Source organism: Streptacidiphilus sp. BW17 (genome assembly GCF_041262485.1).
Taxonomy (GTDB): Bacteria; Actinomycetota; Actinomycetes; order Streptomycetales; family Streptomycetaceae; genus Streptacidiphilus.
In genome coordinates, this window is record NZ_JBGCCR010000001.1 from 57,421 (window position 1) to 115,091 (window position 57,671).

The 57,671-nt window shown below is 70.5% G+C and carries 46 protein-coding genes and 2 pseudogenes (1 of these 48 running past the window's edge); 22 read left to right on the forward strand and 26 right to left on the reverse strand.

The genetic code is table 11. The annotated features are described in order from the left end of the window. Nucleotides 1-45 precede the first annotated feature (45 nt). A complete protein-coding gene (locus ABH940_RS00260) occupies nucleotides 46-1,254 on the forward strand; it encodes an alpha/beta hydrolase (protein ID WP_370065435.1) in 1,209 nt (402 codons plus the stop codon). A gap of 22 nt (nucleotides 1,255-1,276) precedes the next feature. Here the strand turns inward: ABH940_RS00260 and ABH940_RS00265 are convergent, their stop codons facing one another. After that, a complete protein-coding gene (locus ABH940_RS00265; RefSeq protein ID WP_370065433.1) occupies nucleotides 1,277-1,777 on the reverse strand; it encodes a DinB family protein in 501 nt (166 codons plus the stop codon). Between the two features lie 75 nt (nucleotides 1,778-1,852). Here ABH940_RS00265 and ABH940_RS00270 point away from each other — a divergent pair, with 75 nt between their 5' ends. The 5 genes from ABH940_RS00270 to ABH940_RS00290 all read left to right on the forward strand — a co-directional run bounded on the left by ABH940_RS00270 (nucleotide 1,853) and on the right by ABH940_RS00290 (nucleotide 9,879). Continuing rightward, nucleotides 1,853-4,468, forward strand: a complete 2,616-nt coding sequence (locus tag ABH940_RS00270; RefSeq protein ID WP_370103839.1) for a bifunctional YncE family protein/alkaline phosphatase family protein — start codon at nucleotides 1,853-1,855, stop codon at nucleotides 4,466-4,468. 94 nt (nucleotides 4,469-4,562) lie between these two features. Then, on the forward strand, nucleotides 4,563-5,030 hold the full coding sequence (locus ABH940_RS00275; protein ID WP_370065429.1) for a carboxymuconolactone decarboxylase family protein: 468 nt from the start codon (nucleotides 4,563-4,565) through the stop codon (nucleotides 5,028-5,030). A gap of 5 nt (nucleotides 5,031-5,035) precedes the next feature. Next, nucleotides 5,036-5,947 carry an RNA polymerase sigma factor SigJ gene (gene sigJ / locus ABH940_RS00280; protein ID WP_370065427.1) on the forward strand — a complete coding sequence of 304 codons (912 nt, stop codon included), beginning with the start codon at nucleotides 5,036-5,038 and terminating at the stop codon, nucleotides 5,945-5,947. Nucleotides 5,948-6,090: 143 nt separating this feature from the next. Next, nucleotides 6,091-7,458 (forward strand): glutamate--tRNA ligase, encoded by a 1,368-nt coding sequence (gene gltX / locus ABH940_RS00285; protein WP_370065549.1) that lies wholly within the window; start codon nucleotides 6,091-6,093, stop codon nucleotides 7,456-7,458. Nucleotides 7,459-7,578: 120 nt separating this feature from the next. After that, the gene (locus ABH940_RS00290; RefSeq protein WP_370103841.1) at nucleotides 7,579-9,879 is read left to right on the forward strand and encodes a germacradienol/geosmin synthase; all 2,301 of its coding nucleotides are present in this window, start codon (nucleotides 7,579-7,581) and stop codon (nucleotides 9,877-9,879) included. Nucleotides 9,880-9,963: 84 nt separating this feature from the next. Here ABH940_RS00290 and ABH940_RS00295 read toward each other — a convergent pair whose 3' ends face one another. Beyond that, nucleotides 9,964-10,767 (reverse strand): sulfite exporter TauE/SafE family protein, encoded by an 804-nt coding sequence (locus ABH940_RS00295; protein ID WP_370065423.1) that lies wholly within the window; start codon nucleotides 10,765-10,767, stop codon nucleotides 9,964-9,966. Nucleotides 10,768-10,986: 219 nt separating this feature from the next. Here ABH940_RS00295 and ABH940_RS00300 point away from each other — a divergent pair, with 219 nt between their 5' ends. After that, on the forward strand, nucleotides 10,987-11,973 hold the full coding sequence (locus ABH940_RS00300) for a serine protease (protein ID WP_370065421.1): 987 nt from the start codon (nucleotides 10,987-10,989) through the stop codon (nucleotides 11,971-11,973). Between the two features lie 92 nt (nucleotides 11,974-12,065). Next, nucleotides 12,066-12,632, forward strand: coding sequence for a hypothetical protein (locus tag ABH940_RS00305; RefSeq protein ID WP_370065419.1), 567 nt, complete (start codon nucleotides 12,066-12,068; stop codon nucleotides 12,630-12,632). 31 nt (nucleotides 12,633-12,663) lie between these two features. Here the strand turns inward: ABH940_RS00305 and ABH940_RS00310 are convergent, their stop codons facing one another. From ABH940_RS00310 to ABH940_RS00320, 3 genes are all read right to left on the reverse strand, one after another. Continuing rightward, the gene (locus tag ABH940_RS00310; protein ID WP_370103843.1) at nucleotides 12,664-13,719 is read right to left on the reverse strand and encodes a hypothetical protein; all 1,056 of its coding nucleotides are present in this window, start codon (nucleotides 13,717-13,719) and stop codon (nucleotides 12,664-12,666) included. A gap of 189 nt (nucleotides 13,720-13,908) precedes the next feature. After that, the gene (locus tag ABH940_RS00315) at nucleotides 13,909-15,057 is read right to left on the reverse strand and encodes an SPFH domain-containing protein (RefSeq protein WP_370103844.1); all 1,149 of its coding nucleotides are present in this window, start codon (nucleotides 15,055-15,057) and stop codon (nucleotides 13,909-13,911) included. A 185-nt stretch (nucleotides 15,058-15,242) separates the two neighbouring features. Next, on the reverse strand, nucleotides 15,243-15,470 hold the full coding sequence (locus tag ABH940_RS00320; RefSeq protein WP_370065413.1) for a hypothetical protein: 228 nt from the start codon (nucleotides 15,468-15,470) through the stop codon (nucleotides 15,243-15,245). Between the two features lie 393 nt (nucleotides 15,471-15,863). Between ABH940_RS00320 and ABH940_RS00325 the strand changes: the two genes are divergently transcribed. Continuing rightward, on the forward strand, nucleotides 15,864-17,672 hold the full coding sequence (locus ABH940_RS00325) for an APC family permease (RefSeq protein ID WP_370065411.1): 1,809 nt from the start codon (nucleotides 15,864-15,866) through the stop codon (nucleotides 17,670-17,672). 93 nt (nucleotides 17,673-17,765) lie between these two features. On the opposite strand, the gene ABH940_RS00330 is transcribed toward ABH940_RS00325, so the two are convergent. Beyond that, on the reverse strand, nucleotides 17,766-19,211 hold the full coding sequence (locus tag ABH940_RS00330) for an aminopeptidase P family protein (protein WP_370065409.1): 1,446 nt from the start codon (nucleotides 19,209-19,211) through the stop codon (nucleotides 17,766-17,768). 310 nt (nucleotides 19,212-19,521) lie between these two features. On the opposite strand from ABH940_RS00330, the gene ABH940_RS00335 reads away from it, so the two are divergent. After that, entirely contained in the window at nucleotides 19,522-20,304 is a 783-nt protein-coding gene (locus ABH940_RS00335) for a hypothetical protein (RefSeq protein WP_370065407.1), read from the forward strand. 19 nt (nucleotides 20,305-20,323) lie between these two features. Here the strand turns inward: ABH940_RS00335 and ABH940_RS00340 are convergent, their stop codons facing one another. Both ABH940_RS00340 and ABH940_RS00345 read right to left on the reverse strand, forming a co-directional pair. Next, nucleotides 20,324-21,169, reverse strand: coding sequence for an SDR family oxidoreductase (locus ABH940_RS00340; protein ID WP_370103846.1), 846 nt, complete (start codon nucleotides 21,167-21,169; stop codon nucleotides 20,324-20,326). 64 nt (nucleotides 21,170-21,233) lie between these two features. Next, nucleotides 21,234-21,716 (reverse strand): hypothetical protein, encoded by a 483-nt coding sequence (locus ABH940_RS00345; RefSeq protein WP_370065403.1) that lies wholly within the window; start codon nucleotides 21,714-21,716, stop codon nucleotides 21,234-21,236. Nucleotides 21,717-21,993: 277 nt separating this feature from the next. On the opposite strand from ABH940_RS00345, the gene ABH940_RS00350 reads away from it, so the two are divergent. Next, nucleotides 21,994-22,206 (forward strand): KTSC domain-containing protein, encoded by a 213-nt coding sequence (locus ABH940_RS00350; protein WP_370103848.1) that lies wholly within the window; start codon nucleotides 21,994-21,996, stop codon nucleotides 22,204-22,206. A 148-nt stretch (nucleotides 22,207-22,354) separates the two neighbouring features. Beyond that, nucleotides 22,355-23,719, forward strand: coding sequence for a dipeptidase (locus ABH940_RS00355; RefSeq protein WP_370065399.1), 1,365 nt, complete (start codon nucleotides 22,355-22,357; stop codon nucleotides 23,717-23,719). Between the two features lie 39 nt (nucleotides 23,720-23,758). Here ABH940_RS00355 and ABH940_RS00360 read toward each other — a convergent pair whose 3' ends face one another. Both ABH940_RS00360 and ABH940_RS00365 read right to left on the reverse strand, forming a co-directional pair. Beyond that, nucleotides 23,759-24,547: a maleylpyruvate isomerase family mycothiol-dependent enzyme gene (locus ABH940_RS00360; protein ID WP_370065397.1), complete on the reverse strand. Its 789-nt coding sequence runs from the start codon at nucleotides 24,545-24,547 to the stop codon at nucleotides 23,759-23,761. A gap of 40 nt (nucleotides 24,548-24,587) precedes the next feature. After that, entirely contained in the window at nucleotides 24,588-25,037 is a 450-nt protein-coding gene (locus ABH940_RS00365) for a PPOX class F420-dependent oxidoreductase (RefSeq protein ID WP_370065395.1), read from the reverse strand. A gap of 133 nt (nucleotides 25,038-25,170) precedes the next feature. Here ABH940_RS00365 and ABH940_RS00370 point away from each other — a divergent pair. The 4 genes and pseudogenes from ABH940_RS00370 to ABH940_RS00385 all read left to right on the forward strand — a co-directional run. After that, nucleotides 25,171-25,269: pseudogene (locus ABH940_RS00370) on the forward strand (type II toxin-antitoxin system RelE/ParE family toxin); the annotation flags it as partial. A 165-nt stretch (nucleotides 25,270-25,434) separates the two neighbouring features. Further along, nucleotides 25,435-27,864, forward strand: coding sequence for an ArnT family glycosyltransferase (locus ABH940_RS00375; protein WP_370065393.1), 2,430 nt, complete (start codon nucleotides 25,435-25,437; stop codon nucleotides 27,862-27,864). A gap of 223 nt (nucleotides 27,865-28,087) precedes the next feature. Continuing rightward, nucleotides 28,088-28,849 (forward strand): VOC family protein, encoded by a 762-nt coding sequence (locus ABH940_RS00380; RefSeq protein WP_370065391.1) that lies wholly within the window; start codon nucleotides 28,088-28,090, stop codon nucleotides 28,847-28,849. Between the two features lie 641 nt (nucleotides 28,850-29,490). Then, nucleotides 29,491-31,608, forward strand: coding sequence for a YncE family protein (locus ABH940_RS00385; protein WP_370103850.1), 2,118 nt, complete (start codon nucleotides 29,491-29,493; stop codon nucleotides 31,606-31,608). 123 nt (nucleotides 31,609-31,731) lie between these two features. On the opposite strand, the gene ABH940_RS00390 is transcribed toward ABH940_RS00385, so the two are convergent. From ABH940_RS00390 to ABH940_RS00425, 8 genes are all read right to left on the reverse strand, one after another. Further along, nucleotides 31,732-33,564 (reverse strand): alkaline phosphatase family protein, encoded by a 1,833-nt coding sequence (locus tag ABH940_RS00390; RefSeq protein WP_370103851.1) that lies wholly within the window; start codon nucleotides 33,562-33,564, stop codon nucleotides 31,732-31,734. Nucleotides 33,565-33,740: 176 nt separating this feature from the next. Next, nucleotides 33,741-35,303: an ABC transporter substrate-binding protein gene (locus ABH940_RS00395; RefSeq protein WP_370103853.1), complete on the reverse strand. Its 1,563-nt coding sequence runs from the start codon at nucleotides 35,301-35,303 to the stop codon at nucleotides 33,741-33,743. A 407-nt stretch (nucleotides 35,304-35,710) separates the two neighbouring features. Further along, nucleotides 35,711-36,469, reverse strand: coding sequence for an SDR family NAD(P)-dependent oxidoreductase (locus tag ABH940_RS00400; protein ID WP_370065383.1), 759 nt, complete (start codon nucleotides 36,467-36,469; stop codon nucleotides 35,711-35,713). After that, the gene (locus ABH940_RS00405; protein ID WP_370065381.1) at nucleotides 36,466-37,776 is read right to left on the reverse strand and encodes an MFS transporter; all 1,311 of its coding nucleotides are present in this window, start codon (nucleotides 37,774-37,776) and stop codon (nucleotides 36,466-36,468) included. The genes ABH940_RS00400 and ABH940_RS00405 overlap by 4 nt, the downstream gene beginning before the upstream one ends. Before the next feature lie 87 nt (nucleotides 37,777-37,863). Continuing rightward, the gene (locus tag ABH940_RS00410; RefSeq protein WP_370065379.1) at nucleotides 37,864-38,328 is read right to left on the reverse strand and encodes a cupin domain-containing protein; all 465 of its coding nucleotides are present in this window, start codon (nucleotides 38,326-38,328) and stop codon (nucleotides 37,864-37,866) included. A gap of 140 nt (nucleotides 38,329-38,468) precedes the next feature. Further along, nucleotides 38,469-40,253 carry an AMP-binding protein gene (locus tag ABH940_RS00415; protein ID WP_370103855.1) on the reverse strand — a complete coding sequence of 595 codons (1,785 nt, stop codon included), beginning with the start codon at nucleotides 40,251-40,253 and terminating at the stop codon, nucleotides 38,469-38,471. Nucleotides 40,254-40,255: 2 nt separating this feature from the next. Then, entirely contained in the window at nucleotides 40,256-42,247 is a 1,992-nt protein-coding gene (locus ABH940_RS00420; protein ID WP_370065375.1) for an FAD/NAD(P)-binding protein, read from the reverse strand. Between the two features lie 123 nt (nucleotides 42,248-42,370). Beyond that, on the reverse strand, nucleotides 42,371-43,015 hold the full coding sequence (locus tag ABH940_RS00425; RefSeq protein WP_370065373.1) for a ScbR family autoregulator-binding transcription factor: 645 nt from the start codon (nucleotides 43,013-43,015) through the stop codon (nucleotides 42,371-42,373). Between the two features lie 134 nt (nucleotides 43,016-43,149). Between ABH940_RS00425 and ABH940_RS00430 the strand changes: the two genes are divergently transcribed. Further along, complete coding sequence (locus ABH940_RS00430; protein ID WP_370103857.1) at nucleotides 43,150-44,292, forward strand: ScbA/BarX family gamma-butyrolactone biosynthesis protein; 1,143 nt, start codon at nucleotides 43,150-43,152, stop codon at nucleotides 44,290-44,292. 77 nt (nucleotides 44,293-44,369) lie between these two features. Here ABH940_RS00430 and ABH940_RS00435 read toward each other — a convergent pair whose 3' ends face one another. Further along, nucleotides 44,370-44,951, reverse strand: a complete 582-nt coding sequence (locus ABH940_RS00435; protein ID WP_370065369.1) for a TetR family transcriptional regulator — start codon at nucleotides 44,949-44,951, stop codon at nucleotides 44,370-44,372. Nucleotides 44,952-45,053: 102 nt separating this feature from the next. Here ABH940_RS00435 and ABH940_RS00440 point away from each other — a divergent pair, with 102 nt between their 5' ends. Next, nucleotides 45,054-46,274, forward strand: a complete 1,221-nt coding sequence (locus ABH940_RS00440; RefSeq protein WP_370103859.1) for an oxidoreductase — start codon at nucleotides 45,054-45,056, stop codon at nucleotides 46,272-46,274. Further along, on the forward strand, nucleotides 46,271-46,945 hold the full coding sequence (locus ABH940_RS00445; RefSeq protein ID WP_370065365.1) for an HAD family hydrolase: 675 nt from the start codon (nucleotides 46,271-46,273) through the stop codon (nucleotides 46,943-46,945). The genes ABH940_RS00440 and ABH940_RS00445 overlap by 4 nt, the downstream gene beginning before the upstream one ends. Before the next feature lie 94 nt (nucleotides 46,946-47,039). Here the strand turns inward: ABH940_RS00445 and ABH940_RS00450 are convergent, their stop codons facing one another. Continuing rightward, nucleotides 47,040-47,705, reverse strand: a complete 666-nt coding sequence (locus tag ABH940_RS00450) for a histone deacetylase (protein WP_370065363.1) — start codon at nucleotides 47,703-47,705, stop codon at nucleotides 47,040-47,042. 294 nt (nucleotides 47,706-47,999) lie between these two features. On the opposite strand from ABH940_RS00450, the gene ABH940_RS00455 reads away from it, so the two are divergent. Both ABH940_RS00455 and ABH940_RS00460 read left to right on the forward strand, forming a co-directional pair. Next, nucleotides 48,000-48,548, forward strand: coding sequence for an RNA polymerase sigma factor (locus tag ABH940_RS00455; RefSeq protein WP_370065361.1), 549 nt, complete (start codon nucleotides 48,000-48,002; stop codon nucleotides 48,546-48,548). Further along, complete coding sequence (locus tag ABH940_RS00460; protein ID WP_370065359.1) at nucleotides 48,545-49,186, forward strand: hypothetical protein; 642 nt, start codon at nucleotides 48,545-48,547, stop codon at nucleotides 49,184-49,186. The genes ABH940_RS00455 and ABH940_RS00460 overlap by 4 nt, the downstream gene beginning before the upstream one ends. 374 nt (nucleotides 49,187-49,560) lie before the next feature. Here the strand turns inward: ABH940_RS00460 and ABH940_RS00465 are convergent, their stop codons facing one another. The 4 genes and pseudogenes from ABH940_RS00465 to ABH940_RS00480 all read right to left on the reverse strand — a co-directional run bounded on the left by ABH940_RS00465 (nucleotide 49,561) and on the right by ABH940_RS00480 (nucleotide 50,699). Continuing rightward, nucleotides 49,561-49,827: a Txe/YoeB family addiction module toxin gene (locus ABH940_RS00465; protein WP_370065357.1), complete on the reverse strand. Its 267-nt coding sequence runs from the start codon at nucleotides 49,825-49,827 to the stop codon at nucleotides 49,561-49,563. Further along, nucleotides 49,824-50,093, reverse strand: coding sequence for a type II toxin-antitoxin system Phd/YefM family antitoxin (locus tag ABH940_RS00470; protein ID WP_370065355.1), 270 nt, complete (start codon nucleotides 50,091-50,093; stop codon nucleotides 49,824-49,826). The genes ABH940_RS00465 and ABH940_RS00470 overlap by 4 nt, the downstream gene beginning before the upstream one ends. A gap of 120 nt (nucleotides 50,094-50,213) precedes the next feature. Further along, nucleotides 50,214-50,558: pseudogene (locus tag ABH940_RS00475) on the reverse strand (SMI1/KNR4 family protein); the annotation flags it as partial. Between the two features lie 12 nt (nucleotides 50,559-50,570). Further along, nucleotides 50,571-50,699, reverse strand: a complete 129-nt coding sequence (locus tag ABH940_RS00480; RefSeq protein WP_370065353.1) for a hypothetical protein — start codon at nucleotides 50,697-50,699, stop codon at nucleotides 50,571-50,573. Between the two features lie 734 nt (nucleotides 50,700-51,433). Here ABH940_RS00480 and ABH940_RS00485 point away from each other — a divergent pair. Continuing rightward, complete coding sequence (locus ABH940_RS00485; protein ID WP_370103861.1) at nucleotides 51,434-52,384, forward strand: hypothetical protein; 951 nt, start codon at nucleotides 51,434-51,436, stop codon at nucleotides 52,382-52,384. Nucleotides 52,385-52,870: 486 nt separating this feature from the next. Here the strand turns inward: ABH940_RS00485 and ABH940_RS00490 are convergent, their stop codons facing one another. Together ABH940_RS00490 and ABH940_RS00495 are read right to left on the reverse strand one after the other, a co-directional pair. Then, nucleotides 52,871-53,857, reverse strand: a complete 987-nt coding sequence (locus ABH940_RS00490) for a hypothetical protein (RefSeq protein ID WP_370103863.1) — start codon at nucleotides 53,855-53,857, stop codon at nucleotides 52,871-52,873. Next, nucleotides 53,854-57,671 carry the 3' portion of an AAA domain-containing protein gene (locus ABH940_RS00495; RefSeq protein WP_370103864.1) on the reverse strand. It continues 775 nt past the right edge of the window, so 3,818 of the gene's 4,593 nt are visible here — the last part of the coding sequence; its start codon lies beyond the right edge, outside the window; it ends in the stop codon at nucleotides 53,854-53,856. Before ABH940_RS00495 ends, ABH940_RS00490 begins: the two co-directional genes overlap by 4 nt.

The window sequence follows — 57,671 nt, forward strand, 5'->3', positions numbered from 1 at the left end:
CCGACCCGCGTCGCCACACCCAGCACCCAGCACCCGGAGCCGCTCATGACCGACCAGTCCACCGCGCCCGAGCCGGCCGAACCGGCTGAACCCACCGAACCGGCCGAACCTGACGAACCAGCCGACCGGCGGACCTGGCGCTCCCGTCTTCGCCCCGTCGGGCGGGTACGACGGGTACAACGGCGACGCACGCGACGGCTGCTGCTCTGGGGCTCGCTGACGGTGTGTGTGGGCGTGGTGGCGGCGATCGGCGTCCCGCTGATGAAGCACTACGAGATCCCGCCGTTCAGCCAGCGCGGTGAGCCGATCGTCTTCGACACCCCGGTCCCGGCGGGCCCTGACGGCCACGGCGCGGGCGACGGCGCGGTCTCGTCCGACGCGCGTACCGAACTGCCCACCGGCCCGGAGACGCAGTGGCGGATCGAGCACACGCTGGACGACGGGACGCACATCGCGGTCGCGACCATCACCGGTCGGAAGTCGGGCTACACCGGCAAGGTCTGGGTCTGGGCGCCGAAGGAGTACAGCGACCCGCGGTACGCGCACAGCGGTTTCCCGGTGCTGATCGCGCTTCCGGGCGGGCCCGGCTTCAACGACAACTACTGGAAGGACCCGGGCCTCAAGCTGGAGAGCAGCATCACCGACTGGTACCAGCAGGGGAAGAGCAAACCGTTCCTGCTGGCGATGCCGGTGCTCAACCCGGGCCCGGACGACCACTCCCACTACTGGGACGGCAGCGACATCCCCGGTCAGCCCAAGATGGGCACCTGGCTGGCGGAGGACATCCCGGACCTGATGCGGCAGAACTTCCGCACCCTCAGGTCCCGGGACGGGTGGGCCTTCATGGGGTCGTCGAGCGGCGGCTTCGCCGGGCTGAAGCTGGTGCTGCAGTACCCGGACCGGTTCAAGGCCGTGCTGGCCTCCGGGCCGGACATCGTGCCGGACTCGCCCTTCTGGAAGGGACACCCGGTCGAGCAGCAGCAGAACAACCCGCTGGTGCTGGCCCAGCAGCTGATCGCGCGCGGCGGCCCAGACGTCTACCTGGCGTTCCAGGTCGGCTCCCACGAGAACCGGGCGACGATCAGGGCGATCGAGAACTTCCTCGCGGCCTACGGCAACAAGGGGCCGGTCCACACCACGCTGAACCTGATCCCGGACGGGCGCCACAACGCGTACACCTACGTCCCGGCGATGGGCGCGGGCCCGATCGAGTGGATCAGCCGTCAGCTGGAGGGACCGGTCCCCTCCACCTGACGGATGGTCGGACCGACGGGAGTCAGCGGCGTTTGTGGTCGCCGGTCGCGCCGTCGATCAGCTCGCGCATGATGTCCATGTGGCCCGCGTGCCGGGCCGTCTCGGTGGTCATGTGGATCAGCACCCAGCGCAGCGTGACGGAGTCGCCGAACCACGCCGTACCGGCGGTGTCCAGGGACAGCTCGCCGATGGCCTGGTCGGCGGTGGCGCGGGCCCGGGCGTAGAAGGCGAGGATCTCCTCGGTCGACTCGTGCGGCTCGACGCGCATGTCCGGGTCGTCCTCGGCGTCGAGGTCGAACGGCAGCGGCCCCATCTCGCGACCGAAGGTCTCGCAGAACCAGGCCAGCTCGGCCCCGCTCAGGTGCTTGACCAGCCCGAGCAGGTTGGTCCCGGACGGGGTCATCGGCCGCCGGAGCTGCTCGTCGTCCAGGCCGCCGAGCTTCCACAGCACCGCGTCGCGGTGCCGGTCGAGGGCGACGTGCAGGCTTTCCTTCTCGGCACCGTGGAACGGGACTCGTTTCATGCGGCGAACGTAGCACCCGGATGCGCCGCCGTGTCCTGCGGGGAGGTCCACGGACGGTCACCTTGAATACCTCCCATGGAGCGAGAGCGGGTCCACGGCACCGGCGGCATCGGACGACGCATCAGAACCGCGGTCGCCTTCACCGCCCTCGTCGTGGCCGCCGCCGGGACGGCGTACGGCGTCGACATCGGCGGGCGCCACCACGCCGGGCCGGTCGGCGACGGCACCGCGTACACCCCGGCGGGCTGGCGGGTCGCGCCGGTCGGGCGGCAGACCGCGCTGGGCTCGCTGCCCACCGCGTCCGCGCTCAGCCCGGACGGTCGGCTGCTGTTGGTGCTCGACGCGGGTGACGCGCCCAAGGAGTCGCTGCAGGTCGTGGACACCGCGACCAGCACAGTGGTGCAGCGGTTCGACTACGCCAGTCCGGACGGCGTCTACGGCGGCGTCGCCTTCGCTCCGGACGGGCGGCACGCCTACGCGAGCGGCGGCGGATCCGGGACCGTTCACGTCTACTCCGTCGGCCCGGACGACCGGTTGACCCAGGCCCCGGACATCGCGCTGCCGACCGCCAACCCCGCCGGGCGGAAGGTGACGATGTATCCGGCGGGCCTGGCGGTCACGCCGGACGGCAGCCGACTGGTCGTCGCCGATCAACTGGCCGACGCCGTCACCGTGGTGGCCCTGTCGGAGGTGACCGGACCGAGAGCGGCCGCGCCCCCGACGACCTGGACCGTTCCCGTGGGCCACGACCCGTACGACGTCGCCCTCTCCCCCGACGGGCGGCTCGCCTACGTCAGCAACCAGGGTGCCGACACCGTCAGTGTGCTGGCGCTGACCGACGCGAGCCCGCTGCCGGTCCGCACTGTCACCGTCGGGACCCATCCCAACCGGATGACCGTCGACCCGCGTACCGGCACGCTCTACGTCGCCAACAGCGAGAGCGACTCGGTCAGCGTCGTGCACGCGGGCGGGCGCGCCCCAGCGCGCACCTTCGGCCTCGCGCCGTGGCGGGGCGCGCCCGTGGGGTCGAACCCGGACGGCCTCTCGCTCTCCCCCGACCGTCGCCGCCTCTACGTCGCCGACTCCGGCGACAACGACGTCGCGGTGCTGGACGCCGCCGACGGCCGGATGCTGGGCCTGATCCCGACCGCCTGGTACCCGACCGCCGTCACCCCGTCGCGCGACGGCCGCTCGCTCTACGTCGTCAACGCCAAGGGCCTCGGGGCGAGCCCGAACCCCCAGGGCCCCGACCCGTACACGGACGCGGTCCGTCGCGCCAGCGCGCACTGGATCGGCCAGTACTCCGGCACGATGATCGTCGGCAGCCTCTCCACCGTCCCCACGTCGGACGCCGCGACCTTGGCCGGCTGGTCCCGCACGGTCGTCCGCGACGACGGGTTCGGCCGGTTCGACGGGTTCGGCCGTGCCGACCGCAGCGGGGCGCCCGGCACCCCTGTGCCGATGCGGGTCGGCGAGCGCTCGCCGATCACGCACGTCATCTACGTGGTGCGGGAGAACCGCACCTACGACCAGGTGTTCGGCAGCCTGGGCAAGGGCGACGGCGATCCGGCTCTGAACCTCTTCGGTGACGACTCCGCGCCCAACTCCCGTGCGCTGCAACGGACGTTCGTCACCCTCGACAACTTCTACGCCAACGCCGAAGTCAGCGCCCAGGGGTGGAACTGGTCGGTCGGCGCGAACAGCAACCCCTATGTGGAGCAGACCTGGGTGGGCGACTACTCGGGCCGCCACCATCCCTACGAGTACGAGGGAGGCAGCCCGGCCGCCGCGATGAACCGCGACCCGCTCGACGCGTACATCTGGGACCGACTGGCGGACAGGGGCGTCCCGTTCCGCAACTACGGCTTCTACGAGACCGGCCGGGTCTTCAACTCCGGCTCGTCCGGGCCCGATCCGCGGCTGGTCGCGCACAGCGACCCGGACTTCACCGGCTGGGACATCACCTGCCCCGACTCCGGCGGCACCTGGCCCAGCCGCAATCCGGCCTGCACGCCCCGGATCGACGAGTGGCAGCGGGAGTTCACCGGCTACGTGGCCCACCACGACCTGCCGACGGTCACACTGCTGCGGCTGCCGGGCGACCACACCGCGACCACCGCGCCCGGCATGCCGACGCCGACGGCGTACATCGCGGACAACGACTACGCGCTCGGGCGGCTGGTCGACACCGTCTCGCACTCGCCGTACTGGGCCTCCACCGCCATCTTCGTCGTCGAGGACGACGCCCAGGACGGACCGGACCACGTCGACGCGCACCGGACCGAGGCACAGCTCATCAGCCCCTACACGCAGACCGGCAGGGTCGACTCGACCTTCTACTCCACGGTCTCGATGCTGCGCACCATCGAACTCCTCGCGGGCATCGGCCCGATGACGCAGTTCGACGCGCTGGCCACGCCCATGTCCGCGGCCTTCACCGACCAGCCGAACCTGACCCCGTACACGGCGGTCAAGCCGTCGGCGGCGGTCCTCGGCGGCGTCAACCCGGCCACCGGGCCGCTGGCCCGGGAGGCGGCGGGCGAGGACCTGTCGCACGAGGACCAGTTGGACGAGCGGCAGGCCAACGAGGAGATCTGGGCCAGCGTCAAAGGCCTGGACAGCCCGATGCCCGGCAGCGGACCCGACGGCGGACCCGACGGCGGAACGAGCTCGCCGGACGGCGACGGGTGAGGTGTGACGGAGGTCACGAAGGGGCCTGTCACAACCCGACGCGCTGCCCCGTCGAGTGGGAGACAGCGCACCGAGGTCCCGAAAGGACGAAACCATGAGTGAGAACACCGCCGCCGCGCCGGGCCGCCTCAACTGGTACCGGATCGACCCCGACGCCTACCAGGCCATGATGCGCATGGAGGAGGTCGGCACCCAGCAGCTCGACCCGACCCTGCGCGAGCTGGTCAAGATGCGCGCCTCGGGGCTCAACGGCTGCGCCTTCTGCCTCGACATGCACGCCCGCGAGGCCGCCGCGCAGGGCGAGACGCTCCAGCGCCTGGTCGTCGTCGGGGCCTGGGAGGAGGCCGAGCACCTGTTCACCCCGCGCGAGCAGGCCGCCCTGGCGCTGACCGACGCGGTCACCCGGCTGGGGCAGCACGGCGTCCCGGACGAGGTCTGGGAGCGCGCCGCCGGGCAGTTCAACGAGAAGGAACTCGTTCATCTGCTGATGGCGATCGTTACGATCAACGTATGGAACCGGCTGGCCGTGACCACGCAGGCGTACGTCAAGCCGCAGGACTGAACCCCGTGCCGCCCGTCGCCGCGCCGGCCGAATCCGGCAGTGCCGCGTTCCTGGACCAGCGGCCGATGCTGCTGTCCCTCGCGTACCGCCTGCTCGGCTCGGTGCACGAGGCGGAGGACACCGTCCAGGACGCGTACCTGCGCTGGAGTGCGCTCGGCGCGGCGGAACGGGACGAGGTCGCCAACCCGGCGGCCTACCTCACCACCGTCACCACCCGGCTGGCCCTGGACCGGCTCCGCTCGGCCGCGTCCCGGCGCGAGCTCTACGTCGGCTCCTGGCTCCCCGAGCCGCTGCCCGCGTCGGTGGACGCTTGGAGCGACCGCGCCGACCCGGCCGAGCGGGCGGCGCTGCGCGACTCCGCCTCGATGGGCGTGCTGCTGCTCCTGGACCGGCTCGCTCCCGCCGAGCGCGCCGTCTTCGTGCTGCGCGAGGCCTTCGGCGTGCCGTACCCGGAGATCGCCGAGATCCTCACCCGCAGCGAGGAGTCCTGCCGCCAGCTGCTCAGCCGGGCCCGCCGCCGTGTCACCGCCGAGCCGCGCCGGACGGACCGGCTCGATCCCGAGCGGGGCCGACCGCTGGTCGACGCGTTCCTGGCCGCCGCCCGGGGCGGTGACCTCGCCCGGCTGGAGTCGCTGCTGCGCGAGGACGTGGTGGCGATCACCGACGGCAACGGCATGCCCGGCGCGGGGCGCAACCCGATCCACGGCTCGGCGAAGGCCGCCCGCCTCTGGACCAAGGTCTTCGAGCGCTTCTACAGCTCCGGCGACATCCGGCACGCCTGGTACAACGGCGCACCGGCGCTGGAGATCCGGACTCCGGTGCGCAGGGTGGTCTACGTCTTCGAGTTCGACGACGCGGGCCTGATCTCCCGTGTCTTCGCCGTGCTCACCCCCGAGAAGCTCAGCCACCTGAGCTGAACCCGGCCGTCCCGGCGGTGGACCCCGACGCGCCACGTCCGCGTGGCACGGTTACTCGGCGGCGAGCTGCCCCGTGGGCTCGATACTCTTGCCCCATGTCTGCTACTCCGGTACGTGTCCGCTTCGCCCCCTCGCCCACCGGCATGTTCCACGTCGGCGGCGCGCGTTCCGCTCTGTACAACTGGGCCGTGGCGCGACAGTCCGACGGCGGCGTCTTCGTGCTCCGCATCGAGGACACCGACGCCGCGCGCAACAAGCCGGAGTGGATCGACGGCATCATCAGCGCGCTCGCCGCGATCGGGATCAGCAAGGACGATCCGGCCTTCGAGGGCCCCTACTTCCAGTCCCACAACGCGGACCGCCACCGCGAGGCGGCAGCGCAGCTGCGCGACGCCGGGCGCGCGTACTACTGCGACTGCACCCGCGAGGAACTCGCCAAGCGCACCGGCTCCGAGCAGCTGGGCTACGACGGCTTCTGCCGCGAGCGGGGCCTTGCGTACGCCGAGGGCCGCGCGCTCCGCTTCCGCACGCCGGACGAGGGCGAGACGCTGGTCAAGGACGTCGTCCGCGGCGACACGGTCTTCCCGAACAAGGCCATCGAGGACTTCGTCATCGCGCGCGGCGACGGCTCCCCGGTCTTCCTGCTGGCCAACGTCGTCGACGACCTCGACGAGCGGATCACCGAGGTCATCCGCGGCGAGGAGCACCTCTCCAACACGCCCAAGCAGCAGCTGCTCTGGGAGGCGCTGGGCGCGACCCCGCCGGTCTGGGCGCACCTGTCGGTGATCGTCAACGAGAAGCGGCAGAAGCTCTCCAAGCGCCGCGACAAGGTCGCGCTGGAGGACTACCTGGCCGAGGGCTTCCTGCCGGACGCCATGGTCAACTACCTGATGCTGCTGGGCTGGGCCCCGGGCGCCGACGAGGAGATCCTGCCCTTCGCGGAGCTGCAGCGCCGCTTCCGGATCGAGGACGTCAACACCTCGCCGGCCTTCTTCGACATCAAGAAGCTGACGGCGTTCAACGGCGAGTACATCCGGGCCCTCAGCCCCGAGCAGTTCCTGGCCGCGTGCGCGCCCTACCTGGTCGCCCCGCACGCCAACTGGACCCCGGAGCAGTTCGACCGGGCCCTCTTCGAGCGGATCGCCCCGCTGGCGCAGACCCGCCTCGCGGTGCTGTCGGAGATCACCGCCAACGTCGACTTCCTCTTCCTGGACCAGCCGGTCGAGGACGAGGCCTCCTGGACCAAGGCGATGAAGCCGGGCGCGGCCGAGGTCCTGCGCGACGCCCGCGCCGCGTACGAGACGGCGGAGTGGGCGGCGGAGCCGCTGAAGCAGACCCTCCTGGAGATCGGCGAGCGCCACGGCCTCAAGCTCGGCAAGGCCCAGGCCCCGGTCCGCGTCGCGGTCACCGGCCGCACCGTCGGCCTCCCGCTGTTCGAGTCCCTCGAGGCGCTGGGCCGCGACCGCGTGCTGGCCCGACTCGACGCTGCGCTCGCGAAGCTGGAGCAGTAAGAGCACCGGGAAGTTGCACTGTCCGGGGGCGCGGTTCCCCGCGCCCCCGGACAGTGCATCTGACGATATGACTTGTTCCGCCCCGGAATTCCCGGGCAACCGCCCGGGTAGTCCCAGCGCGTGACTTCTGCCGCGCACGCGCAACAGCCCTTCGTCCTCCCCGAGTTCTACGTCCCCCACCCCGCGCGGCTGAGTCCGCACCTGGAGCGGGCGCGGGCCCACACCAAGGAGTGGGCCCGGTCGATGGGCATGCTGGAGGGCTCCGGCGTCTGGGACGAACGGGACCTCACCGCGCACGACTACGCGCTGCTCTGCGCCTACACGCACCCCGACGCGTCCGCCGAGGACCTGGACACGGTGACCGACTGGTACGTCTGGGTCTTCTTCTTCGACGACCACTTCCTGGAGCTCTTCAAACGCACGCAGGACCGTGCGGGCGCCAAGGCCTACCTCGACCGCCTCCCGGCGTTCATGCCGCTCGACCTCGCGGACGGGATGCCCGAGCCGACCAATCCCGTCGAGGCGGGTCTCGCCGACCTGTGGCGGCGGACCGTGCCGCATCTGTCGCCGGGCTGGCGGGCGCGGTTCGCGGAGAGCACCCGCAATCTGCTCAACGAGTCGCTGTGGGAGCTGTCCAACATCAACGCCGGGCGGATCGCCAACCCGGTCGAGTACATCGAGATGCGCCGCAAGGTCGGCGGCGCGCCCTGGTCGGCCGGACTGGTGGAGTTCGCCGCGCGGGCGGAGGTGCCGGAGCGGGTTGCGCACGGAAGGCCGCTGCGTGTGCTCCGCGACGCCTTCTCGGACGCGGTGCACCTGCGGAACGACCTCTTCTCGTACCAGCGCGAGGTCGAGGACGAGGGTGAACTCAGCAACGGCGTCCTGGTGTTGGAGACCTTCCTCAACTGCTCCACCCAGGAGGCGGCCGACGCCGTCAACGACCTGCTGACCTCACGGCTGCACCAGTTCGAGCACACCGCGCTGACCGAGGTGCCCGAGCTGGTGACGACGCAGCGGCTCGACCCCGTCGAGGTCGCCGCCGTCTTCGCCTACGCGAAGGGCCTGCAGGACTGGCAGTCCGGCGGGCACGAGTGGCATCTGCGCTCCTCCCGCTACATGAACGAGGGCGCGCTGGACGGCGCCGCCCGGACCCCGCTCGGACTCGGCGGCCTGCTGCCCGGCGTCGGCCTGTCGGCCGCCGATATCAAGGCGCTGACGAACCGTCTGGGGCTCAAGCGGATCCGCAGCTTCACCCATGTGCCGCACCAGCGCGTCGGACCGTCCCAGGTGCCGGTCCCCGCACCGCCGTTCCCGCTGACGCTGAGCCCGCATCTGGACGGCGCGCGCGAGCGGCTGCGGAGCTGGTGCGCGGAGACGGGGCTGTACAGCGAGGGCCTCTGGGACGACCAGTTGCTCGCGGAGATGGACTTCGCCCTCTGCGCGGCCGGGATCCTCCCGGACGGCAGCGCGGAGGACGTCGACCTGGCCGCGCAGTGGCTGGCCTGGGGCACCTACGCGGACGACTACTACCCGCTCGTCTTCGGCCGCACCGGCGACCACGCCGCCGCCCGGCTCGCCAACGCGCGACTGCGCACGCTGATGCCGGTGCGCCCGGACGATGCGCCCGGTCGACCGACCACGCCGCTCGAGCGTGGGCTGGCCGACCTGTGGCAGCGCACCGTCTCCGGCCTGGACCAGGGCGCGCGCTGGGCGGTCTTCGACTCCGTCGTCGTGATGCTGGACAGCTGGATCTGGGAGCTGGACAACCAGGCGCTGCACCGGATCCCGGACCCGGTCGACTACGTCGAGATGCGCCGCGACACCTTCGGCGCGTCGCTGACCATGGCGCTGACGCGCCTCGGCAAGCCGGCCCTGCTGCCGAACGCCTTCTACGCGAGCGGCACGGTCCGCGCGATCGAGGGAGCGGTGGCCGACTACTGCTGCCTCCTCAACGACCTGCACTCCTATCAGAAGGAGGTCGAGTTCGAGGGCGAGCTGCACAACGCCGTACTGGTGGTGCAGAACTTCTTCGACTGCGACTACCCGACGGCCGTCGCCGTGGTCGCCGACCTGGCCGACTCCCGGCTGCGGCAGTACCAGCACCTGGTCACCGAGGAACTCCCGGTGGTCTGCGCGGACCTGGAACTCGACGCCGACCAGCTGGCGGCCGTGACCGGCTTCCTGCGGGAGCTGGAGGACTGGGCGGCCGCGATCCACCGCTGGCACGCGGAGAGCGGCCGCTACCGCGAACGCGAGCTCCTGGCTCGCTACGGCGGCGGACCGGCGGGCGCCCGGACCGGCCCCCGGCCCTCGGCCGGGGGTACCGCCATGGGCCCGAAGGCCCTCACCTTCCCCTCCGGCCCGTCGGGGCTCGGGACGCAGTCGGCGCGCATTCCCGTATTCGCGTCCCGGCAGGGGTGACGCGTCGGTCCTCGGCCAGAGGGCTGAACTCCGTACCGCTCGGCGGAGTTCAGCCCGACCGATCCCCCCTCACGCGAGGCAGCGTCAGGTCAGCACGACGCGAAGGATGGCGACCAGCCCGACCGCGACGATCACGCCGCGCAGCGCGGGCGGCGGCAGCCGTCGTCCGACCAGCGCACCCAGCTGGCCGCCGATCACCGAGCCGACCGCGACCAGCAGCACCGCCCGCCAGTCGATCGGCGCGCTGAACAGGAAGAACACCGCCGCGATCCCGTTGATCAGCAGTGCCAGCACGTTCTTGACCGCGTTGATCTGCTGGAGTCCCCTGTCCAGCAGCAGCCCCATCAGCCCGAGCAACAGCACGCCCTGCGCCGCGCCGAAGTAGCCGCCGTAGATCCCGCACAGGAAGACACCGACCAGCAGCGCCCGTCCGCCGAACTCCGGACGCGGCTTGTCGCTCTGCCGCGCCGCCAACCGCTTGGCCAGCAGCGGCTGCACCAACACCAGCACCAGCGCGGCCGCGATCAGCACCGGCACGGCCGCGGTGAAGGCCCCGGCGGGCAGCTCCACCAGCAGCGTCGCCCCGGTCAGACCGCCGAGCAGCGCTGCCGCGCCGAGCCGACGCAGCAGCCCGCCCTGGTCCGCGAGCTCGCGCCGGTAACCTATGGCGCCGCTGATCGAGCCCGGCACCAGGCCGAGCGTGTTCGACACGTTCGCCGTGATCGGCGGCAGCCCGGCTGCGAGCAGCACCGGGAAGGTGATCAGCGTCCCCGAGCCGACCACGGTATTGATCATGCCTGCGCCGATTCCGGCCGCACAGACGCCCAACTGGGTCCAGCCGGACGCACCGGCCAGCCCTGCTGCGGCAGTCGTCACCACTCCGCTCATTCATCGTCCCCTTGTTCGGTGATCCAGCCCGCGTACGAACAGGCGGTGCCGGTCATGGTCCGTACAGCGAGCTTCTCATCCAGCTCCCATGTAGCTCCCACGGGCGTCTCAGTTCGCAGGGGAAGTCTCGGAATGCGGAAGCAGACTTCGGCACCTCCGGTGCCCCCGTAACGGCCGGTCACCTCCGCAACGAACGAACCCGGCGGAAGGGACACACCGATGGGCCTGCACAGCGGAACACGTCTGACGCGTGGCGTGGGCTACCGCTGTCGTGCAGGTGCGCTGGTCGGAAGCGGTCTGCTGCTCGCCGGGGTGACGCTCAGCTTCACCTCCGCACAGGAGGGGACGGCGTCGGCGGCGGGGACGCAGATGGTCCCGGTCGGGAGCACGACCCCGATGACACCCGCGCCCAGGTCCGCGCCCGAGCCGAAGTCCTCGCCCAAGGCGGCTCCCAAGGCCGCGCCCACGCACACCCCCACCCCGACACCAGCCCCCACAGTGACCGCCGTCCCGACGGCGGACGTGCCGGAGACCGCGTCCGGGCAGTCGCAGGTGCTGTCCGCGTCCCAGCAGTCCGCCAAGGTCGGCGCGATCTTCTCCTCGTCCTCGATCGCCCCCGGCAACCACCACTGCACCGCGAGCGTCGTCGACAGCCCCTCCGGCGACGTGATCGTCACCGCCGCGCACTGCCTCTCCGCCGGCAACGGCGGCGGCGCGGTCTTCGTCCCCGACTACCGCGACGGCGGCACGCCGGACGGCGTCTGGCAGATCACGCAGGTGGTGGAGAGCAGCGGCTGGACCGGCGACGGCGACCAGGACGACGACGTGGCCTTCGCGGTCGTCGCCTCGCAGAACGGCCGCAGCCTCCAGTCGGCGGTCGGCGGCGGCTACACGCTCTCGACCCAGAGCACGACGACCGCCCAGGTCCAGCTCACCGGCTACCCGTCGGCGACGGACGAGCCGATCACCTGCACGGGCTCGGCGTCGGCGTTCTCCAGCACGCAGCTCACCATCTACTGCACGGCCTTCACCGGCGGCACCAGCGGCAGCGCGTGGCTCGCCGGCTACGACCCCGCGACGGACTCGGGCAGCATCATCGGCGTCATCGGCGGCTACGAACAGGGCGGCGACACCGCGGACACGTCGTACAGCATCGTCTTCACGCCGGCGACGCAGAGCCTGTACGACGAGGTCGCGTCCAGCTAGGCCCTGTCTGAGTGCCGTGAGGAGTTCACCAGAACCGTAACGACCGTGCCGCAGCAGGCCGCAGGCAGGCCTTGAGCAGGTAGGTTCCGGCTGTGCGATTCGATGCCGTGCCCAAGCCTCCGACCGTCGCCGACCGTCCGCAGGACGGGCGCGGCTACCCCGTGCCCGCGATCACCCCGTTCGAGGACGGGCAGCCGCAGTTCGCGCGGACCGACTACGCGCGCAGCGCGGACTGCGCGGTGCGGCGGCTCTGCTCGGTCTGCGGCACGGCCATGCCCGCCGGACCGGTCTGGCGGGTCGTCGGAGCGGGCGAGGCGGAGGCCATCGGCGCGGCGCGCGCCGCCGGGCGTCCGTACCGGAACCTGCAGCCCACCTGGGAGGGCCCGGGCCACCGGGCGTGCATGCTCTACGCCTCGATGGTCTGCCCGTACCTCGGCCGCCCGCAGGCGCGGCGCCGTGTCCTTGACCGCGGCACCGCGCGCGGCGCGACCGGCGCCGTGGTCGGGTTCGCCGACTACGAGTACGCGGTGCTGGAGTCCCAGGTGCTCTTCCGCTTCGTCGACGTCGTCGAGTTCCTCCCCCACGACGACGCTGCGACCACGCATCTGGCGGCACTGGAGACCGAACTCGCCTCCAGGCCGCCGAAGGAGCGCTCCTGAGCGAAGGAAGTGGCGAGTCCGGTGCGCGTGCTCAGGGACGGTAGGCGGGAAGGCCGGTCGCCGTGGTGACCAGGCGGGGTGCGGCGGAGCCGGTGAGCGGCAGGACCTCGATGCCCTGCGGAGTGCGGACGGCGACCGAGTGGCCGTCCGGAGAGACGGCCGGCTCGGTGTAGTCGGTGGTGGCGTTCGGCGTGAGGTCGACCGGGGTGGAGCCGTGCAGGCCGTTCTCCTCGAAGACGTGGTCGTGCCCGGCGACCGAGCGAACGAAGACCATATCCTCCGAGTCCTGGTCGGCCATCGCCGGCTCGGAGCCGTTGGTGAGCTTCCAGCCCATCTGCCGCAGGTAGTCGTCGCGGATGTAGACGTCGCCGTCGACGCTGTTGGCGTAAATGGTGTCGCCCATGTGGCCGCTGTTGATCCAGGTGTTGCCGGCCGTGGGCGGCGGCGTGGCGTTCGAGCCGAACATGCCGTTGAGCCCGAGGACCGTCGGGGTGGCGTCGACCGCGGTGGCCGGAACCTGCATCAGCTTGCTCGAAGCGCCGGATCCGGCGACGAAGAAGAGGTTGGCGCGTGCGGGAAGGTGGTCCGGGTTGCTCGCCGGGACGGCCTGCCAGGCCGGGTGCGACCACGGCTGGTTGCCGGGGTTGCGGGCGGCGGTGACCCGGTGGCTGCCGTCCGGGTCGGCGACGTCGAGGTTGCCGCTGCCGTCGATGAACGCGGCCTTGCTGCCGTCCGGCGACCAGGCCAGATCACGCACCACGACGCCGAAGTCGACCCAGGAGCCGTTGATCAGCACGCGGTCGGTGCCGTTGCTGACGGTCAGTCCGGCGGTTCCGGCCCCGCTCCAGGAGGCGGTCGTCGCGGCGCCACCGCCGGTGGAGCCGCCGGAACCGCCGGTGGTACCACCGGAGTTGCCGCCGCCCTTGGCGGGCGCGGCGGGGGCGGACCCGGACCCCGAGGCGGTGGGAGCGGGAGGCGAGGACGACGACGCGGATCCGCCCCCGTTCGGCCCGCACGCGGTAAGCAGGCCGCCGGCGGTCACGGACAGGACGAGTGCTGCGGCAGCTATGGTCGAACGAGCACGCATGACGGATCCCCCCAGAGATCAGGTCTCTCAACTGTGGTTCCGACCAAGCGTTCTGATCACTTCGGGATCATTCTGGGATCGCTTGAGCGGCTGAGATGAGAGTGCCCGGATCCCGTCAGGAAACAGTCCGGCGGCTGTCACAGCCCTGCAACAGCCGCCGGTCATGCTTGCCACCTGACTCAAGGACCGTCAGTCGACCTCGATCTGACCGCCGTTCAGCTCCTTGCGCTGCGGCTTGCGCTCCTCAGCGGAGCCGCTCGGGGTGCCCAGGTTGCGGCGGACCGAGTCCAGGATGGTCAGGCCCTGGCCGACCAGTCCGGCGGCGATCTCGCCCAGGCCGTCGGCACCGTTCAGCACGTTGACGTTGGCGCCCTGGAGACCGGCCGAGGCCTCCTTGACGATCTGCGGCAGCTGGTCGATCAGCATCCGGTCCAGCGCGACGCGGTCGTGCGACGCGGCGGCCTCGGCCTGGATCTTCATCCGCTCGGCCTCGGCCAGGGCCAGCACCCGGATCCGCTCGGCCTCGGCCTCGGCCGGCTTGACGATCTCGGCGACCAGCTGCTGCTGCCGCAGCTCGGCGGCGCGCTGGGCCAGCTCGGTCTGGGCCGAGAGCACCTCCTGCTGGGCGTGCGCGGCGGCCAGCGGACCGGCCTGCGCGGCCTGGGCCTGGGCCCGGTCGACCTCGGCGTTGTACTGGGCCTTGACGACCGCGGTCTGCCGCGCGTACTCGGCCTGGTTCCGCGCCGCCGCCTGCTCGGCCTCGGCCGCGGCCTGGGTGGCCTGGGCCTGGGCGATCTGGGCCGCCCGCTGGATGTTGGCCTTGTGCGGCGCGGACATCGCCCCGATGTAGCCGGTGTCGCCGTCGTCGATGGACTGGATCTGCAGCGAGTCGACGATCAGGCCGATCTTGGCCATCTCGGCCTTGGAGGTCTCCAGCACCTCGGTGGCCAGCTTCTGGCGCTCGGTGACGATCTCCTCGACCGTCATCGAGCCGATGATGGAACGGAGGTGACCGGCGAAGATCCGGCCGGTCAGGATCGACATCTGATCCTGGTCGGACAGGAAGCGCTGGCCGGCGTTGACGATCGACTCGTGGTCGTTGCCCACCTTGAACGCGATCACGGCGCGGACCGTGAGCGCGATGCCCTGACGGGTCACGCAGGTCTCGGCGACCTCCGACTCGCACATGGCGAGAGTCAGAAAGCGGGTCTTGCGGAAGACCGGCAGCACGAACTTGCCGTGGCCGGTGACGACCCGGAACGGTGCTCCCCCGAGCCCACGCCTGCCACCGGAGATCAACATCGCCTCGTCGGGGGCCGGAACGCGGTAACCGAACATCTCTCTTGTCTCCTCTGAAGAAGAAAAACCCCGTTTTTGCAGCTGTACGGCCCTCGTGGCGGGTTTCCCGTGGTCCCCATGGTTCCCTCGGATTCCCGGGTTACCCCTGGATTCCGTCGGTTTCCCTGGCTCCCTTGGGATTTCCCGCCCCGAGCCGCTTCCGGGCCGCCCCCGGACCTGGTCGCTCAGACCTGGTCGTCCGGGTCGGCCCACTCGATCACGTCCACCTGCCGCGCCCCGCGCGACTCGATGACCAGCACCGTGGCGCCGACCGGCAGTGGCTCCTCCGACCAGGCCATGAAGGCCTCGGTACCGCCGCGGACCCGGACCAGCACTTCACCGGGTCCGGCGCTGCCGCGGGTGGCGATGAGCAGTCGTCCGGTGCAGCCGATCACGGCCTCGTCGCCAGACATCCTCGCGCGCCCCTTTCCGGTGTTCCTGCCGTTCCGGTGTTCCTGCCGTTCCTGCTTGTCCCACGTTGCTGCGGATCAAGACCCTAGCGCTGTTCACCCGCGCTGAATGCGTCCGGGCGCCGGAAAACGTCCCAGCAAGGTTCAGCGCGGTGTGCAGCGAGGTGTGTGGGGCACCGAATGCGTCCGGGCGGCGCACTCTGCGTCTGCTTCCTATGCTGGTCTTGTCACTGGACTTGTCATCTCACCGGACACGTCACGTGCACAGTTGTCGCAGCCAGGCGCCGATATCGGTGGCGCCCCGTTCCCTCGGCCCGCTCGGGCGCCCCGATCGCACGGATCACCGGTATCGCCGACTCTGACCCGGTCGGAACGTCGGAACGAAGGTGAATCCGTATGGCTACCGCGACCGCGCCTTCCAAGGGGGCGCCCTCACACGCACTGAAACGTGACATCGGGCTGATCGGCCTGACCTGGACCTCCGTAGGATCCATCATCGGTTCCGGATGGCTCTTCGGCGCGCTGTTCGCCGCGCAGGCGGCTGGTACTGCGGCGTTGGTGTCCTGGGGCATCGGCGCCGGCGCCATCATCATCCTGGCCTTCGTCCACGCGGAGCTCGGGGCGGCCTATCCGGTCGCGGGCGGGACCGGCCGGTTTCCGCACTACGCCTTCGGCACCGCGGCGGGCGCGTCCTTCGGATGGTTCTCCTGGCTGCAGGCGGTCACCGTGGCGCCGATCGAGGTGCTGGCCGCGCTGAACTACCTCAGCGTCCACGCCACCTGGATCCAGACCGGTAAGAACCACCTGACCGGCGGCGGCTACGCCCTGGCCGTGGCCTTCATGGCCTTCTTCGTCGTGGTCAACTGGTTCGGCATCCGGGTGCTCGCGAACACCAACTCCGCCGCCACGTGGTGGAAGATCGCCATCCCGGTCTTCACCATCATCGTCTTCGCGTCCACCCATTTCCACGGTAGTAACTTCGCCTACCAGGGGTTCTCGCCGTTCGGGGCCAAGGGCGTGCTCTCGGCGGTGAGCACCAGCGGCATCATCTTCGCCCTGTTGGGCTTCGAGCAGGCCGACCAGTTGGCCGGTGAGAGCAAGAACCCCAAGCGCGACATCCCGGTCGCGGTGATCGGCTCGATTCTGATCGGTGCGACGATCTACATCCTGCTGCAGGTGGTCTTCATCGGCGCGTTGCCGCACAGCGCGTTCGCGCACGGCTGGGCCAACCTGTCCTTCGCTGGCAAGGCGGGCCCGTTCGCCGGTCTGGCCACCACGGTCGGCCTGGGCTGGCTGGCCACGATCCTGTACATCGACGCGGTGGTCTCGCCTGCGGGCACCGGCCTGATCTACACCACCGCGACGTCCCGCGTCTCGTACGGACTGTCCCGCAACGGCTATGTGCCGTCGATCTTCGAGCGGACCACCAAGCGCGGCGTGCCGTGGTTCAGCCTGTTCTTCGCCTTCGTGATGGGCCTGGTCGTCTTCCTGCCCTTCCCGACCTGGCAGAAGCTGGTCGGCTTCATCACCTCGGCGAGCGTGCTGATGTACGCGGGCGCGCCGCTGGCCTTCGGCGTGCTGCGGATCTCCGACCCGGCGCGCAACCGTCCGTACCGGCTTCCGGGCGGCGGGTTCTGGTCACCGGTCGCGTTCATCGTCGCGAACCTGATCATCTACTGGTCCGGCTTCGACACGCTGTGGCGCCTGGGCCTGGGCATCCTCCTCGGCTACCTGTTGGTGGGCACGTCGGTGGTGTTCAAGCTGAACCCGAACACGCCGCACCTGGACTGGAAGTCCGCACAGTGGCTGCCGGTGTACCTGATCGGCATGGGCGTCATCTCCTGGCAGGGCGGCTTCTGCAGCAGCGGCCCCGCCAGCACCACGTCCTGCGGAGCGACCAACCGCCTGCCGCTGTGGTGGGACATCATGACGGTGGCTCTGTTCAGCCTGGTCATCTACTACTGGGCCCGTGCGGTCCGGCTCCCGGCCGAGGAGACCCAGGAGTACATCGGCTCCGTGGACGTCGGCGGACCGGGCGAAACCGGCGGCGCGAACGGAACGGGTGGAACGGGTGGAACGGGCGGAACGGGCGGCGGCTCCGACAGCGATGCGGGCGGTCCGAGCAGCTCCGGCGGTTCCAGCGGCGGCCCCAGCGGCTTCGACGGCCCGACCGGACCCGGCGGCCCGGGCCTGTCCAAACGCTGATCCCCGGCCGTCCATCCGGCTTTCCCCGAAAGCTGCCTGACCTAGCGTCAGGCAGCTGTCCCTGTCGGCACCTTGGCGAGGCCGCTCGGAGCGTCAGCCGCGCAGGGCGGCCATCCAGGTCTCGATCGCGTCGGCGTCGCGGGGAAGGGCGGCGGAGAGGTTCTCGTTGCCGTCCGGGGTGACCAGGAGGTCGTCCTCGATGCGGACGCCGATCCCGCGGTACTCCTCGGGAACGGTCAGGTCGTCGGGCTGGAAGTAGAGGCCGGGTTCGACGGTGAGCACCATGCCCGCCGCCAGGGTGCCGTCGACGTAGGACTCGGTGCGGGCCTCGGCACAGTCGTGGACGTCCATGCCGAGCATGTGGCCGGTGCCGGCCAGGGTCCAGCGGCGCTGGAGGCCGAGCGCGACCACCTCGTCCACCGGCCGGTCGCCGAACAGGCCCCAGGCGACCAGGTGTTCGGCCAGTACGCGCTGCGCGGCGTCGTGGAAGTCACGGTAGGCCGCGCCCGGCTTGACGGCGGCGATGCCCGCCTCCTGGGCGGCGAGGACCGCGTCGTAGATCTTCCGCTGGAGCGGGGTGAACCGGCCGTCGACGGGCAGAGTGCGGGTGACATCGGCCGTGTAGAGGTGGCGGGTCTCCACCCCGGCGTCCAGCAGCAGGAGTTCGCCGGAGCGGACCGGTCCGTCGTTGCGGACCCAGTGCATGACCGTGGCGTGCGGGCCCGCGGCGCAGATGGAGTTGTACCCGACCGCATTGCCCTCGACGCGGGCACGCAGGTAGAAGACACCCTCGAGGTAGCGCTCGGAGGTGGCCTCGGCCTGCTCCAGCGCGCGCACCGCGTCCTCGAAGCCGCGGGCCGTCGACGCGCACGCGGAGCGCAGCTCGGCTATCTCGAACTCGTCCTTGACCAGCCGCTGTTCGGCGAGGAAGGCACGCAGCTCCTCATCCCGCCCGGCATCGGACCTGTCGCCCAGGGCGGCCTCGGCGCCTGCGTCGTGTCCACGCAGCACCCGGACCGCCGGGCCGGTGACGGCGGAGAGCTCGTCGGCGAGCGTGCGGACGTCGCGGCAAGGAAGGCCGAGCAGGCGCTCGTTCTCGGTCAGGCTGTTGCGGCGGCCGTCCCAGAGCTCACCGTGGTAGTCGAGCCAGAACTCGCCGGTGTCACGGTCGGAACGCGGCAGGACGTACGCGACGGCGTCATGGCCGCGGCCCTGCGCCGTCGGGGTCAGCACCAGCACGCCGTCCTCCGACTGGTCGCCGGTGAGGTAGGCGTACTCGGTCGAGGGCCGGAACGGGTAGTCCATGTCGTTGGCCCGGACCTTGCGGTTGCCGGAGGGGACGACCAGCAGTTCGCCCGGAAAGCGGGCGGAGAGCTCGGCGCGGCGGCGCGCGGTGTGCGCGGCCTGCGGGAGGGGCTCCAGGTCGTGCCGCTCGGTGTCGGCCCAGCCATGCCGCATGGCGTCGGCGAGCTCCGCGCTGACGCCCGGATAGAGGCCGTTCTTGCGCGCCTTGATGGCCGGCTCGGAACGCTCGGTCACGACTGCCTCCTGCACGACGGCCGGGACGCCCCGGACGATCTGGACGCCCCGGACGACCCGTATGGGTATCTGGCCCGTACGGTATCCCGCCGCACTGACAGCAACGGCGGTGCCGGCCTTCCGTGGCAGCCGGTGCGGAACCGGGACAACGTCAATGCACGTAGCCGTAGTTCACACGAGCAGGTGAGGTAGCCGTTGGCCACGGCGTTGCGCGGGCATGGCGGCCCTAGCATCGGCACCGCAACCGGACCTTCCTCTCCGGTTTCCGCCGACGAGGAGCGACGAGGAACGACGAGGAGTTCCGCGCCCCATGCCCAACCTCCCTGCCCCGACCGCGCACCTGCCGCTGCAGGCCGCACGTTGCCAGTACGAGGGCCTGCCGATCCATGCCCACCCGCCGTTCGGCGTGCTGCGCCCGACGCGCCGGATCCGCGAACACGCACGCATGCGTCTGTCCGGCATCCCCACCCAGGGCACCCCGTCGAGCTACTCGGTGGGCGACTGGGTCACCGTCCGCAGCGCGGAGGAGATCCGCGCCACGCTGGACGCGACGGACCGCCTGCGCGGCCTCTGGTTCACCGGCAGCCAGTGGAGCTTCTGCGGCGGCACGTACCAGGTCGAGCACGTGGTCCGGCGGATGATGGACGACCACTACCGGATGCGCCGCGTCGCCCGCACCGTTACCCTGCACGCCGCGACCTGCGCGGGTGCGGGCCCCGGCGACGCGGGCTGCGGCCTGGGCTGCGCGCTGCTCTTCCGCGACGAGTGGCTCCGACCGGCGCAGACGCCCGCGCCCCGGCCGGAACCCGCCCACTACGCCACCGTCCGCAGCCTGCAGGAGATCCAGCAGACACTGGACTCCTCGGGTTCGCTGTTGGGCGTCCCCTTCCACACGGCCATGGCGCGCTTCGTCGGTATGCGCCTGCCGGTCCTCGGCGAGGTCCGCTCGAGGGCGCTGCCGCGCTGGCAGTACCAGGTCGGCGAGTGGTACCAGCTGGACGGCGTCCGCTGCGCGGGCGAGCCGCTGGCCGGTCTGGGCTGCGACCGGCAGTGCGCGCTGCTGTGGCACCGCTCCTGGCTGGTTCTGGAGTAGCGAGCGGCGCGCCCTCACCTCACCGCTTCCGGTAGGCGAGCCGCTTCGGCGCGTCGAGCCCGGCGAGGTACTCCTCGAAGCCGATCCGCCCGTAGGGCTCGCCCGGCACCAGGTTGGCCCCGGCTCGCAGCGCGCCGAAGGCCCGGCCGGGGAGGCGCAGCGGCAAGAGTGGACGGCCCGCGCGCCCGGTCGCGGCGAGGTACGCGCGGGCCAGGTCCCGCGCGTCCCGAGCGGCAGGGCCGCCGATGTCCGGCGCCTGTCCGCCGACCGGCTCGGCGGCGGCCAACTCGGCGAGCCGAACTGCCACGTCCCGCACGTCGATCGGCTGGAACCGCACCGAAGGCACCGGCACCACCGGCAGTTTGGCCGCCGCCGCGAACAACGTCCGCACCAGGTCATGGAACTGGGTCGCCCGCTGGATCGTGTACGGCAGCCCGGACGTGGCGAAGACCTGCTCGGCCTCCGCCTTGGCCCGGTAGTAGCCGAGCGGGATCCGGTCGATCCCGACGATCGACACGTAGACCAGGTGCGGCCCGCCTCCGGAGGCGGTGGCCCCGGCAGCCCTGGCCCCCGCCACCAGGTTCCGCGCCAGCGCCGCCTCCTGGCCCCGCCCGAACGCGGTCGCGCAGTGCACGACCACGTCCGCACCGTCCAGCGCCTCGGCGACCCCGCTCCCGCGCTGCAGATCGGCGACAGCCCACCCGTACGCCCGCTCACCGCCGGTCGCGGGGCGACGACTGACCACCCGCACGTCCCGCCCCTGCTCCACCAGCCGCTCGACCACAACCCTCCCGAGCACCCCGGTCCCTCCGGTCACCACGACCGTGCCGCCGCTCATCCGCACCACGCCTTCCGCTCGCCTCATCTGCTGCCAACAGGAGGACAGCCGAGCGCCCCGGACCGTGACATGCCGCGCCGTACGGCAGTGCCTACTCCGCCGGATCGGCGGGATACGCGCCACCGCGGAAGAGCAGGCTCAGGTGCGGGCGCGGACGCGTCGCGTGGACATGGGCGGCGTCCGAGCGGTCCGCCGGGCGGTCGCGCTCCGGCGCGGCCAGGTCGCGCAGGCGGTCGAGTCCGGCCAGGACCTCGTCCCGGCTGTCGGCGCGCTTCATCCACAGCGGCAGTCGCGAGATCATCGCCAGGGTCGGCGTCGGTCCGCGCTCGCGCAGCCGCACGCCGACGAAGGCGGCCAACTCGTCGACGTGCTCCTCGTTGTAGGCCCACAGGATCCGCCCGACGCAACGGGTCTGGAGCCAGAGCGGTTCCCCGAAGAACGGGTCCTCCGTCCCGCCCGGCGTCACCCCGCGCAGGCCCGCGCGCTCCATGCCGGGCCGCCAACTCCGGTGCTCCCCGCACGCGGCGCAGGAGAGCCGACGCGGCAGGAAGAGCAGCGCGCTCGTGTACTTCACCTCCTGCGTCCCGGGCCTCGGCAACACCACCGCCCGTCCCTCGCACCTCGGGCACACCACGTACAGCCGCCCCGCGAACCCCGCCAACCACCGGCCGTCCCCCCGATGCCGCTCCGGGTCGCGCCCACCTCCGCCACCGCTCACGCCACTCACGCCAGTCATGCCGCCCACGCTGGCACGCCCATGCCCCGCCCCGCGACCGGATTCCCGCCCGCCGTCCCTCCCGTCCCCGCGCTCCCGGCGGGCGGGCGCAGACCCGCGGACCCATCCTGGAACCATGCGCCGCAGCAGCGTCGACTCCTCCTGCCTCCGCGCGGTCGGCTACGACGCGTCGGGGCGGCTGCTGGAGCTGGAGTTCATCGCAGGGACGGTCTACGACTACGCCGCCGTCCCGCCGTCGGTCCACGACGGCCTGCTCCACGCGGAGAGCCTCGGCCGCTACTTCAACCGCCACATCCGCGGCCACTTCCGCTACCGCCGGGTCTCCTGATCAAGCCCTCTCAGACAACCCGGGCGCGACGGATCTCGCGGCCGATCTAGAGTGGCTGGAGATTTCCCGGTCCACGGGCACGGCGCGGAACCCTGCGCACCCTGCGCGTGGCCCGTTGCCAGCACCCACAAGGAGCTAAGGAGCACAGATGGCCAAGGCCCTCGCCGAGGCGGTCGCCTCGCTGATGCCGCGTGCGCGGGAGGAGCTCGCCGAGCTCGTCGCGTTCCAGTCGGTCGCCGATCCGCGGCAGTTCCCGGTCAGCGAGTGCGAGAAGGCCGCGCGCTGGGTCGCGGACGCGCTGCGCGCCGAAGGGTTCGCCGAGGTGGACGTGCTGGACACGCCGGACGGGACGCAGTCCGTCTACGGCTGCCTGCCCGGCCCCGAGGGCGCGCCAACGGTACTGCTCTACGCCCACTACGACGTGCAGCCGCCGCTGGACGTGGACGCCTGGGACACCCCGCCGTTCGAGCTGACCGAGCGCGACGGCCGCTGGTACGGCCGCGGCGCGGCGGACTGCAAGGGCGGCGTGCTGATGCACCTGCTCGCGCTGCGCGCCCTGCGCGCCGAGGGCGGCGTGCCGGTGACGGTCAAGGTGATCGTCGAGGGCTCGGAGGAGCAGGGCACCGGCGGCCTGGAGCGCTACGCCGAGGCCCACCCCGAGTTGCTCGCCGCCGACGCGATCGTCATCGGCGACTGCGGCAACTTCCGCGTCGGCCTGCCGACGGTCACCGCGACGCTGCGCGGTATGACGCTGGTCGAGGTCGGCGTCCGCACGCTCCGCGGCAACCTGCACTCGGGCCAGTTCGGCGGCGCAGCCCCGGACGCGCTCGCCGCGTTGATCCGGATGCTGGACTCGCTGCGCGACGAGACCGGCGCGACCGTGGTCACCGGCCTGGAGGCGCAGGCCGGGAAGACCTGGGAGGGCCTGCAGTACGACGAGGCCATGTTCCGCTCCGACGCCAAGGTGCTCGACGGCGTCGGCCTGATCGGTACCGGCACCGTCGCCGACCGGATCTGGGCCCGGCCGGCCGCGACCGTGCTCGGCATCGACTGCCCGCCCGTCGTCGGCGCCACCCCGTCCGTGCAGGCCGAGGCGAAGGCGCTGGTCAGCCTGCGCGTGCCGCCGGGTCTGAACGCCGCCGACGCGCAGGACGCGCTGGCCTCGCACCTGACGGCCGCCGCCCCGTGGGGCGCGCAGGTCGAGGTCACCCCGCGCGGCCAGGGCCAGCCCTTCCGCGCCGACGTCACCAGCCCGGCGTACGCGGCGATGTCCGAGGCGCTCTCGACGGCGTACGACGGCGAGGAGATGCAGGTGGCGGGCCAGGGCGGCTCGATCCCGCTGTGCAACACGCTGGCGTCGCTCTACCCGCAGGCGGAGATCCTGCTGATCGGCCTCAGCGAGCCGGAGGCGCAGATCCACGCGGTCAACGAGAGCGTCTCGCCGGAGGAGTTGGAGCGACTCTCGCTGGCCGAGGCCCTCTTCCTGCGCGGCTACGCGGAGAGCAAGGCGTAGCGGCAGCAGATACGCGCCCGGGCCCTCGCCGTCAGCTGCTCACCCCCAGGCGGGAGTTGGCGGCAAGGGCCACGGCGGTGGGGTCGGCAGCGTGGCCCCGTCCGCACCGGTGACGGCGAGCTCAGCGGCGAGCTTGCCGCCGGACTCGGCGCCCAGCTCGGCCCCGGGCTCAGCGCCGGGTTTGCCGCTCCGGCCGCTGAGCCAGCCGAGCAGCGCGTGGCCGGGGCCGGTCACCACCGGGTCACTCGCTGCGGCGGACAGCTGCCACTCCCGCCCCAGGTCGGTCGCCTCGATCCGGGTGACCGGGAAGTCCCGGGCAGCCAGGCCGGGGGCGGTGCTGTCGAGCGCCCAAGTGACGTACGCGGCAGGCCAGTCGGCGGGGCTGTAGTCGGCGGCGAGGTCGACGCGGTGGTGCTCCAGCTCGCGCCAGCAGCGGTACAGCGTGAACCACGCCGGATGCCGGTAGCCGCCGAGCGCGGTGACCAGCACCTCCCACCGCTCCGCCGGGACGGTCGCGGCGAGGTCCAGCAGCCCGCCCACGCTGCCACGCAGATCCGCCGCGAGCGCGGCGGCTCCGTGGTCGGCGCCCTCCGCGACGGCCCGCGCCAGCGCCGCCCCGTCCGCGCGCGGGCCGGGCTCACGGCCGGTCGCGGCCAGCGTCACCAGCCACTGGTACGCCTCGGCGGCGCGGGCCACATGGACCACGACCTGGCTCCGGTTCCACCCCGCCAGCGCTGACGGAGCCCGCACCTCGTCGTCGCTCATCCCGTCGAGCTGCCCGGCGAACCCGTCCAGCGAACGGCGTACCTCGTCGATGATCTCCCTCATGGCCGCACTGTACTGATCCCGCTCGGCCGTTGACGGCTGCTCAGCCGGACACGTCCTTCATCGCGACGACCTGGTCCACCCGCGCCCGGACCAGGTACTCGCCGGGAACGGCGTTGCGCGCGCCGAACTCCTCCGCCCGCGCCGCGCCCATGTAGCGACCACCGATCCGGGTCGCCCAGCGCCGCAACTGCTCCAGGTCCTCGACGAGTTCGAGCACCGTGCACTCCAGCATCACGAAGCTGAACGGCGGCTGCTGATCGTCCACGCAGAGCGCGAACCGCGGATCGCGCCGCAGCGCAGCGGCCTTGACCGACTTCTCCCCGGTGTTGAACAGCAGCACCGGCCGCCCGTCGACCTGCTCGTCCTCGTGCAGCAGGAACCACACGGGGGTGACGTGCGGCCGTCCGTCCCGCCGCGTCACGGCGAGCTTCCCGGTCCGCGTGCCCGCCAGCACGAACGCCTGCCACTCCGCCTCGCTCATCGTCGCCATTCCCGCATCCTGGCACGGCGCGGGCGCTTCAACCGGGAAGGAACGGGCCCGCGCCGTCTCCGACGATGTGTGCGCCGCTACGCCCGGACACTGGTGATCTCCGTCGTCATCACGAAAGAACGGTCCGGACGGAGTCGGGGACTACCGCGTCGTGTACACGGTGGAAAACGGTCAATTGAGCGTGTGGGTCCTGCGAGTCGGAAACCGCCGCGAGGTCTACCGCAACCTGTAGGAGAGGGACGTCCGCGACCTGCGCGTTTCGACGGTGGCAGACGCACCGCAACCGGGGCGGGCATGTTCATGCTCGGGCAAGACCTTGACGTGGGACGGGTGTGAATCCCTCCCAATCGGGCGGTTTCCTGAGGAAATTCTCATCTTGGCCGCAGAGCCTGCCCGCATGGCTACCAGTGTGCTCACCGCGCCTCCGGAGTCGGTGCCGGTCAGGCCCCGGCGTCGGAGAGCGTTCTGGCAATCCCCCGAAGACCAGCCCGGCTATGCCAGACCCGCGCTCCTCGGCATCGCCGTCGTCGCGGCCGTGCTCTTCGCATGGGGGATCGACCAGGCCGCCTTCCACAGCTTCTACGCGAACGCCGCCCGCAGTGGTTCGGAGAGCTGGAAGGCGTTCATCTTCGGCTCGTTCGACCCCGCGAGCACCATCACGCTCGACAAGCTGCCCGGCTTCGTCTGGCCGCAGGCGCTCTCCGCGCGGATCTTCGGGTTCCACCCGTGGTCGGTCGCGCTGCCGCAGGCGATCGAGGGCGTGCTGGCCGTGCTCGTGCTGTACAAGGCCGTACAGCGCTGGGCCGGAGCGAACGCGGCGCTGCTCACCTGCGGGCTGTTCACGCTGACCCCGGTGATCGCCGGCCTGTTCCGCACCTCCGTCGAGGACCCGGCGTTCACGCTGCTGCTGATCTGCGCGGCCGAGGCGGCGCAGCGCGCGGCGCAGACGGGACGGCTGCGGACGCTGCTGATGTCGGGCGTGTGGGTCGGACTGGCCTTCCAGACGAAGATGCTGGAGTCGTGGGCGGTGCTGCCCGCGCTGGCCGTGATCTACCTGGTGTCCGCGCCCTCGACGCTGCGCCGCCGGATCGGGCATGTGGCGCTGGCGGGCGTGGTGACGGTCGCCGTCTCGGCGTCGTGGATCCTGCTGGTGACGGTGACCCCGGCCAAGGACCGCCCGTACGTGGACGGGACGACGAACAACTCCGCGTTCAGCATGGTGGTCGGCTACAACTTCCTGAACCGCTTCTCCTCGGTCGGCATGAGCGCGTCCGACAGCGGCAGCGTCCAGGGCGGCATGTTCGGCGGCGGCAAGGGCGGCCACGGGGGCGGCGGCGCAGGCCTCGGCGCGCACTCGGGCACCGGCGCTGGCGCCGGGACCGGGACCGGGACGGCGGGTGGCGGCTCGGCCGCGTCCGGTGCCGGTTCCGGTTCCGGGACCACCTCCGCCAAGGCGATGGCCTCGGCGGCCATGGCGCTCGGCAACGGGAGTGCCGGCAGCGGCTGGGGCAAGATGTTCGGCTCCGCGATCACCTCGCAGACCGGATGGCTGTACCCGCTCGCCGCGCTCTCCCTCGTCCTCGGCCTGGTCTGGAGTCGGCGCAGGCCTCGAACTGACGCGCTGCGCGCCGGGTTTCTGATGTGGGGCACCTGGCTCGCCATGTTCTTCCTGGCCTTCAGCGCCGGAAGCGTCGGCGGCCACAGCTACTACATGGGCGTCATCGCGACGCCGCTTGCCGCGCTGAGCGGCGTGGGGCTGGTGCAGCTCTGGCGCGGGTACCGCGCGGGCGGCCGACGCGTGTGGGCGCTGCCCGTCGCGATCGTGTCGACGGTGGCTTACGCCGTGGTGCTCTCCGACCCCTACCCCTCCTTCCGGCCGTGGGCGATGTGGCTGGCGATCGTCGCGGGCGTGGTCTCGCTGGGGCTGCTGTACGCGGCGAAGATGCCGCGCTTCTCGGGTCGGCGGATCGCGGTGGCGGGCCTGGTGGCCGGTCTGGTCGCGGTGGTCGCGACTCCCGCCGCGTGGGCGACGTCGGTGCTGGGCGGTTCCGGCAGCGGCATGGCCGGGATGATGGGCACGGTCGGCCCCGCGTCCTCGCAGGGCTTCGGCGGCGGCGCTGCGGCGCCCGGCGGCGGACACCGTGAGGGCTTCGGCGGCGCAGAGGGATCCGGCGGATTCGGTGGCTTCGGCGGTGCCGCGGCCGGTGCGGGCGGATTCGGCGGGTTCGGCGACCGGTCCGGCAAGAGCGGCAGCGGTCGCGCCGGGATGGCCGGTGGCGGCGGGTTCGGATCTTCGTCCGGTTCGCTGACCGCGCAGCAGCAGCAACTGTTCACCTACGTCTCCGCGCACGCGGACGGCGCCCGTTACCTGATGGCGACCACCAGCTGGAGCACCGCGTCGCCGTACATCCTGGCCACGGGCAAGGAGGTGCTGCCGATGGGCGGCTTCTCCGGTGACGCACCGAGCCCGTCCCTGGCGCAGTTCCAACAGCTGGTCAGCAGTGGTCAGTTGCACTACGTGCTGCTCGGTGGCGGCGGCATGGGCGGCTTCGGCGGAGGCGGCGGCAGCACGTCGCCGACGACGGCCGTGCAGAACTGGGTCCGCCAGTCCTGCACCGTCGTCCCGGCCGGCGACTACGGCGGCACCTCGACCGGCACCTCGTCGACGAAGTCGCCCTCCGGAACCGCAGGCGGAGGCGGAGCCTTCGGCGGGTTCGGAGGGTTCGGCGGCGGCGGGTTCGGCGGAGGCGGGTTCGGCGCTGGCGGCTTCGGCGGCGCCCGCAGTGCCACGCAGCAGCAGCTGTACCGCTGCGGCACCGGCAGCTGACCTCGGCGGCACCGTCCCGCGTACGTGATCAGGCCCGGCTTCGGCCGGGCCTGATCCGTGTCCGCACCCCTTCGCTGATTCGCTCCTCGGATTCGCTCCTCGGATTCGTCCTCGCGAGCCTCCTGGCTTCCGCCCGCTCCCGTGGGTTAGCTGGGAATCCGGTCCAGGGTCCAGGGCCCAGGCCCCGTCACAGCACACCGCGTCGAGAGGCACTGCTTTGAAGGTGACCGAGATCATCCCAGGCTCTCCCTGCTGGGCGCAGCTGAGCACCAAGGACATGGAGGGGTCCAAGAAGTTCTACGGCGGGCTGTTCGGGTGGACCGCCGAGACCGACCCGGACCCCCAGTACGGCGGCTACACCACGTTCTCGCTTAACGGCTCCCCCGCAGCCGCCGTGGCCCCGCTGATGAACCCGCAACAGCCGGTGATGTGGCTGCTGTCGTTCGCCACCGCCGACGCCGACGCCACCGTCGAGACCGCCAAGTCGGCGGGCGCGCAGCTGTGGATGGGGCCGATGGAGGTCGGCGACCTGGGTCGCTGGGCCCTGCTCAGCGACCCGACCGGCGGCGCACCGCATGCGGTCTGGCAGGCCCGGGGGTTCAAGGGCTTCGGCGTGGTGAACGAGCCGAACTCCTTCGGCTGGATCGATCTGTCCAGCAGGGACCCGAAGGCTGCCGTGGAGTACTACAAGACCGTCTTCGGCTGGCAGGTCTGGCCGAACGACGTCTACCAGATGGTGGGTCTGGCCGACGACATGTTCGGCGGCGTGATGCAGATGGGCGACGAGTTCCCGCCGGAGGTTCCCTCCTTCTGGAGCCCGTTCTTCCTGGTCGCCGACGTGGACGCCTCGGCGGAGACCGCGAAGCGTCTGGGTGCCGAGCTCATGCACGGCCCGGTCGACGTCGAGATGGAGAACGGCCCGAGGATCGCCGTGATCCGCGACCCCGAGGGCGCCGTCTTCGGCATCTTCGCCCCGAGGGCCTGACACAGCGCAACGCCCGAACCCGAAGGCCCCGATCGCCGAGCGGTCGGGGCCTTCGCCGTGCCGCTGGGGAGCCGTGGCTATGCGGTCAGCGGCCACCTGGGCTTCGGCAACGTCGGCGAACGGGACAGCGCCCACGGCGTCGCAGCCGTCGGCCACCTGCTGACGTGATCTCCTCTTCCAGACCCGCCACCACCTGGCTGTCGGCGAGCAGTTGTTCATCTACTGCCCCGAGCTGCATGCCGTCCGAGGTCTACACGACTCCCCCGGCCCTGGCCGCGCAGATGACCCCGTAGCTACGTGGCAGGGCCCCGACCGGAACGCGGATGATGTTGGTCGATTCCGTCAACTCCGGGGACGGGGCGAAGTCGTGCGAAGTGGCTGGTACGGGTGCTGGTACGGGTGTGGGCCCGTGGCCGCAGGGCCTCCACCACATCTCCGCCGCTCCTCCGCCATGCCTTTTCTGCGCCTTTACCGCACCCACCCTCCGCAGAATGCGTCGATAACCCGTTCGCCTTGTCGCACGCCTGCTCTAGGATCCGTCCTGCCGAACACGTGACGCCTCCGCAGTCCCATCGCGGCAGGCCCCACGCGGCAACCACTCCTCCCGGTCATTCCGGGCTTTCCTCAGGGGGTACAACACTGTGCGCAAGCGCAGCCTCTGCACCGTGACCGCCTGCGCGGTCCTGCTCGGCGTCACCACCGCCGGACCTGCGGCGGCGGCCGGATCGGCCGCCTCCGTCGAGCACACCAGCGGGGCCGGTCTCACGGCCCACATCACGGCACCGCCGTCGGGCACGGCTCACGTCGCGGTACCGGTTCCCGTCACGGCCCACACCGCCGCGGCGTCGGCACCGGCGGCAGCACACACCGCGACCCGCGCCTCGGCGCAGACCGCCGCATCGGCGCCGGTCACCGTCTCCGCCTTCGGCGGGATGGCCGTCGACGGACCCTTGGACCGGGTCTTCGTCGGCGACAGCACCGCCGGCTCGGTCACCGCCGCCGACTACTCGGGCGACAGCCTCGCCACGGTCAGCGGCATCGCCGGGGTCTCCGACCTGGCCGTCTCCACGGACGGCACGACGCTGTACGCCGCCGAGCCCACCACCCACGACGTGGTGGTGCTCAACGCGAGCACCCTCGCCGTCGAGGCCACCTACCCGGTGGCGACCACCAAGGGCCCGACCCACCTCGCCTTCACCTCGGGCAAGCTCTGGTTCACCTACGGCGACCAGTGGTCCGGCAACCTCGGCTCCGTCGACCCCGCGGTGAACACCTCCGGCGGGGCCGGCGCGGTGACGCTCGGACAGATGCCGGCGGGCGTCGGTGCCGGGCTCTGGAACCCGGCGTTGACGAGCACCCAGCCGTCCGCACCGGGCGTGCTCGCGCTCGCCGAGACCGGCCTGTCCACGGACTCGATGGCGGTACTCGACGTCTCCAGTGGGACACCTCAGCTGACCGCCTGGTACCAGGGCGACTACTCGCTGAACTCCGGCATCAACGACATCAGCCTCGTGCCGGGAGCCTCGCAGGTGCTCGTCAACGGCACCCTGCTCGACGGCTACGCGAACGGCAAGTTCAGCAAGGTCGGCAGCTACCCGAACAACGCCTCTGTGGGGACCGCCTCCCCGGACGGGTACGTCGCCCAGTCGAGCGGCGCGACCGTCTACGTCTTCAAGGCCGGCTCGCAGACCCCGCTGCACACCTACCCGTCCAACGCGAGTGCCCTGGCCTGGGCGCCCGACGACTCACGCGTCTTCGCGCTGGCCGGCCAGAACACCGCCACGGGCACCGCGTACGGCCTCCAGGTCCTGACCGACCCGACCAAGGTCCTGCCGACGCTCACCGCCTCCGCGCCCGCGTCGGGCTCCGTCGGCAAGGCGTACACCGTCAGCGGCAAGCTGAGCTCGCAGCTGCCGATCCCGGCCGGCACCCAACTCTCCGTCACCCGCGTCGACCTGGCGCACCCCGCGGGGTACCTGACCGCGTTCAAGCCCGTGACCGCTGCGGACGGCAGCTGGCACTTCACCGACACGTCCAGCATCGGCGGACCGGTCACGTACCGGATCGGCTACGCGGGCGACAGCGAGCAGAGCGCGGTCAGCGCGTCGGCAACGATCAACATCGCCCGCAGCGCGACCACGGTGAGCATCTCCGCCAACAGCAGCGGCTACTCCTACGGCGGCTGGGCCCACGTCACCGCCCACCTGGGCAGGACCTGGAACGGCCGCACGGTCGAGATCGACGCCCTGCCGGTGGGTATGCCGCAGACGCTCGTCGCGCGCGGCACGGTGGACCGGTACGGCAACCTCTCCGCCTGGTACAAGGTGACCCGGAACACCCGCTTCTCCGCCTGGTTCGCCGGTGACTACTTCTACGGCACCGCGTGGGCGGGCCGATGGGTCAACGGCTACGCGGAGATCGCGGACGTGCTCGACAACGCGTACGGCAGCAACTCGTACGCGGGCTACAGGTTCCAGCTGTTCCACCAGGCGAAGCCGCCGGTGATGGGCATCGCCGTGGGTCCGAACAAGGCCGACCAGTGCATCACCCTGACCGGCCAGTGGTACTACTCGGGCGGCTGGCACATCCTCACCCCGCAGGGCTGCTTCACCCTCGGCAGCAACGGGGTGGTCTGGATCCAGCTGAACCTCACCGGCTTCCCGCTGGGCTCGCACTTCCGGATCGCCCCCGAGTACGGCGGCGACGGCATCAACGCGGCGACCTGGGGCAACTGGCTCTACTTCAGCATCACCAGCTGACGGCCCGTCCGTCACCGACTGCCTTACCCGCCCGCACCGCCGGTCCCCGACCCGGCGGTGCGGGCGGTCCTCATTCCCCGTGGGAACCTCGCTCACATCTGACGGAGCGTCAATACAGCACCGTCAGCCGACGGTCAGGCGGAACGGTCCGGCCAGGGCGGTGTAGCCGTTGTCGGCCAGGTAGTAGACGTCGTAGCTGCCCGCCCCGTTCAGCTTGCTGGTGGAGAGGGTGACAGCGCCGCTCTGGTTCGGGGCGTAGGCCCAGGTGAGCGAGGACTGCGCGCCCGGCTTCACCCCCGCCGGGTAGACGCCGATCCAGTTCTCCGCGCTCACCTGCGTGGCGGAGGGCAGCGAGTAGCGGAAGGTCACGTTGCCACCGTTGCTCACCGCGTTGAGATCGCCGGTCAGCGTCGGGGACTTCGCGGTCGAGGGTGCGAACGCGGCGTTCAGCGGGGTCGCGTACGTGTCGTTCGCGGTGAGGCCCGGCAGACCCAGGGCGCCCTCGATGGTGCGGGCGACGCTGTAGTGGTCGTAGTGGAGCGGGCTGGTGGTGCCGGCGGGCACAGTGCCCTGCGAGCCGACCGCGATGGTGGCGACGTGGTCGTAGCCCTCGTTCTCGCTCTCGTCCCAGGTGAGCAGGATCAGCGAACGCTGCTTGGTCCAGGCGGGCGAGGACATGATCGGCGCGAGCGTCTGCTGCAGCCAACCGTCCTGCGTCTTCAGGCTGGTGGCGTTTCCGTCGCCGGAGGACTCGCCGTCGTAGTAGTCGTCCGCAGCGATCCAGGAGAAGTTCGGCGTGGTCGCGGCCGACTTCAGGTCGGTGGACAGCTGCGTGGTGTCGAACAGGTGCGCCGCGCAGCGGGCCGCGTTGCCGCTGATGTCGGTGTAGTTGATGAACGGTGCGTCGTCGGGCTCGTAGTAGCTGTCCGCGCCGCCCTTGCTGGCGTTGCAGGGGGTGCCCATGCCCTGCTCGTACGCCTTCCAGGTCTTGCCGGCGGCCTCGATCGTGTCGCCCAGGTTCCGCTCGGGGGAGTTGATGTTCGGCCAGTAGGTGGCGCCCTTGGTGTAGGTGTCGCCGCCCGCGATGGCCAGATAGTTCTCGTCGCTGGGGTGGTAGACCGCGTGGGAGTCGGTCATCGTCGCACCCTTGGCCATCAGGCTGTGGATGAACGGCGTGTCCGCCGGGTCGTTCATGATCTCGGAGTAGTCCGTGTTCTCCATCATCACGGTGAACACGTGGTCGTAGCCCGGCACCTTCGAGACCGGCGGGGCCGGCGGCTTGGGAGCGGCGACCGGGGTGTCCAGGGTCAGCGCGAGGTTGTCCAGGTAGCCGGTCTCGTCGGAGGTGTCGAGGAACTGCACCTCGACCTGGATGTGCCGGGTGCCGACCGGCACGGATCCGGTGGTGCTGCGCGACAGGAACTTGCTCAACAGGCCCCGGTCGGTGGCGGAGACGGTAGGCAGCTTGGCGGCCGGGCCGACGGGGTTGCCGTTCGCGTCCTGGAAGTGCAGGCTCACCGCGACGTAGCCGCCGTAGACCGTCCAGCCGCCGAGCCAGCCGGACAGGTCGTAGTGCACGCCGCCGCCGTCGATCGCGGAGGCTGCGGAGGAGACGTCGACGTTCTGGCTCATCGAGCCGTCGCCGAAGTTGCCCGGCGCGAAGAAGGCCTTGCCTGGCGTGCTGCCGTCGCTCGGATAACCGAAGGACGCGACCGACTGGCACATCGCGTTGATGCCGCCGGACTGGACGGTCCAGCCGGGCACCGTGGTGGCCGCGCTCCAGTCGTTCGTGCAGAAGCCGCCGGCCTCCGCATCGCCGTTGACGATCAGGTTGCCGCTGGTCCTCGTCGCGGTCGCCGCCGTACTCCCCGCCGCCTGGGCGGGGGCCGGGGTGGCGACGATCAGCGTGCCGAGCAGGGCGAGCAGCCCGCCCAGGGCGCTCCGGCGCATACGCATGGTGTACCTCGTCCAGTCGTGAGGGTGGTGCCTGACGGGCGTCATGGACGGGACATAAGTACAGGCTGCCGCTGTCGACGGGAAGAATGTAGACCAAACTTGACCGGACAAGTTGCTGCAACTTTCCGCGACTTGATCAGACAAGTTCCTGCCCGTAAGCGGCATCAAAGCCGGCCCTACCGCAGTTCGCATCGCGCTCGTTCATCGATCCGACTCCGGAAGAGTCGCGCGCACGGCGCGCCGAAGAGGTCGATCGGGTCCCCGTCGACCTCGAACCGTCCGGCCGCGACCAGGTGCCGCATCGTCCCGTGCCAGAGCGGCAGGATCGGGAGTTCGGCGCAGACCGCAGCCTCGGCGTCCCGGTAGCGTCGCAGCCTCGTGACCGGATCGGCTGTGGCACGGGCCGCATCGATGAGCTCGTCGACGCGGGCGCTGCGGTAGCCGGCGTAGTTGCCACCGGCCTCGGCCGCGGCGGAGTGGAAGAGCGGAAAGAGCATGGTGTCCACGGACGGGTAGTCACTCACCCAGGTCGCCCGGAAGAGTGCGTCAGGCCGCTGCAACCAGCGCAGGTAGTCGGAGCGCGGCAGCGCGTCGACCTCCACCGTCCAATCGAGATGTGCCGCCAGCTGACGGGCGGCGGCGGCGACCCACTGGCCGTGTCCCCGGTCACCGTCGAGCACGATACGCACGGACCTCCGCTCGGCGCCGCACCCGGCCAGAATCCGACGCGAGGCTTCGGGATCGAACGGCAGCCCCGGCAGAGAGCTCTCGCTCCCTCCGGGGAGAAGTCTCGGCGGGATGACCGAAGCGGCCGGCAGCACTTCTCCTGCCCCCGCGATCTCGCACAACCGGCTCCGGTCGACCGCCATCGCCACCGCCCGGCGGACCAACGGGTCGTCGAAGGGGGCGTGTTGAACCGGGAACGCCAGATAGGTCAGCGAAGCACACCGGGTGACCCGGTACGCGTCCTGCGCGCGGCGGGCGTCCCCGGCACGGCCGTCGGCAACCTCCACGATGTCCACCCGGCCCGACTGCCAGGCCCGGTACGCGGCATCCGCGTCGTCGAGAACGTGGAACTCCACCCGCCGCGGCCCGCCCGCACCTCCCTCCGGGAAAGCCGAATTCGCGCCGTAGTAGCCGTCGAGGTGCTCCAGTACGAGCACCGCGTCCCCGGCGCCGGATCCCTCGGTGAAGCGATACGGCCCGGTTCCGACCGGGCTCCGACGGAACAGCCCTGGCCTGCCCTCGCACAGTTCCCGGGGCACCGCCGCGGTGATCGGATGGCTGAGAACCGCGGCGATCTCGTGGAACGGCCGGGACAGGGAGATCTCCAGCCGGTCGGCGGCGAGGGCCCGGACGCCGCTCAGGATCTCCGCACGGCCCGCGCGTACCTCGTCGAAACCGTCCACCAAGGAGAGGAGATAGGCGATCTGCGATCCGGTCGACGGCCGGACCGCCCGGGACAGCGAGTAGGCGTAGTCCGCTGCGGTGACCAGCCTCCCGTGGTGGAACCGGACGCCGGGCCGGAGCCGCAGAACGATCCGTCTCCCGTCAGGGGTGACCTCCCACGCTGCGGCCGCACCGGGCCGCAGCTCCCCGCTTCGGGGTTCGCAGGCCACGAGCGTGTCCGTCAGCAGTCCGAGGACGAGCGCTCCGTCGTGGTCGAAGCAGCTCGCCGGGTCGAGGGACTCCGGCGCGCCTATGCCGATCTTCAGGGTGCTTCTCGATGCTCTTGCCACCCTCACCGATCGAGCACCAGTTTTGTGACCGGCAACGAGGGGCAGCGCACCCGCGGCCCCGCGATCTCGCCCAGGGCGTCGATCGCGTCGAACTGACGCTCCGTCAATTCATTAGCCAGGGCCGCAAGCCGCTGACGTTTCAGAACCGCTCTAGACAAGGCGAACCCCCCGATGGTGTAACAGGCACATCCACCGTGCTCTGGAGCCCCTGGAATCCCATAGAGCCAAATCGGGGCTCATGGCCAGGCAGCCGGGGGGCACTGCTCCGCTTCACCGGCATCGCCCCAGCAACCGAGCCGTCGAAAGCCCCGACTGCTGAGCAGTCGGGGCTTTCGTATGCCCTGACGGGCGAGGGGGGATCGGCCCGCCGCAGGGCGGTCAGGGCCTGCGTTCACGACGCGCTTCCCTCAGCGGTCAGCCGGCTCGCGATACAGCTTGTGCTGGGCGGCCTGTGCCCGGGGGCGGAGTACCAGGAGGTCGACGTTCACGTGGGCGGGCCGGGTGACCGACCACGTGATGGTCTCGGCGACGTCCTCGGCGGAAAGCGGATCCGCAACCCCCGCGTAGACCGCGGCGGCCCGTTCCGCGTCGCCGCGGAAGCGGTTGAGGGCGAACTCCTCCGTCCGCACCAGACCGGGAGCGATCTCGATGACCCGGACCGGCGCCCCGCACAGCTCCAGGCGGAGCGTTCCGGCGACGGCGTGCGTGCCGTGCTTGGCGGCGGCATAACCGGCGCCGCCCTCGTAGGGAGTCAGGGCCGCAGTGGACGAGACGATGACGAGGGTGCCGTCACCACTCGCCCGTAGCGCGGGCAACAGCGCCTGACTGACGTTCAGCACGCCAACGACGTTGGCTTCGAACATCTCCCGCCAGTCCTCCGGGTCGGAGGTCTCGACGGGATCGGCCCCCAGCGCCCCGCCGGCGACATTGACCAGCACGTCGCAGCGGTCCAGCCGGGCGGCGAGCTCGGCTACCGCGACTTCGTCCGTGACATCCAGCGTGTGCGCCTCCGCGTGGTGACCGGCGAGGGTCAGCTCATCGGCCAGCGCCTCCAGCCGGTCCTTGCGCCTGGCAGCGAGGACCACCCGGTATCCGGCCGCCGCCAACGCGCGGGCGGTGGCAGCGCCGATACCACTGCTCGCACCGGTCACCACCGCGCACTTCACGACGCGACCGCCTTCGGGCCGCGGGGCATGATCACGGCGGAGACCAGCGCCGGCAGCGCGCCGATCAGCAGCATCACCACAGGCCAGGAGGACACCGACAGCAGGGCGGGGATCAGCAGCGGGGTCACGAAGGCACCGCCGAAGACCATGGTGTTCTCCAGGCCGAGCGCCGTTCCGGAACGCTCCGCGCCGGCCATGATCGCGATCTCGGCGTAGTGCACGCCGTGCCAGCCGCAGGCCAGGAAGCCCGACACCACCAGGAGCGTCGCGTCCACCCAGCTCGGCGCGGACTGGAAGACCGCTGTCCCGATGAACCCGGCGGTGATCAGCCAGCTGTACACCACCACCATCATCCGACGGCTGCGTCCGCCCCGGCGGTCGGTCCAACGGCCGCCCCAGACCCGGGACACGGCGCCCAGCACCTGAACCACGACCAGCAGCACCGCGATGGTGGAGAGCTGCAGGTGCTCGACGGTGTGCAGGAAGACGGAGCCGAAGGTCAGCACGGTGAACTGCGGCAGGTCGAGCAGGAACGCGGTCAGGGCGACGCGCCAGATGTCCCAGCGCTTGAGGGGGTTGGCCACGGTGGTGGCGGCCATGCCGCCGCTCGCCTTGGTCGTGGCCAGCGGCGGCTCGTCCAGCCAGATGATCACGGCGAGCAGGGCGAGCAGGGTGAACACCGTGAGGAAGCCGAAGACCCAGCGGAAGCCCGCGCCCAGCGCCAGCGGCGGGAGCACGGCGGCTCCGATCGCACCGCCCAGCGGCACGGCCGCCACCCGCAGGCTGATCGCGAACCCGCGCTTGTGCGGCGGGAACCAGCCCATCACGGCTCGCCCGGACGCTCCGTTGACGCAGCCGCCGAACGCGCCGGCGAGGAAGAGCACCGCCGCCAGGGCCACGTACGAGGGGACGGCCCCGCCGTTCGGCACCAGGAACACCGTGACCGCGGCCAGCGCCAGAACGGTGCCGGTCAGGCCGGTGATCAGCACCTTCCGCTCGCCGATCCGGTCCGACACGATTCCCCAGAACACGTCGGTGATGAAGATGCCGCAGGTGACCGCGGCCATGACCAGGCCCAGCTCGGCGGGGCTGAGCCGGTAGGCGTTCTGAAGCAGCGAGCCGGACGTGGGGATGCCCTGAAAGGCTGCGCTGAAGGCCGCCTGGGCTCCGATCCCGACCCCGAGGATGCCCCATTTGTAGCGGGCGGAGTGCGTGCGCCCGGAGCGGCCGGTGATGATGTCGGGCGGTGCGGCGGTGGCTGAGCTCGTGACCGCAGCGGCGGACGAGGATGAGGTGGACGTGGACACGACGTCATCTCCTGGTGGTGCGTCAACGGGAAGGGGAGGGGCAGAGCGGCCGGCCCGGAACGTGACGGGCCGGCCGCCCTTCCCAGGTCACGCCGCCGGCGTGGACAGCGGGGCGCCGTCGAGGGCGAGTGCGGTGTCGGGCAGCTCGCCCTGACGCAGCGGCAGGGTGCGCTTCTCGCGGATCACGAGCATCTTGCAACCCTTCGGGCTGGAGACGCGGTGGATGCTGTCCGGGTGCTCGACGACGAGCGTCCCCGGCTGGTACCGGTCGCCGTTGTCGTTGACGAGCTCGCCGTCGAGGATGAAGAGCAGCTCGAAGCCGAGGTGGCGGTGGAGGTCGCCGTGTGCACCGGGCCGGAAGTGGGCTATGTACGCTTCGGCGCCGTCCGGTCCCGTGTCGTCGCCGGTGTAGAGCCAGCGGACGTCCACGGCCTCCCGGCCGGGCTGGACGTAGGGGCGCCACTCGACCTGGCCGTTGACCAGGCCCTCGCCGAGGAGGTCGGTCATCACCTCGACGCGGCGCGGCTGCGGGATGTACTCGAGTTCCGACATGACTGTCTGGTCCCTTTCGTGGATGCGGGTAGGTGCGACGGGCTCCGGGGGGCTGCCCGAAGCGCGCGAGAGCGTGGCGGGTGACCGCCCGGAGGGCGTCAGGCGAAGGACGTCAGGCGAAGGACGTCAACTGGCTTGTGTCACAGGCCCGGAGCGGACTGGAGGACGCCGCCGAGCAGGTCGTCCGAGTGCCACTCGGTGGTCTCGACGTCGGTGGCGTCGGTGGCGTCGGCCCGGGAGGTCGCCCGCCCGGCCCTGCGGGCCTCCTCGGCGGCGCGGAGTTCCGCACGGCGGATCTTCCCCGACGTGGTCTTGGGGAGGTCCGCGAACTCGACGGAGGCGATCCGCTGGTGCGGAGCGAGCTCCTCGGCCGCGAACTCCAGCAGGGAGAGCGCCGTCGTCCGGTCCGGGCTGGCATCCGCCGCGAGTGCCACGTACGCCTTGGGGACGAACATCCCCACCGGGTGGGACACCGGGATGACGGCCGCCTCGGCGACCAGCGGGTGCCGCAGCAGCACGCTCTCCAGCTCGAACGGCGAGATGCGGTGGTCGAAGGACTTGAAGACGTCGTCGCGGCGTCCCACGTAGGTGAGGTAGCCGTCGCTGTCGCGGTGGGCGATGTCACCTGTGTGGTAGTAGCCGTCCGCGAAGACGGCCGCCGTCTTGGCCGGATCGCCGAGGTACTCGGTCATCACCCCGGCCGGAGCCCGGGAGAGGTCGATGCAGATCTCCCCCTCGTCCGCGGGACGCTTGGTCTTGGGGTCGATGAGCAGGATCGGGTAGCCGGGCAGCGGCTTGCCCATCGCCCCGGGGCGGACGGGGAGCCCGGCGGTGTTGCCGACGAGCGCCGTGACCTCGGTCTGCCCGTAGCCGTCACGCACCGTCAGGCCCCAGGCGGCACGCACCCGCTCGATGACCTCCGGGTTGAGCGGCTCGCCCACGGAGGAGAGTTCGCGGAGCGCGGACGGGCGGCGGCCGAGGTCGTGCTGGACCAGGGTGCGCCAGGCGGTCGGCGGCGCGCAGAGGCTGGTCGCCCGCTCCTTGTCCAGGATCCCCGGCAGACGGTGCGGTTCGCCGGGCGGCAGATTCACCGCCAGGACGGTGGCCTCGGCGTTGAAGGGGCCGAAGAAGCTGGACCAGGCGTGCTTGGCCCAGCCCGGCGCGGAGATGTTGGCGTGCACGTCACCGGGGACCAACCCGTTCCAGTACATCCCGGACAGGTGTCCGATCGGGTAGGAAGCGTGGGTGTGGGCGGCCATCTTGGGCGCGGAGGTGGTGCCCGAAGTGAAGTACACGAAGAGCGGGTCGCCGGCCAGGGTGTCGCCGTCGGGTACGAAGCCCGCGGGGGCGGCGTTGGAGTCCTGGTAGCAGTGCCAGCCCGGCAGGCGGTCGCCGGTGGCTATCCGCACCAGGTGCGGCGGCGCCGGTTCGAACCGGTCGGTGAGATGCTCCTCGGTGATGACGTGGGTGACCTGACCGCGCGTCAGACGGTCCGCCAGGTCGGCGCCGGAGATCGAGGTGTAGGTGGGTATGACGACGGCGCCCAGCTTCATCGCGGCCAGGACCGACTCCCAGACCGCGAGTTGGTTGTCCAGCATGAGCAGGATCCGGTCGCCTCGCCGGGTGCCCAGTGCCCGGAGCCAGTTGGCGACCCGGTTGGAGCGCTCGGCGAGTTCGGCGTAACTGACGCCGGTCGCCACGGGCACACCACCGGTGGTGTGCCCGGAGAAGGCGTCGACGAGGCGGACCGCGGTGCGGGTGTTGCCGACGGCGACCTGGTCGAACCAGTCCAGCGCCCAGTTGAAGCGGCTCGGGCGGGGCCAGTCGAAGCGCGCCACGGCGGCGTCGTGGTCCTCGCGCAGCTCCAGGAGGAGGTCGCGGGCGGCCATGAACTCGCGGGTCGCGTCGGGATTGTGACCGATCATGGTCATTCGCTCCGGGTGGCTCGGACGGCCGCCTGGAGACCGGGCAGGCGGGTGGCGGGCAGGTTGTGGTGGAGCTGCGTGTGTCCGGGCCGGCGGGGCTCGGCGAGCAGGTCGGCGGCGATGGCGTCCGCGTCGCTGTGGAAGGCGACCATCGGTCCGGGGCGGCCGTTTCCGATCTGGGTGAACCAGCGCAGTTCCTCGGTAGGGATGCCCAGCGCGTAGAGGCCTGGCGCAGGCCGGCCGGCCGCGTCGACGACGCGGAACGGCTTGCCGGTGACAGCCAGTGCCCCGGTGGTGAACCGGGCGCCGTCGCGAGGGCTGATGTTCACGTGCGGTGAGGCGAGGCTGTCGGCGACGAGCTGACGCATCAGCGGGGACGCGTCAGCGGTAAGGCTCGCCGGCGGGATCCGGGCGTCGATGAGCACCCGCGCGGTTGTCGCGGACTGCTGGACCCGGGGTGACGAGAGCACGAACTGCCCCGCGTCCTCGTCGGTTTCGATGCGCAGGTCGGGCCCGGCCACGGTGAGCACCCCGGCCTCGATCAGCGCGACGGTCTGCCGGATGCGCACGGACGGGGGCCCCGCCGAGACCATGGTGTTGATGGGGTTGAACCAGCGCAGGAACTCGTCGCGCTGCGACTCGGGGTGCAGGCTGGAGAACTCCACGGCCTCCCGCATGACGCCGCGGGTGTCGCGCAGGATGTCCAGCGCTGCCTTCAGCGGCCCGTCGACATTGCCCGCCTCGGCCTCGGCGGCGTCGCTGCGCAGCACCGCCAGCAGCCGCTCGTGGAAGGCATCCGGTCCGGTGAACTCCTCGCCGCTGAACGGTCTGGCCATTGCCTCCAGGTCGATCGGCGGCACATCGGACAGCCCGGTGTCGGCGAGCAGCTTGCCCAGCTCGCCCGGGTCGTCCGCAACACCCTGGTAGCGGGCGGTGAAGGCCTGCGCGGCCGTCTCGCCGTCGCGACGGCTGATGTGCGTGCGGTAGTAGACGTGCTCCACCTCACGCAGCACCAACGGCAACACGTGCTGACGGAACCTCAGTTGGAGGGTCCCCGCCTCAGCCATGGCGTCGGCACGGGCCTGCGCCACCGCCTCCGAGCTGAAGAAGAGCGGCGTGTAGCGGTAGTGGGCGTCCTTCTGGTTGCGGCCGCGGGCCAGCAGCGGAAGTCCGCTGCGCGACCCGGCCACCAGGTGCGGCTCCTTCCCCGAGGGGTGGTAGACGAGCTGTCCGTCCGGCGTCTGCTCGTAGCGCCCGCCGCGTCCCAGCGTGAGCAGGGCCGCCACGTCGTAGAAGGTGAGGCCGAGACCGAGGACGGCGACCTGCTGGCCCGCCTCGATGAAGTCCAGATCCATGTCGGCCGCGGAGTCACCCCGCAGATAGCGGACACCCCGGTGGCGAGAGGCGAAGTCGAGCAGGTCGCGGTCGAGCGCGCCTGCCTTGGTACGGGGGTGGCCGGTGGCCAGGACCACCCTGTCGGCGCGGACCGGTCGGCCGCCGACGGACAGGACGTACCCGCCGTCCTCCCCGCGCCGGACGGCACCGACCCGGCCCTGCACGGCCTCGACGGTGACCTGCGCCGGCAGGTTCGCGGTGATGTGGCGAAAGACGTCGCGCAGGTAGCGGCCGTACACGCGGCGCGGCGCATAGGTGTTGGACGACGGCTCCGCGTCGTCCAGGGACTCGTACCGGCCCTGCGCATACTCCTCGCACAGCCACGCGTGGAGCGAGGGGCCGGCCCCGGCCCGCCAGGGCCCTCCGTCCGGCTCGCCCGAGTAGAGGCTGACCTCCCCGGCGGCGGTGTTCATCAACAGCCATAGGGGCTGATCCGTACGCCAGATCCGGCCGGCGCCCGGCTCTCCCGGGTCGATGGTGCGGATCCGAACCGGGCGGGACTCCCCCGCAGCGGCCAGGCGTGCGATCAACCGCTCCAGCACGGACAAGCCGCGCGGCCCCATCCCGACGATCGCCACTTCCAGATGCTCGTGAGACATCGATGCCACTCCTTCCTTACCCGTTGCTCCGAACTGAACGCTCAAAATAATACCTTCGCAAAGGTATATTTCGAGAGCCCACGGAGTGACGTGCGCCACATCCAGTGGCACACGTCTGCCGCATCAACTCCGGCGCAGCACCACCGCCAGCACCTCGTCCACGCGCTCCCGGATGTCCTGACGGTCATTCAGAACCCAGGAGATGTGCTGCGCGCCGAAGAACGCGGAGACCAGGACCCGAGAGAGCACCTCCGGCGCGATCTCGGACGTGACCTCCCCGTCACGCTGCGCCTGCACCAGCAGGGCGGTGAGCATCTCGCCGTAGTCCACATACGGGGTGGGCAGCGCGGCGTCGATGAACGCCCGCTCGATCTGGAGCCGCGCACCGGCCCGGGTCACGATGTCGTCCGCGAACGCGACGGCGGTGCGGGTCAGCAGTTCCGTCACGGTGTCGCGCGCGGAGAGTCCAAGGCTCGTCACCTCCTGGGCCATGCGCGGCAGTCGGCGATAGAACGCGTCGGCCACCGCGAGAGCCAGCCCCTCCTTGTTGGCGAAATGGAAGTAGACGGCCCCCTTCGTCACTCCCGCCAACTGCGCCACGTCGAGCACGGTGACACTGGGGAAGCCCTTGTCGGCGAACGCCTGGGCGGCGGCGTTGAGCACGGCCTCGCGCGTGCGCAGCGCGCGTTCCTGCTTGAGTGCGTCCCCCTTCGCGTTGGTTGTCGCGCGGCTCCCCCGGTCCGGTCCGATGTCAGCAGTCGGCGTCACGTTTCCTCCTGGCACTGTTCTTGCTTGCAATATACCTTCTCGTAGGTATATTTTCCTTCTGCACCGCCTGCGATTCGAATGCTCGTTCGTAAGCTCGTGCCCATTTCAGGGGGATTTATACCATGCGCTCCAACGTGAATGGACAGACCCTAGTCGACACCGGCCGCCTGCTCGGGGTCAGCGAGTCGGGAGTCGACCCGAGACTCACGTTTCTCAGGCCGGTCCCGCGGCACCTGGTCCACCGGGCGGCGGTGGCGGAGGTGTTCCTCACCGACGCAGTGAAGGTGTCCGACGACCACTTCCTCGTCGCCGCCCAGTGGCCGCGCGACCACGCCCTGTACGCCCCGGACCCCGGCGGGCAGAGCGATCCACTGCTCTTCGCCGAGACGATCCGGCAGACGATCGTGTACCTCGCACACGAGTACCACGAGGTTCCGATCGGCCATCGGTTCATCGGACGCGACCTCAACTTCGAGATCACCGAGCCGGAACTGCTGCGCGTCGCGGGCGCCCCGCTGCCACTCGTCCTCGAGGCCACGTGGAGCTGGACCGACGGGCACCAGCCGAAGCGGCACGGCATGCGCCTGGACGCAGTCCTGACCGTGGGCGGCCTGCCCTGCGGCCACGGCTCACTCTCCGTCGTAGCGGTGGACGATCGCCGCTACGGCATGCTGCGGCGCCGGTCCGGCCGCACCGCCGAACTCCCCTCGCCCAGCGCCCGCGAGGGAGCCCGGCGCCTTCCCGCCCGCGAGGTGGGCAGGCTGCGGGACAAGGACAGCGTGCTGGAACGGACGCCCGACGGCGCATGGCTGCTCGACGCGGATCCCGACCACGCCATCCTCTTCGACCACGCGACCGACCACATCCCGCTGATGGTCCTGCTGGAAGGCTTCCGGCAGCTCGGTCACGCGCTCTTCGACTCCGCACGCGGCCCGTTCGATCCCGACCGTGGCCCGTTCGATGCGGCACGCGGTCCGTTCCATCCCGACCGTGGCCCGTTCGATGCCGGCCCTGGCCCGTTCGACGCCGACCGCGGCCCCGGCGCACTGACCGCGGTCCGAACCGACTGCCTGGCATTCGCCGAACTCGACGAGCCGATCGAGCTGGTGGCGCACCCGCACACGCAGGCAGCTCACGGCCCGCACGCAGCCGTGGTCAACAGCCTGCTGATCGAGGCCCGTCAGGACGACCGCGTCATCGCCTCCGCGACCGCCGAGTGGATCCGGTCCGCCGCATCCGGACGCGCGGTCGACTCCCCCTCCCTGTTGGCGAGCTGAGCCGGAGCACCACCGGCCTGACACCGCCTCAAACGATTGACGTGCTCCGCGCCGGAGCCGTCAGCGGTGCCCCCACGTCACGTCGCCGCCTCCGCCAACAGCAGCAGAACGCCCTGGATGCGGAGGAGCCGGTCGGGCAGATCCTCGACCGTGGAGCCCAGCCCCGGGCCGCAGAAGCCGAAAAGCAGAGCGAGAGCCAGATCGGCCACCGCCTCTGTGTCCGCGGCCCATCGGGGCTGGCCCTCCGGGCCCGCCACCTCGCAGACGGCCCGCACACCCTGCCGCACCGTCGCGACAACCATCGGCTCGCTGTCCGCGGCCCGGGCCTCCTCCAGGCAGAGCCGCAGGCCGGCCCTGAAGCGCACGTCCACGGCGATCCGCTCCCCGAACGCGCCGAACAACCGGCCCAGCGCGGTCGACACGGGCTGTCCCGGCGGAGCCTGGGCCACCAGGGCTGCGGCCACCTCGTCCACATAGTCGATCAGCACGTCAGCGAGCTGTCGCTTGGAGGCGAAGTGCCCATACAGGGCTCCCTTGGTCAGACCGGCCTGCTCGACGATCTGCTCCAGGACGGCTGCCGCGAAACCGTAGCGGTAGAACTCCACCGCGGCGGCAGCCAGGATCCGGTCGTGGCTACGCCGGGAACGATCCTGCTTCACAACGTCCTCCCTTCCACAGAGCAATCGTTGCGAATGAAACATACCGCCATGAACGAATTTTATGTACATCCACAACAGGACCCGACTCACAGGGAGCATTCCGTGCCATCCGCCAGTGTGACCGCCCTGGGGCAGGCCGCCGCAACAGCCGCTCTGCACGCCCCAGCGGCGGACCGGGACCGCATACTTCACCCCGACACCGTCGCGGCCGTCACCACCGCGGGCTTCCCCGGGCATTTCGTCCCACACCGCTGGGGAGGCCGAGCGGGAGGTTACGCCGAGCTCCTGACCCAGGTCGCGGCGCTGGCCGACGACTGCGCCTCGGCGGCCTGGTGCGCCGGTCTCTGGGCAACACACGGCCGCTACGCCGCCCTCATGCCCGAGAAATGCCAGGAGGAGATCTGGGGCGCAGGCCCCGACGTACGGATCTCAGCCGCTCTGATGCCGCCCAGCGGAAGCGCCACCGCCACGGCCGAGGGCTGGTCACTGCGCGGCGAGTGGCACTGCGTCAGCGGAGTCGAGCACGCGCAGTGGGTACTGCTCGCGGCACCCGTCCACGCCGAGGATGTCCGCGGCGGGGATGTCGACGGCGAGCAACCCCGCGGTCTCAGCGGCGACGTGACAGTGCGCGTCTTCGCCGTGCCGACCGAGCTGCTACGCATCCAGGACACCTGGCACAGCACCGGACTGCGTGGAACGGGCAGCCACAGCGTCGTCCTCCCCGAGGTCGACCTGCCCCACTACCGCAGCGCACCGCTCACGACACTGCTCGGCGGGACGAGCGGGCCAGGCCTTTCGCGCTGCCACTCCGCGCCGGCGATGCTCGGCGGACCACTGCTCCTCGCGGCTCCCGCCCTCGGCGCCGCCCGACACGCCCTGCACGCGTGGATGACCTGGGCCAGCACCTCGCGGGCCCAGACCGCGGCCCAGACCGCAGGTCAGACTGCGGCTCAGACCGCGGGTCCGGCGGCCGAGACGCTGGCCCGTTCCTCGACCGAGATCGAGGCCGCCGCGCTGCTGCTGGAACGCGCGGCGGACCGGGCCGATGTCGAGCACCCGACTCCCGCCACGGTCGCGAGGAACCGCAAGGACGCCGCCTTCGCGAGCGACCTTCTGGTGACGGCGGTCGAGCGGTTGCTCCGCACCGGCGGCGCACACGTCCGCGACAACACCGGTGTGCTGCAACGCTGCTGGCGCGACGTGCACACGGTCACCGCCCACGGCGCGCTCCGGCTGGACACCGCCGCCGAGAGCTATGCGTCGACGGTCCTCATACCGGAAGCAGACGAGATGACCCTGACCTCGACCGTGGAGCCGGCATGAACACCCCGCGGCCCTACCTCGTCTTCGCGGACGTCGACGAGACCCTGATCCGCCCGAAGAGCCTCATCGACTTCCTCCCCTACTACTTCGCAGGGCGCCATGGCAGCACGGGCGCCGAGCGCGCCGACACCGTACTGCGGCACCTCGCGGCCCGCATCGCCGCGGGCGAGCCCCGAGCCGCGCTCAACCGCACCTACTACCGCACGTGGCGCGGGGAGACGGCCACCGCCCTGCACACCTGGGGTCGCCGCTGGTACGCCGAACAGACACGAGGTGGAGACCTCTTCATCCCCGCGACCCTGCAGGCCCTGCGTCGCCATCGGGAGCAGGGCGCGACCGTGGTCCTGGTCTCGGGTTCCTTCCCTCCGCTGCTGTCTCCCGTGGCGAAGGCGATCGGCGCGGCCCACACACTGTGCACCCGACCCGCCATCCAGCACGGCCGACTGACCGGCGAGATCACCGGCCCCCCGATGATCGGTGAGGCGAAGCGCGCCGCCGTCCGCCGCATCCTCGCCGAGCACCCCGACGTCGCCCCGACCGACTGCTACGCCTACGGCGACCACCCGTCCGACCTCCCCATGCTCGAGGAGGTCGGCCACGCGGTGATCGTAGGTCAGAACCCCCACCTCCACCGAGCCCTGCCAACTGCGGCACACCTGCCCACCGACTGACACTCCGTTCGGCCGGGGCGGGTCGGGGTCAGGTTCGGGGTCGGGATCGGGGTCGGGATCGGGATCGGGGTGGGCAACGGTTCACGCTGAGACGCTACGAGGTACTGAGCAGTCCTGCGATCTCCGCCGGCGCCCACGCGCCGACCGCGCCTGGACGGCTTGCCAGATAGTCGGCGATCTGCGCGGTGTCCCATCCGTGAGACTCCCGCAGCCCGGAGGCGAAGTTGAGGAGATAGGCAGCAGACGGCTTGTTGAGTGAGGCTTCGGACCTCCGCCATGCCGCTGTGAAAGTCAGTACGGGGTAGCCGTCCACCAGACCAGGGCAGACCAACGTCTCATATCGCCCCTCCCCCATCGTTGCCCGACCGACGGCGAGCACGTCGCCGAGGTCGAGATCCGCCCCGGGTTCCCGGTACATCTCCTGCGCGGCGATGTCAGAGAACTGCGAGACCGTCACGAGGTACGCCCGTGCCGGCATTTCCCCGGGATCGAGCGGGTCATAGAACCCCATACCTCCCGTCCACGCCCCTGACTCCAAAGCAAAATAGAGCTGACCAGGCAGTATGACGGGGATCATCTGCTGCGGCGGTCGCGGATCACGGCATCCCGGGTAGGTACGTGCACCGCCCGGAGGTCGGCCACCCGCAAGGTAGAAGTTGAGGCGGTCGAAGTGCATGTTGGAGCCATAGGCCGCGTACCACACCTGATCCGTGGTCGCGGTGCGTGTGGAGAGGCTCTCCGGTCTACGGGGGATGGTCACGGCTTCCAGTCTGGTCAGTCGACACGTCGTACCGGATCACTTCGACTACTCAGCGGGACGTCGGTAGCTCGTTGAGCGGCCCCTTCCCCCAAGTTGCTCTGTGCAGGCCGCCTCCAGACGGTGTCTGAGCTGTGGTTCTCCGCTTCCGCGCGCGAACTGGAAAGCCGATCCGCCGCTGGGCCCTCGATGGGATCATGTGACGCTTTTCGGCGCTGGAGCCAAGTAGAGACGTAGGCAGTCACTCGTTCGACCCAAGGAGCGTCCGTGCCCACGGAGCACCCAATAGCCCCACCCGTGGCAGACCCATCCGGGTTCGCCGAGTTCTACCAGCAGAACTTCGCCACGGTCCTCGGCTTCGTCACCCGGCGTACCGACAGCGTGCATCTGGCAGCCGACCTGACCGCCGACATCTTCATGACCGCGCTGGAACAGGTGGACAGCTACGACGCCCGGCGGGGCACGCCCGCGGCCTGGCTGTACGGCATCGCCCGCAACGTCCTGGCCACACACTTCCGTGGCAGCGCCCGAGAGCGGCGCGCTGTCTCCCAGATCGCCGGCCACCGGATGCTCGACGAGCAGGACGTCGCCGCGATCGAGGCCCGCATCGACGCGGCCCGCACCGCTCGGCGGTTGACCGGGCTCCACGCGGCGTTGTCCGAACCGCTGCGCGCCGTGCTGGACCTGGTCGCGGTCGACGGGCTGACCATCCGTGAAGCCGCCCAGACGCTGGGGATCAGCGCCGCCAGCGCACGGATGCGCCTGCACCGGGCCCGCAAGGCTCTGAAGAGCGTCACTCCGCAGACCAATCCATCTCTGAACACCCTTCTGGAGGCCGCCTCGTGAACACCCCCGTGGACACTCCCGTGAACTTCCAGCAGCGACTCGGGGACGAGCTGACCGCCCGAGCCGCAGCCCGACCCGTCCTCTCACTGACGCCCGTCCGGCAGCGCCACACCAGGCGTATCGCGGTCACCTCGCTCGGGTTGGCCGCCGCCGTCACCGCCGCCGTCCTGGGAACCCACGCCGTCGGCAGCCCCGCCACCCCCCAGGCAGCACCAGCTCCCTCCTCGGCCGGGAACAGCAACTCCACGCCCGTCTTCAGCGATGTCGGCTACACCGTGACGGTCCGCCCCGGCCACATCGTCGCCCTAGAGATCATCGGCACGAAACTCGCCGGGCTCCAGGCGGCGCTGCACCGAACGGGGTTGCCCGCCGTCGTACTGTCCCCCTCGGCCACCTGCCCCACCAAGGTCACCCCGGTCGACAGCAGCCACCTCGGCCAGGTGATGTCCTTGGACCCGAAGAACGGCCGCGTCGCCCTGCTCGACCCCGGCGCGGTCCCGCACGGCGACACCCTGCTGGTCGTCGACGAAGCCCCGCCAGGCGCACTCCACAAGTCCGTCGGGAGCCTGGCCGTCATGCTGACCAACCCGGCCCCGACCTGCTTCCCCTCCTCACAGGTCGACATCGGCGGGGGCTGATCGCACGTTCCGGCAGGCTCCGCACGCGCAGACCGATGAAGGGGTTCGCGCGGCCCATGGCGGACAACGCTGAGGGCAACCGCAACCCCGGAAAACGACGAGGACCCGGATGCAGAAGCATCCGGGTCCTCATCTGCCCTGGTGGGCGGGTGCGGAGGATACGAGATTCGAACTCGTGAGGGGTTACCCCCAACACGCTTTCCAACTGTTCGTCCGGGGGTTCAGCTGAGTACGCCACCGTCCCGACCTGCGGAGAAGTGCCCAGACGAGGGCTGGCCGGACACTCGCGGACGGAGGTGAATGCAACTGGAACTGCAACTGGCCGACATCCCCACCCGGGCCCCAACGCGTCGGGGCGATCAGGGCGAAACGAGCTACTTGCTGTAGTGGTAGCGGCAGGCGATGACGCACACCGTGTCGGCCTGCTCGTCTAGGACGTAGACCAGGCGGTGTTCCTGGTCGATTCGGCGGGACCAGGCCCCGGCGAGTTCGTGGCGCAGGGGTTCGGGTTTGCCGATGCCCTCGCGGCCGTTGCGGCGGATGTCGTCGATGAGTTGGTTGATGCGTTTGAGGAGGCGGCGGTCGTTCGCCTGCCAGTACAGGTAGTCGGTCCAGCCACCGTCGGTGAACTGGATCTTCATGCGGACTGCTCGGTGGCGTCCTCGGGGTCGATCAGTTCGCGGTTCTGGGTGCGACCTTCCTGGTAGTCCCGAAGGGACTGACGCAGATGGTCGGCGTTGGCGGGGGAGCGCAAGAGGTAGTCGGTCTCGCGGAGCGACGCGTAATCGGCCAGGGAGACGACGACCAGCGGCTCATGGCCGGCCCGGGTGATGACAAGTTCCTCGGCGTCGTTCTCGACAGAGTCGAGCGCGGCAGCGAGATTGCTGCGGAGCTCAGTCGCACTCATCGTCTTCATAGCGTACAGAATAGCGTACGTTCGTTGCCTGAGCTAGGAGGCGAGCCGCCTCGTGGCGTCGAGCCAGGGCTGGGGCTCGGGTGCATCCTCGGCCATCCTGACCTCCTCCTCTCACCAGCCAGTGCCGTCGAGCCAGGAATTCAGCCACTGTGCGAGTGACGGCGAGTCGGTGAACCAAGCCTCCGCCCAGTCTTCGGGGTCGGCGTTCGGCTCGAAGAGCAGGACCGGAGCATCTGGGTCCAGGCAGTCCACCGCGGCGTACATGCCGCAGCCCCAGTCCAGGATCGGCAGGACGCCGTGGGGCCAGTATTCGCAAGGGCCGTACCCGGCAACCGCTGTCCGGCTCTCGCCGACCAGGGGCAGCAGCAGGTACTCGGGACCGAAGCCGCCGTTGGCCACCTCCTGGTACAGCCGGACCAGCAATCGCGGTAGCGGGAAGCCGAGTTCGCGCTCCGCTGCGGCGACCTCTCACTCGCCGACCCGAGCGGGGAGCTCGCCCCTCTCTTGGAACGCGCGTTCGCGGACGCGAGCGACGATGTCCGAGGTGGCGCTCATGCCGACGACTCCCGCGTCGTGCTGATCGTCTATGCCTGTCATGGCCTGGAACATAGCGAAGGCCGCTGACGGCGTGACCTGTGGCTGCGGCGCCGTCGATTGAGACTGCAACTGAGACGAAAAAGCAGAGGGCCCGCGCCGCCGAAGCGGTGCGGGCCCTCTGACCTGCGGAGGATACGAGATTCGAACTCGTGAGGGGTTGCCCCCAACACGCTTTCCAACTGTTCGTCCGAGGGTCCGGACGGGTTCGCCACCGTCCTGGCCTGCGGCGCAGCAGTTGATACCGGAGGCCTTGGACAACCGTGAACGAGGCCGAATGCAACCCAAACTGCAACCCTCCCGCAGGTCAGCCGACGGGTGTCCATCGCTTGATCACGACCGGCTCGGTGTGGGGAGCGGGCCAGATCTGGAGGAGAACCTACTCGATGGCATCCGGCGCGTCGGTGCCTTGCTCACCCGGCTGGCGGACATTGGCGAGGGTTCGTACGCGAGGCGCGGACGCGCACGAAGCCCTTGGGACCTCGAAGCACACGGCATCCGGCAAGTAGTCGGTGTAGCGATCGATCCCAGTGGCTGTCCAACGTGGCGTACAGTGATGCCACGGCCGCGGCGACGGCCGCGGCTGTGCGTTGTGTCCCGTGCCCATGGCGCCTGATACAGCTGAAAGTTGAGTCATCGCGATCACCTCGGTCCACCGTGCTCGCGAGCATGCACCGGGGCACGGGCGGCGCATGCCAGAGAGAAGCACGATGCCTGGGCACACTTACGGCAACGCTATGCCGCCGCAGCTCCAGTCGCCCGCGATCGAGTGCGCTGTAGAAACGGTCGGCTATCTGCGTGAGGTTCTGCAGTACACGGCTCCCCGGTTCGCGAACCACGGGTGGGCGCGTATGTGCATGTACCGCGTGGCCGACGCGATGGACACGATCGGCCGCTTCGTCGATGAGATCGCAGTCGAGTTGGAGCGTGTCGGGGCGGAACGACGGACTATCCGTCGTCTACTGAAGGCCGACGGGGAGCACCTCCGGACGGCACATCCCACTCCGGTCGCCGGACTGCGGCTCACGAAGCGGGGACTTCGCGTGATGCCGGAGTGGCTCGTTCACAAGGTCTGGGAGTCCCTGGCCTTCGTCATGCTGCGGCTTCCAGTGATGCTGCGGTCCAGCGTGCAGCCGCGAAACGCGCTCTGGCCGGGCCGGTGCCTGAGTCCGATGATTGAATCGATGGACCGGCTGGGTCAGCTCGCCAACCTGTTCGCGACCGTCCACGTCGATGTACTGGACGAGCACATGCTCGCGCGGTATCAGCAACTCTTCCAGCAGCGGCCCCGTGTGAACATGCCGTCGCCGGAGGGCCACCGAGCCCTGCGCCTGGGGGGTTGGGGCAACTCGATGGTCGGGCCCGAGCATTACGAGGTGCGGCTTCTCGTACTGCTGGCCATGCTTAACGAGCGGCACGACCAGAAGTGGTGGATGGGAGGAAACGGGGAGTTGCACCCCCAGGTGCGGAATGCTGCCGTCGGCACCCTCAATGCGGTGGAGATCGAGCTGGAGATGGGCGACGCCTCACCCCGACACCGTCTCACCGATGGCGAATGGGCCTACGCTCAAGCGATCTCGGCAGCTCTGCGAGGCCGGCTTGCGCTCGCCGTCCCAAGTTGCGACGAACCCCTGGTCAGCGTCGTCCGTAACTTGTTCGATCGTGCCCCCGCCGGGATTCACCTGTGACCGGCCCCGCGGCCGCGGCGAGGCTTGTGTGCCTGCTCGTGGCGGTCCTGCTCTCGGTTGTGGCCGGAATGTTGGTGTTCATCCTACGCATCCGACTGGGGACACGGGCAACCGAGGCGGCATTGTGGGCCGGGTCCGCATTCGGCGGGAGCATGTTGGTCGCGATCGGTGCGCTGGCGTTCGCGTTCGGCGCGTAACCGGGAGACAGGTGCCGCCAAGGTTCACCCGAAAACGACGAGGGCCCGGACCATTGAACGATCCGGGCCTTCGATCGTGGCGAAGGATACGAGATTCGAACTCATGAGGGGTTTCCCCCAACACGCTTTCCAATTTCCCTCGAACGCTGTCCGCTGGGGCTCAGACCCATTCTGACCTGGTGCGGAGCGGGTGTTTGGGAAGCGACTGAACCCCGCTGGACGGGTGTGAATGAGACCAGAGACCAGGATCCGACCGCTCAGCAGGCGGCCCACACGGACAACCTGCGGGTTATCCAGGATTCGTCGTCGGCCGTGCGGGCCCTGCCGCAGTACGCGAGCGGCTCGGCGATCCGTCGGCGGGCCCGGAAGGACGTCGAGGTCGGGCGACGGCTGCCGGAGTTGGGCGGTTCGTTCCGGAGGCGGACGGAACCGAGGGCGTCGGCCGGGCGGGCGCGGCCGACGCGGTGGCGGCCAGGTCGTTGAGAGTCGCGTTGACGACCGGCCAGCACATGTCGACCGTGTCGCGATTGGGGCCGTGCCCGGTTCGCCGCTCCGCTGCTGGGTGCACCAGGTTGCGGTAGTGGCGCACGAGTTCCGACGCGAGCTTGGCGTCGTGCTCGATCCAGCCATTGTTGTGTGCGAGATCCACGAGATCCTTCAACCCCATGTCCTCCGGGCGCCTTCGGAGCGTTTGGGCGACGGCGCGTACTTGGGCGACGTGCACAAGCACACCCTCCAGGAGACTGCCCAGCATGATTACGGCTGCCGTGTACGCCCCGTTCTCGTAGCACGTGCGCGCCTCGTCGAGCCTGGTCTGGACCGCCGACGCCAACGCTGGGTCGTTGATCACCTGTGAAACGGAGACCTGCAGTTCGACCTTAGGCATCCGCACCGGTTCCTCGGCATCGACCTCGGCCGGCACGAGGAGCGGTTGCCCCTCTGCGTAGCCGATCCGCCAGCCTTCCAGGGCCAGAACCTCGTTCAGCCGACCGACCATCGCGTTGTACTCGCGCGGCTGGCCGACGTACTCACGCCGGTCGGCGAGTCGCAGTACTGCCTTCAGGGCATCTCCCTCGCCTTCCTCCTGGCGTTCGCGAAGCAGCCCAAGCGTCCACTGGTGCCGCGGTGTGCCGTCGGGGTCGGGGACATCCTCCCACTTCGCACGTCGCAGGAACCCGGCGATCTCGTAGCCCTTGCGGTACAGCAGTGGTGAATCGTCGCCACAGATCAGGTGGGCGATCTCGATGAGGACGCTCTCGTCGAACAGCTGGCTCATGTCAGGGCTCCTTGGGCGTCATCAGCGGACAGATCCTCGCCATCGGTCGTTTCGTCATCAACGTCCGCGTCCTGCACCTCGTCTGACAAGGCGACTGGGTTCCAGGCGTTCGCCCCATCAGAGGCAAACTGTTCGAATTCGGCCGCGCCCGGCCGGATATCGAGCGCTGTGAGCTTGCGCCACAGGGGGGCGAGAGCCTGGTCGGGCGCCAGCGCGAACTCGCTGCTGCGCACTCGCCAGAACGTCCATCCCGCACGCCGCAGGTCCCGCTCACGCTCGTAGTCTTCTTGGCGCTTCTTGCTGGTGGCGTGGTGAGGGCTGCCGTCACACTCCACGGCCAGCCGCGCATTCTCGCCGACCACGACCAGGTCGATGAACTTGCCGGCGACCTCCCACTGGGGCAGGACGTGGTACCCGCGCCGCCTGATCTCCAAGAAGACCCTCTGCTCGAACAGTGAGTCGAACGGGTCGCACCTCTCATCAGGAGTGACCGTCGCCAAGGTCAGCGGTGCGGGGTGCAGGGCCGGCGGGTTCTGCATGTAGGTCAGTAGGGAGTGCCGCAGATCCTTGCCACTCAGCTGATCTGAGGTCACGGAGGTGAAGAGCCACATCTGATCACGGCCGCGGCTCGCCGCGACGTTGAAGCGCCTGCCGTCGTTCAATCCGGTTAGCGCCCGGACGTGGTCACCGTCCACCACCATGGAGAGCAGGATCACGTCCCGCTCATCCCCCTGGAACTGTTCGGCGGTCCCGACTCGGATGTTATGCCGCTCGCTTGCCTCAGGACCGATCTCCGCGTCGATCAGGTCCTCCAGCAACCGCGTCTGCGCACCGGACCTCAGGACGATGACACCGATGCTCCGCCCCGCGTACGCAGGATCGCTGATCAGCTCCTGCAGCTTGCCGACCAGGCTTTCCGCCTCAGGCCGGTTGACGAGGCGCTCACGCGTCCCCTCGCAGTAGCCCTCGCGCACATGGACAACTTCCAGGGGCCTCAGCCGGTCGGCACCGTACTGGCGCAGGGGGACCAACTCGTTGTCCGGGTAGAACTGCCGCGAGGACCATTTGATGATTTCTGGCATGCAACGGAAGTGCTCGGTCAACCGGATGACCTCGGGGAAGCGAGCGGACAGCAACTCGTAGAGGTTCGATTTCGGGTTGAAGCCGTCCCGCTGCCAGTCGGTGAAGCCAGCCAGCCGTTCATCGACCTTCTGGTTGATCTTGTCGTGCTTGTTGCCGGTGTAGAACGGTGCGCACTGCTTGTCATCGCCAACGACGATCACCCGGGGCGCCAGCCACAGCAACAGCAGCCCAGACAAGCCGACCTGGCTGGCCTCATCTACGATGACGACGTCGAACGCGTCGGGTTCCGGATCCAGCATCTCGACCACCTGACGCAGCGGCATGACCCACGCGGGCACCGCTCCCCGCGCGTCACGCATCGCGGACCGCGCCGCAGCCAGATGCCGCTTCCCCTGTGCCGTGGCACCCCGTCCGGCATGCGACATCGCAGTGGCGTAGGCGCTGAGCGCCTGCTTCTGCCTGGTGGTCATCCGCCTGAGACAGTGCAGCAGTGCCCGATCCGCAGCGAGCTGTTCCTTGACACTCTTGAGCTGCGCCTCGACCTCTGCGAGCTCGCGCTCGAGCTGCGGCTCTCGCCCCGGAGACAGCATGCGGTCCATGAAGCGCTTCGCCAGCTGCCAGGACCACGCCCGGTCAAGCACAGCAAACCGGTCTTGCCACTGCGGATCCGTGGGTGACGCGGCGAACGCGCGCCCGAGTTCGGGCAGCCCCTCCTGCAACTGCGTGAGCAGCTCGTACGCCTGCCTGCGGTCGGCTTCCCGCAGGTAGGCAGCTCCCACAGCGTCGATCGCCCGGGCGTACGCGATTGCGTCACGGTTCGACGCCGCGCGGTGGACCTCGGCCAACTCGGGTACATCGGCGCCGCTAGGGTTGGGAAGCGACTCGTTCAGGGAAGCCAGTTCACGCTCCGCCAGCCTGGCTGACAGCACCAACCGCGCGCGCCCAGCCGTCTGGCGTACCTCGTTCCACTGCTCCGGGGACCGCACCATGAGCCCCTTCACCCCGGCCTGCACCAGAGCGTCGTGCACGGCCCGCGCCGCCCCGGTGAACGAGTCCACCGCCTGCAACAGCGTGTAGCGGTCCAGCAGCTCGGACAACACCGCCTCGGAGTCGCCCTCGACCTTTGGAGCGGGGAACGCCTTCCACCGCTCTTGGAGCTGCCGCGCGCACTCCCGCAGTTCGAGGTGCACGACCACGGCCTCCACCTCTTCGGCAGTCTGCGGGACACGGCCGTCGACCCGGCAGTTCTCCAGCAGAGGACGAGCCTGCTTGTGGAAGGGCTTCTTCAGCGCCCACCTGCTCGGTTGGCCGTTCGTCCTCAGGTAGTGCGCGAACTCGCGGGCAGCCGCCCGCTGGTGCGGCTCTTCGGTCTGCGACACCTGCGGGAGCACGACCTCCAGCAGAGGCATGCCGAGTAGTCGGTCACGTACCTCTGTGGCGCGGGCGGAGTGGCGGCGCACCCCTTCCCACAGCTGCTGGCGCTTGTCAGTCATGCCGTCGACCAGCGCGGTGGTCTGCCAGTGGTCCTGCGACCACGTTGCCGGATCGGCTGGCAGACCCTCCTGCTGGAGCGCCCGCTCAGCGGTGTCGAGGAGACTGATGACGGTGTCGATCAGTTCCTCTCCTCGGTCCGCCATCGTCAGCGACGCTTCCGAGGGTGCGCTGCCTGACACCTCCAGAGCGGCCTGCAGACTTCGCACGAGTTCCTCGAACCGAGCCGGAGCAGGCAAGGATTCGGGGGCAGGACACAGGAAGGCACTCGAAGTGAGCACCTCGAACCCGTGACGCCCAACAAGCCCGAGGAGGCGCTGGGCTTCTTCGGCCGTGATCGGCGGACAAGCAGACGCAACTGCTGGCAGCTCGGGGAGCCACTCGTAGGACGCCGCCCGCTCGGAGACCAGTTCGACGATCCCTGCGAGCCGCCCGGAGTACCCCGGCGCCACTGCGGACTCGGGGTGCTTAACCCACTCGGCCTCCCGCAGATCACGCAGGTCCGCGCGCAGTTCGGCCTGCAGTTTCTCCAGGTCCGACCGATCCTGCTGGTGCCCCTCAATGCGTTCGGCGAGCTGATCGGTTGTCACCGAGGCACTGAGATGGGACAGGGACCGGACGGACTGCCCGAGTTCGTCCCCGCCCTCGTACCTGAAGTCTCCCTGCAGAACACAGAGCTGGCGCAGCTTCTGCGGGATCTTGTCGCGGAGGACCTTCAGCGCCTGTGCCTTCTCGCTGGTCACCAGGACCCGCTTGCCATCGGCCAGAAGCGCCGAGATCAGGTTGGCGATGGTGTGGGTCTTGCCGGTTCCGGGCGGTCCTTGAACCACGACACCAGTGTCCTTCTGCAGCCTGCTCAGCACTTCGCGCTGTGCTCGGTTGACCGGGAGCGGGAACAACGGATCTGGTCCGAGCGCGGGCTCGAAACCTCCCGCCCGTCCAGCCGCCCAGCTCGTTCGGTCCTCCGGCTCGATCTGGAACAGCAATTGCGCGAGCCCGAGCGGGCTCACGGCGCCCGGTTGAGCCAAGCGGCGGGCGATGCCGTCGTAGAACGTGACCAGCGCCCCCTGGCCACGCTCGCGCAGAACGATCGCCGGCGTGAACGAGACGCTCGGCTCGGCAGGGGAAGTCTCGTCCGGGCGGCTCCAGGAATCGTCGAAACGGGCCGCGTGCTCCATGCCGAAAGCCCGCTCGCACCAGGAACGCAGCACCTCCACGGCATCCGTGGATAGAGGGTGGA

Excerpts from the sequence above, each read along its gene's own strand:
- ABH940_RS00260 (WP_370065435.1), top strand. The coding sequence starts at position 46 with ATGACCGACCAGTCCACCGCGCCCGAGCCGGCCGAACCGGCTGAACCC.
- ABH940_RS00265 (WP_370065433.1), bottom strand. The coding sequence starts at position 1,777 with ATGAAACGAGTCCCGTTCCACGGTGCCGAGAAGGAAAGCCTGCACGTC.
- ABH940_RS00270 (WP_370103839.1), top strand. The coding sequence starts at position 1,853 with ATGGAGCGAGAGCGGGTCCACGGCACCGGCGGCATCGGACGACGCATC.
- ABH940_RS00275 (WP_370065429.1), top strand. The coding sequence starts at position 4,563 with ATGAGTGAGAACACCGCCGCCGCGCCGGGCCGCCTCAACTGGTACCGG.
- gltX (WP_370065549.1), top strand. The coding sequence starts at position 6,091 with ATGTTCCACGTCGGCGGCGCGCGTTCCGCTCTGTACAACTGGGCCGTG.
- ABH940_RS00295 (WP_370065423.1), bottom strand. The coding sequence starts at position 10,767 with ATGAGCGGAGTGGTGACGACTGCCGCAGCAGGGCTGGCCGGTGCGTCC.
- ABH940_RS00300 (WP_370065421.1), top strand. The coding sequence starts at position 10,987 with ATGGGCCTGCACAGCGGAACACGTCTGACGCGTGGCGTGGGCTACCGC.
- ABH940_RS00310 (WP_370103843.1), bottom strand. The coding sequence starts at position 13,719 with ATGCGTGCTCGTTCGACCATAGCTGCCGCAGCACTCGTCCTGTCCGTG.
- ABH940_RS00315 (WP_370103844.1), bottom strand. The coding sequence starts at position 15,057 with ATGTTCGGTTACCGCGTTCCGGCCCCCGACGAGGCGATGTTGATCTCC.
- ABH940_RS00320 (WP_370065413.1), bottom strand. The coding sequence starts at position 15,470 with ATGTCTGGCGACGAGGCCGTGATCGGCTGCACCGGACGACTGCTCATC.
- ABH940_RS00325 (WP_370065411.1), top strand. The coding sequence starts at position 15,864 with ATGGCTACCGCGACCGCGCCTTCCAAGGGGGCGCCCTCACACGCACTG.
- ABH940_RS00335 (WP_370065407.1), top strand. The coding sequence starts at position 19,522 with ATGCCCAACCTCCCTGCCCCGACCGCGCACCTGCCGCTGCAGGCCGCA.
- ABH940_RS00340 (WP_370103846.1), bottom strand. The coding sequence starts at position 21,169 with ATGAGGCGAGCGGAAGGCGTGGTGCGGATGAGCGGCGGCACGGTCGTG.
- ABH940_RS00350 (WP_370103848.1), top strand. The coding sequence starts at position 21,994 with ATGCGCCGCAGCAGCGTCGACTCCTCCTGCCTCCGCGCGGTCGGCTAC.
- ABH940_RS00355 (WP_370065399.1), top strand. The coding sequence starts at position 22,355 with ATGGCCAAGGCCCTCGCCGAGGCGGTCGCCTCGCTGATGCCGCGTGCG.
- ABH940_RS00360 (WP_370065397.1), bottom strand. The coding sequence starts at position 24,547 with ATGAGGGAGATCATCGACGAGGTACGCCGTTCGCTGGACGGGTTCGCC.
- ABH940_RS00365 (WP_370065395.1), bottom strand. The coding sequence starts at position 25,037 with ATGGCGACGATGAGCGAGGCGGAGTGGCAGGCGTTCGTGCTGGCGGGC.
- ABH940_RS00375 (WP_370065393.1), top strand. The coding sequence starts at position 25,435 with ATGGCTACCAGTGTGCTCACCGCGCCTCCGGAGTCGGTGCCGGTCAGG.
- ABH940_RS00390 (WP_370103851.1), bottom strand. The coding sequence starts at position 33,564 with ATGCGTATGCGCCGGAGCGCCCTGGGCGGGCTGCTCGCCCTGCTCGGC.
- ABH940_RS00410 (WP_370065379.1), bottom strand. The coding sequence starts at position 38,328 with ATGTCGGAACTCGAGTACATCCCGCAGCCGCGCCGCGTCGAGGTGATG.
- ABH940_RS00415 (WP_370103855.1), bottom strand. The coding sequence starts at position 40,253 with ATGATCGGTCACAATCCCGACGCGACCCGCGAGTTCATGGCCGCCCGC.
- ABH940_RS00420 (WP_370065375.1), bottom strand. The coding sequence starts at position 42,247 with ATGTCTCACGAGCATCTGGAAGTGGCGATCGTCGGGATGGGGCCGCGC.
- ABH940_RS00445 (WP_370065365.1), top strand. The coding sequence starts at position 46,271 with ATGAACACCCCGCGGCCCTACCTCGTCTTCGCGGACGTCGACGAGACC.
- ABH940_RS00465 (WP_370065357.1), bottom strand. The coding sequence starts at position 49,827 with ATGAAGATCCAGTTCACCGACGGTGGCTGGACCGACTACCTGTACTGG.
- ABH940_RS00470 (WP_370065355.1), bottom strand. The coding sequence starts at position 50,093 with ATGAGTGCGACTGAGCTCCGCAGCAATCTCGCTGCCGCGCTCGACTCT.
- ABH940_RS00480 (WP_370065353.1), bottom strand. The coding sequence starts at position 50,699 with ATGACAGGCATAGACGATCAGCACGACGCGGGAGTCGTCGGCATGAGC.
- ABH940_RS00485 (WP_370103861.1), top strand. The coding sequence starts at position 51,434 with ATGCCGCCGCAGCTCCAGTCGCCCGCGATCGAGTGCGCTGTAGAAACG.
- ABH940_RS00490 (WP_370103863.1), bottom strand. The coding sequence starts at position 53,857 with ATGAGCCAGCTGTTCGACGAGAGCGTCCTCATCGAGATCGCCCACCTG.